The sequence below is a fragment of the Streptococcus bovimastitidis genome (assembly GCF_001885095.1).
Taxonomy (GTDB): Bacteria; Bacillota; Bacilli; order Lactobacillales; family Streptococcaceae; genus Streptococcus; species Streptococcus bovimastitidis.
This window is the reverse complement of record NZ_LZDD01000005.1, coordinates 1-43,664: the sequence shown is the minus strand read 5'-3', so window position 1 is coordinate 43,664 and position 43,664 is coordinate 1. Positions and strand designations below refer to the sequence as shown.

General features: G+C 36.3%; 51 protein-coding genes, 2 tRNA genes and 1 pseudogene. 32 read left to right on the top strand and 22 right to left on the bottom strand.

All coding sequences use genetic code 11. The features are described from left to right. Position 1 precedes the first annotated feature (1 nt). Positions 2 to 75: transfer RNA gene (locus A9Q68_RS10515), tRNA-Arg, on the top strand. A gap of 156 nt (positions 76 to 231) precedes the next feature. Here the strand turns inward: A9Q68_RS10515 and A9Q68_RS10510 are convergent. Beyond that, positions 232 to 1,584, bottom strand: coding sequence for an aspartate kinase (locus A9Q68_RS10510; RefSeq protein WP_071794652.1), 1,353 nt, complete (start codon positions 1,582 to 1,584; stop codon positions 232 to 234). Positions 1,585 to 1,743: 159 nt separating this feature from the next. Between A9Q68_RS10510 and truA the strand changes: the two genes are divergently transcribed. From truA to A9Q68_RS10490, 4 genes are read left to right on the top strand one after another with little or no spacing between them, the layout of a single operon-like run. Then, entirely contained in the window at positions 1,744 to 2,493 is a 750-nt protein-coding gene (gene truA, locus A9Q68_RS10505; RefSeq protein ID WP_071794651.1) for a tRNA pseudouridine(38-40) synthase TruA, read from the top strand. After that, positions 2,483 to 3,247 (top strand): bifunctional hydroxymethylpyrimidine kinase/phosphomethylpyrimidine kinase, encoded by a 765-nt coding sequence (locus tag A9Q68_RS10500; RefSeq protein ID WP_071794650.1) that lies wholly within the window; start codon positions 2,483 to 2,485, stop codon positions 3,245 to 3,247. The genes truA and A9Q68_RS10500 overlap by 11 nt, the downstream gene beginning before the upstream one ends. Next, complete coding sequence (locus tag A9Q68_RS10495; protein ID WP_071794649.1) at positions 3,237 to 3,707, top strand: ECF transporter S component; 471 nt, start codon at positions 3,237 to 3,239, stop codon at positions 3,705 to 3,707. The genes A9Q68_RS10500 and A9Q68_RS10495 overlap by 11 nt, the downstream gene beginning before the upstream one ends. 18 nt (positions 3,708 to 3,725) lie before the next feature. After that, complete coding sequence (locus tag A9Q68_RS10490; RefSeq protein ID WP_071794654.1) at positions 3,726 to 4,289, top strand: TIGR01440 family protein; 564 nt, start codon at positions 3,726 to 3,728, stop codon at positions 4,287 to 4,289. Positions 4,290 to 4,337: 48 nt separating this feature from the next. On the opposite strand, the gene A9Q68_RS10485 is transcribed toward A9Q68_RS10490, so the two are convergent. Next, positions 4,338 to 5,198, bottom strand: coding sequence for a mechanosensitive ion channel family protein (locus A9Q68_RS10485; RefSeq protein ID WP_071794648.1), 861 nt, complete (start codon positions 5,196 to 5,198; stop codon positions 4,338 to 4,340). Positions 5,199 to 5,375: 177 nt separating this feature from the next. Between A9Q68_RS10485 and tig the strand changes: the two genes are divergently transcribed. The 11 genes from tig to A9Q68_RS10430 all read left to right on the top strand — a co-directional run bounded on the left by tig (position 5,376) and on the right by A9Q68_RS10430 (position 16,003). Then, positions 5,376 to 6,659: a trigger factor gene (gene tig, locus A9Q68_RS10480; RefSeq protein ID WP_071794647.1), complete on the top strand. Its 1,284-nt coding sequence runs from the start codon at positions 5,376 to 5,378 to the stop codon at positions 6,657 to 6,659. A gap of 80 nt (positions 6,660 to 6,739) precedes the next feature. After that, positions 6,740 to 7,417 carry an HAD family hydrolase gene (locus tag A9Q68_RS10475; protein ID WP_071794646.1) on the top strand — a complete coding sequence of 226 codons (678 nt, stop codon included), beginning with the start codon at positions 6,740 to 6,742 and terminating at the stop codon, positions 7,415 to 7,417. Positions 7,418 to 7,489: 72 nt separating this feature from the next. Further along, on the top strand, positions 7,490 to 8,056 hold the full coding sequence (rpoE, locus tag A9Q68_RS10470; RefSeq protein WP_071794645.1) for a DNA-directed RNA polymerase subunit delta: 567 nt from the start codon (positions 7,490 to 7,492) through the stop codon (positions 8,054 to 8,056). Between the two features lie 272 nt (positions 8,057 to 8,328). Then, positions 8,329 to 9,933: a CTP synthase gene (locus tag A9Q68_RS10465; protein WP_071794644.1), complete on the top strand. Its 1,605-nt coding sequence runs from the start codon at positions 8,329 to 8,331 to the stop codon at positions 9,931 to 9,933. A 75-nt stretch (positions 9,934 to 10,008) separates the two neighbouring features. Then, complete coding sequence (locus tag A9Q68_RS10460; protein ID WP_071794643.1) at positions 10,009 to 11,766, top strand: sensor histidine kinase; 1,758 nt, start codon at positions 10,009 to 10,011, stop codon at positions 11,764 to 11,766. Further along, positions 11,763 to 12,494, top strand: a complete 732-nt coding sequence (locus A9Q68_RS10455) for a LytR/AlgR family response regulator transcription factor (RefSeq protein WP_071794642.1) — start codon at positions 11,763 to 11,765, stop codon at positions 12,492 to 12,494. The genes A9Q68_RS10460 and A9Q68_RS10455 overlap by 4 nt, the downstream gene beginning before the upstream one ends. A gap of 139 nt (positions 12,495 to 12,633) precedes the next feature. After that, positions 12,634 to 13,080, top strand: coding sequence for an antiholin-like murein hydrolase modulator LrgA (gene lrgA / locus A9Q68_RS10450; protein ID WP_071794641.1), 447 nt, complete (start codon positions 12,634 to 12,636; stop codon positions 13,078 to 13,080). 18 nt (positions 13,081 to 13,098) lie between these two features. After that, complete coding sequence (gene lrgB / locus A9Q68_RS10445) at positions 13,099 to 13,806, top strand: antiholin-like protein LrgB (RefSeq protein WP_071794640.1); 708 nt, start codon at positions 13,099 to 13,101, stop codon at positions 13,804 to 13,806. A 65-nt stretch (positions 13,807 to 13,871) separates the two neighbouring features. Further along, on the top strand, positions 13,872 to 14,798 hold the full coding sequence (locus A9Q68_RS10440; protein WP_071794639.1) for an alpha/beta hydrolase: 927 nt from the start codon (positions 13,872 to 13,874) through the stop codon (positions 14,796 to 14,798). A gap of 52 nt (positions 14,799 to 14,850) precedes the next feature. Next, positions 14,851 to 14,936: transfer RNA gene (locus tag A9Q68_RS10435), tRNA-Leu, on the top strand. 185 nt (positions 14,937 to 15,121) lie between these two features. Continuing rightward, a complete protein-coding gene (locus A9Q68_RS10430; protein ID WP_003083177.1) occupies positions 15,122 to 16,003 on the top strand; it encodes a class II fructose-bisphosphate aldolase in 882 nt (293 codons plus the stop codon). Between the two features lie 79 nt (positions 16,004 to 16,082). Here the strand turns inward: A9Q68_RS10430 and A9Q68_RS10425 are convergent, their stop codons facing one another. The 12 genes from A9Q68_RS10425 to A9Q68_RS10370 all read right to left on the bottom strand — a co-directional run bounded on the left by A9Q68_RS10425 (position 16,083) and on the right by A9Q68_RS10370 (position 24,417). Next, a complete protein-coding gene (locus A9Q68_RS10425; RefSeq protein ID WP_071794638.1) occupies positions 16,083 to 17,432 on the bottom strand; it encodes a tyrosine-type recombinase/integrase in 1,350 nt (449 codons plus the stop codon). Between the two features lie 8 nt (positions 17,433 to 17,440). Beyond that, positions 17,441 to 17,683, bottom strand: a complete 243-nt coding sequence (locus tag A9Q68_RS10420; protein ID WP_071794637.1) for a DNA-binding protein — start codon at positions 17,681 to 17,683, stop codon at positions 17,441 to 17,443. 4 nt (positions 17,684 to 17,687) lie between these two features. Then, entirely contained in the window at positions 17,688 to 18,482 is a 795-nt protein-coding gene (locus tag A9Q68_RS10415; protein WP_071794636.1) for a rolling circle replication-associated protein, read from the bottom strand. A gap of 145 nt (positions 18,483 to 18,627) precedes the next feature. Further along, the gene (locus tag A9Q68_RS10410; RefSeq protein ID WP_071794635.1) at positions 18,628 to 19,356 is read right to left on the bottom strand and encodes a metallophosphoesterase; all 729 of its coding nucleotides are present in this window, start codon (positions 19,354 to 19,356) and stop codon (positions 18,628 to 18,630) included. Between the two features lie 11 nt (positions 19,357 to 19,367). Further along, entirely contained in the window at positions 19,368 to 20,147 is a 780-nt protein-coding gene (locus tag A9Q68_RS10405; protein ID WP_071794634.1) for a metallophosphoesterase, read from the bottom strand. Positions 20,148 to 20,151: 4 nt separating this feature from the next. Beyond that, on the bottom strand, positions 20,152 to 20,676 hold the full coding sequence (locus tag A9Q68_RS10400; protein WP_071794633.1) for a metallophosphoesterase: 525 nt from the start codon (positions 20,674 to 20,676) through the stop codon (positions 20,152 to 20,154). A 12-nt stretch (positions 20,677 to 20,688) separates the two neighbouring features. After that, complete coding sequence (locus A9Q68_RS10395) at positions 20,689 to 21,072, bottom strand: hypothetical protein (RefSeq protein WP_071794632.1); 384 nt, start codon at positions 21,070 to 21,072, stop codon at positions 20,689 to 20,691. Positions 21,073 to 21,089: 17 nt separating this feature from the next. Then, positions 21,090 to 21,404, bottom strand: a complete 315-nt coding sequence (locus A9Q68_RS10390; protein WP_071794631.1) for a hypothetical protein — start codon at positions 21,402 to 21,404, stop codon at positions 21,090 to 21,092. Between the two features lie 106 nt (positions 21,405 to 21,510). Continuing rightward, a complete protein-coding gene (locus A9Q68_RS10385; RefSeq protein WP_071794630.1) occupies positions 21,511 to 22,797 on the bottom strand; it encodes an FtsK/SpoIIIE domain-containing protein in 1,287 nt (428 codons plus the stop codon). A gap of 11 nt (positions 22,798 to 22,808) precedes the next feature. Then, a complete protein-coding gene (locus tag A9Q68_RS10380; RefSeq protein ID WP_071794629.1) occupies positions 22,809 to 23,663 on the bottom strand; it encodes a hypothetical protein in 855 nt (284 codons plus the stop codon). A gap of 12 nt (positions 23,664 to 23,675) precedes the next feature. Then, positions 23,676 to 24,137 (bottom strand): hypothetical protein, encoded by a 462-nt coding sequence (locus A9Q68_RS10375; protein ID WP_071794628.1) that lies wholly within the window; start codon positions 24,135 to 24,137, stop codon positions 23,676 to 23,678. An 88-nt stretch (positions 24,138 to 24,225) separates the two neighbouring features. Continuing rightward, positions 24,226 to 24,417, bottom strand: a complete 192-nt coding sequence (locus A9Q68_RS10370; protein ID WP_071794627.1) for a hypothetical protein — start codon at positions 24,415 to 24,417, stop codon at positions 24,226 to 24,228. 606 nt (positions 24,418 to 25,023) lie between these two features. Between A9Q68_RS10370 and rpmB the strand changes: the two genes are divergently transcribed. From rpmB to A9Q68_RS10350, 4 genes are all read left to right on the top strand, one after another. Next, on the top strand, positions 25,024 to 25,212 hold the full coding sequence (gene rpmB, locus A9Q68_RS10365; RefSeq protein ID WP_071794626.1) for a 50S ribosomal protein L28: 189 nt from the start codon (positions 25,024 to 25,026) through the stop codon (positions 25,210 to 25,212). Between the two features lie 173 nt (positions 25,213 to 25,385). After that, entirely contained in the window at positions 25,386 to 25,751 is a 366-nt protein-coding gene (locus A9Q68_RS10360; protein ID WP_071794625.1) for an Asp23/Gls24 family envelope stress response protein, read from the top strand. Further along, positions 25,751 to 27,415 (top strand): DAK2 domain-containing protein, encoded by a 1,665-nt coding sequence (locus A9Q68_RS10355; RefSeq protein WP_071794624.1) that lies wholly within the window; start codon positions 25,751 to 25,753, stop codon positions 27,413 to 27,415. The genes A9Q68_RS10360 and A9Q68_RS10355 overlap by 1 nt, the downstream gene beginning before the upstream one ends. Positions 27,416 to 27,587: 172 nt before the next feature. Next, the gene (locus A9Q68_RS10350) at positions 27,588 to 28,478 is read left to right on the top strand and encodes an SPFH domain-containing protein (RefSeq protein ID WP_071794623.1); all 891 of its coding nucleotides are present in this window, start codon (positions 27,588 to 27,590) and stop codon (positions 28,476 to 28,478) included. 67 nt (positions 28,479 to 28,545) lie between these two features. Here the strand turns inward: A9Q68_RS10350 and A9Q68_RS10700 are convergent, their stop codons facing one another. The 3 genes from A9Q68_RS10700 to A9Q68_RS10340 form a co-directional block, all read right to left on the bottom strand. After that, complete coding sequence (locus A9Q68_RS10700) at positions 28,546 to 28,662, bottom strand: putative metal homeostasis protein (RefSeq protein ID WP_003105912.1); 117 nt, start codon at positions 28,660 to 28,662, stop codon at positions 28,546 to 28,548. 150 nt (positions 28,663 to 28,812) lie between these two features. Next, positions 28,813 to 29,553, bottom strand: coding sequence for an amino acid ABC transporter ATP-binding protein (locus A9Q68_RS10345; RefSeq protein WP_071794622.1), 741 nt, complete (start codon positions 29,551 to 29,553; stop codon positions 28,813 to 28,815). After that, positions 29,546 to 31,117 carry an ABC transporter substrate-binding protein/permease gene (locus A9Q68_RS10340; RefSeq protein ID WP_071794621.1) on the bottom strand — a complete coding sequence of 524 codons (1,572 nt, stop codon included), beginning with the start codon at positions 31,115 to 31,117 and terminating at the stop codon, positions 29,546 to 29,548. The genes A9Q68_RS10345 and A9Q68_RS10340 overlap by 8 nt, the downstream gene beginning before the upstream one ends. 191 nt (positions 31,118 to 31,308) lie before the next feature. On the opposite strand from A9Q68_RS10340, the gene A9Q68_RS10335 reads away from it, so the two are divergent. From A9Q68_RS10335 to A9Q68_RS10320, 4 genes are all read left to right on the top strand, one after another. Further along, the gene (locus tag A9Q68_RS10335; protein ID WP_071794620.1) at positions 31,309 to 33,216 is read left to right on the top strand and encodes a DUF2207 domain-containing protein; all 1,908 of its coding nucleotides are present in this window, start codon (positions 31,309 to 31,311) and stop codon (positions 33,214 to 33,216) included. 102 nt (positions 33,217 to 33,318) lie between these two features. Beyond that, a complete protein-coding gene (locus tag A9Q68_RS10330; protein WP_071794619.1) occupies positions 33,319 to 34,158 on the top strand; it encodes an undecaprenyl-diphosphate phosphatase in 840 nt (279 codons plus the stop codon). 160 nt (positions 34,159 to 34,318) lie between these two features. Next, positions 34,319 to 35,080, top strand: coding sequence for an adaptor protein MecA (mecA, locus tag A9Q68_RS10325; RefSeq protein WP_071794618.1), 762 nt, complete (start codon positions 34,319 to 34,321; stop codon positions 35,078 to 35,080). Positions 35,081 to 35,084: 4 nt separating this feature from the next. Then, entirely contained in the window at positions 35,085 to 36,263 is a 1,179-nt protein-coding gene (locus A9Q68_RS10320; RefSeq protein WP_071794617.1) for a glycosyltransferase family 4 protein, read from the top strand. 160 nt (positions 36,264 to 36,423) lie between these two features. Here A9Q68_RS10320 and A9Q68_RS10315 read toward each other — a convergent pair whose 3' ends face one another. The 4 genes from A9Q68_RS10315 to A9Q68_RS10300 all read right to left on the bottom strand — a co-directional run bounded on the left by A9Q68_RS10315 (position 36,424) and on the right by A9Q68_RS10300 (position 40,658). Next, complete coding sequence (locus A9Q68_RS10315; RefSeq protein ID WP_071794616.1) at positions 36,424 to 37,596, bottom strand: tyrosine-type recombinase/integrase; 1,173 nt, start codon at positions 37,594 to 37,596, stop codon at positions 36,424 to 36,426. Between the two features lie 182 nt (positions 37,597 to 37,778). Continuing rightward, complete coding sequence (locus A9Q68_RS10310) at positions 37,779 to 39,140, bottom strand: SNIPE associated domain-containing protein (protein ID WP_071794615.1); 1,362 nt, start codon at positions 39,138 to 39,140, stop codon at positions 37,779 to 37,781. A gap of 62 nt (positions 39,141 to 39,202) precedes the next feature. Further along, a complete protein-coding gene (locus A9Q68_RS10305; RefSeq protein ID WP_071794614.1) occupies positions 39,203 to 39,994 on the bottom strand; it encodes an XRE family transcriptional regulator in 792 nt (263 codons plus the stop codon). Positions 39,995 to 40,313: 319 nt separating this feature from the next. Next, positions 40,314 to 40,658, bottom strand: coding sequence for a hypothetical protein (locus tag A9Q68_RS10300; RefSeq protein WP_071794613.1), 345 nt, complete (start codon positions 40,656 to 40,658; stop codon positions 40,314 to 40,316). A 69-nt stretch (positions 40,659 to 40,727) separates the two neighbouring features. On the opposite strand from A9Q68_RS10300, the gene A9Q68_RS10295 reads away from it, so the two are divergent. The 4 genes from A9Q68_RS10295 (at position 40,728) to A9Q68_RS10280 (ending at position 41,755) form a co-directional block, all read left to right on the top strand. Then, positions 40,728 to 40,922, top strand: a complete 195-nt coding sequence (locus A9Q68_RS10295; RefSeq protein WP_071794612.1) for a helix-turn-helix domain-containing protein — start codon at positions 40,728 to 40,730, stop codon at positions 40,920 to 40,922. Between the two features lie 36 nt (positions 40,923 to 40,958). Then, positions 40,959 to 41,162, top strand: a complete 204-nt coding sequence (locus tag A9Q68_RS10290; RefSeq protein ID WP_071794611.1) for a helix-turn-helix domain-containing protein — start codon at positions 40,959 to 40,961, stop codon at positions 41,160 to 41,162. A 73-nt stretch (positions 41,163 to 41,235) separates the two neighbouring features. Beyond that, on the top strand, positions 41,236 to 41,490 hold the full coding sequence (locus A9Q68_RS10285; RefSeq protein WP_071794610.1) for a helix-turn-helix transcriptional regulator: 255 nt from the start codon (positions 41,236 to 41,238) through the stop codon (positions 41,488 to 41,490). Positions 41,491 to 41,524: 34 nt separating this feature from the next. Beyond that, positions 41,525 to 41,755 carry a hypothetical protein gene (locus tag A9Q68_RS10280; protein WP_071794609.1) on the top strand — a complete coding sequence of 77 codons (231 nt, stop codon included), beginning with the start codon at positions 41,525 to 41,527 and terminating at the stop codon, positions 41,753 to 41,755. A 69-nt stretch (positions 41,756 to 41,824) separates the two neighbouring features. Here A9Q68_RS10280 and A9Q68_RS10275 read toward each other — a convergent pair whose 3' ends face one another. Continuing rightward, a complete protein-coding gene (locus A9Q68_RS10275; RefSeq protein WP_071794608.1) occupies positions 41,825 to 42,328 on the bottom strand; it encodes a hypothetical protein in 504 nt (167 codons plus the stop codon). Positions 42,329 to 42,478: 150 nt separating this feature from the next. On the opposite strand from A9Q68_RS10275, the gene A9Q68_RS10270 reads away from it, so the two are divergent. The 4 genes and pseudogenes from A9Q68_RS10270 to A9Q68_RS10255 form a co-directional block, all read left to right on the top strand. Then, positions 42,479 to 42,745, top strand: a complete 267-nt coding sequence (locus A9Q68_RS10270; protein ID WP_338061961.1) for a helix-turn-helix domain-containing protein — start codon at positions 42,479 to 42,481, stop codon at positions 42,743 to 42,745. 140 nt (positions 42,746 to 42,885) lie between these two features. Continuing rightward, a complete protein-coding gene (locus A9Q68_RS10265) occupies positions 42,886 to 43,254 on the top strand; it encodes a DnaD domain-containing protein (protein ID WP_071794607.1) in 369 nt (122 codons plus the stop codon). Continuing rightward, a complete protein-coding gene (locus A9Q68_RS10260) occupies positions 43,247 to 43,474 on the top strand; it encodes a hypothetical protein (RefSeq protein ID WP_071794606.1) in 228 nt (75 codons plus the stop codon). Before A9Q68_RS10265 ends, A9Q68_RS10260 begins: the two co-directional genes overlap by 8 nt. Next, a pseudogene (locus tag A9Q68_RS10255) lies at positions 43,471 to 43,664 on the top strand (hypothetical protein); the annotation flags it as partial. The gene A9Q68_RS10260 and the pseudogene A9Q68_RS10255, both read left to right, overlap by 4 nt.

Sequence of the window (43,664 nt, the reverse complement as noted above, 5' to 3'; positions counted from 1 at the left end):
AGCACCCTTAGCTCAACTGGATAGAGTACCTGACTACGAATCAGGCGGTTAGAGGTTCGACTCCTCTAGGGTGCATCTTATATCAAAGAACATGACATTGATGTCATGTTCTTTTTTGGTTGCTAGAGGAATGGGATGGGAAAAATCTATATTGTACTTACTTTGCTTAGTTAAAATGATATTTTAAATGGAAAAGAATACTCCAGTTGACTAATCAACTGGAGTTTATTTTTATTCTTTGAAAAAGGCTTGATATAGGGCTTTAATTGCCTTTTTCTCATCTTTGGAATTGACAACGAACATGACTGAGACCTCGCTTGATCCTTGGGAAATCATAGTGATATTGATTTTATTTTCTGATAGGGCTTTTGTTGCTGTGGCGGTTACACCGACATGGCTTTTCATGTTTTCGCCAACTATCATGATAATGGAAAGGTTTTTGGTTACAGAGACTTCATCGACTTCTAAGTTGTGAGTAAGATAGGTTAGAATTTCTTTTTCTTTGATTGGTGTCATTTCACGTTCTCGGATAACGATAGATAAATCATCGATACCGGTTGGCATATGTTCCCAACGAATGTGTAAATCTTCTAAGATTTGGAGGACTTTACGACCAAAACCAACTTCCCTATTCATGAGGTATTTTGACATATTTATACTGATAAATTTGTCATCACCAGAAATACCAACTACGGGATTTTTATCTGTACTTCGTTCAAGGACGATTTTTGTTCCCGGATGACTTGGGTTATTGGTGTTTTTAATAACTAATGGAACTTGGCCTCGATAGGCTGGTATGAGTGCTTCATCATGGAGAACCGAAAAACCTGCATAGGCTAATTCTCGCATCTCCTTATAGGTTAATTCTTTAATAGAATGTGGATTTTTGACAACTCCTGGGTGTGCTGCAAACATGCCATCCACATCAGTGAAGTTTTCATAGAGGTCAGCGCTGGTAGCGGCAGCGATGAGAGAACCTGTGATGTCTGATCCTCCTCGTGAGAAGGTACAAATATGATTATCGGCTGTTATTCCGAAAAATCCTGGGATAACCAAGATGCCCTCATATTCGCGTAGTTTTTCCATTTTATCATAGCTAGATGGTAGAATTCGGGCATTTTGTGGTTCATTGGATACGATCAGTCCTGCTTGACCTGGATTGATATATCTTGCTTTAAGGCCATTTTGTCGGAAATATTCTGCTACCAATTTTGCATTGTTATTTTCCCCAGCAGCTAAGAAGGTATCATAGAGGTAAGGGTTATCTTCTTGTGGGAGTTGAGAGAGACTCAAGATATCTTTAGTGATAATATCAATTAATTTGGGATTAATTTGTAGGGCTTCAATAATCCTTTTAAAGCGATTAATAATCGAGTTTTGAATCTCACTTAATTCGGCTCCAGTCACATAGGCATCGTGATATGCAATTAAGCTATCTGTAACTTTGGTATCCACTGGGTTTTCCTTACCTGGTGCAGAGACAACGATAAACTTTCTTTGCTTGTCTGATTTAATGATTTCTAAAACTTTACTCAGTTGTTCAGCACTGGCTAATGAACTACCGCCAAATTTGGTAACTTTCATTTGGAATCCCCTTTGGTTATGAATATTAGCAACAATTATATCAGAATTGTTAGGTTTTGTCAGTAGCCTATTTATGGCGATTCTGTGTAAAGCAAACTGTATGGGGACAGTTGAGTCAGAAAGATGATTTTTCAGGTCAAAAAGTGATAGAATAGGTACATGATGAGATATAAAGCGATTATTTCTTACGATGGTAGTCAGTTTTCTGGTTTTCAAAGACAGACAAAAGCACGTACCGTTCAAGAAGAATTTGAAAAAACCTTAAGTCGATTAAATAATGGGAAAATAATAACCATTCAGGGAGCTGGGCGAACCGATGCTGGTGTCCATGCCTATGGACAGGTTATTCATTTTGATTTGGAGCAAGAACGTGATATCGAGAAGTTACGTTTTGCCCTAGATACGCAAACGCCTGATGATATTGATGTAATTAGCATTGAGGCTGTGGATGAGACCTTTCATGCGCGCTATAATAAACATCTGAAGACCTATGAATTTTTAGTGGATATCGGTCGACCAAAGAATCCTATGATGCGTAACTATGCGACCCACTATCCTTACCCATTAGAGATTCCGCTCATTGAAGAAGCCATTAAAGATTTGATTGGGACACATGATTTCACGGGCTTTACAGCTGCTGGAACAACAATCGAAAACAAAGTTCGGACCCTATACAAAGCAAAAGTGTCTTATGATGAAGACAGACAATTCTTAGTTTTCACTTTTACGGGGAATGGATTCCTCTATAAACAGGTCCGTAACATGGTTGGCACTCTATTAAAAATTGGTAACCAGAGAATGCCGGTTGAGCAGATCAGAATTATCTTGGAAGCCAAAGACCGCCAACTGGCAGGACCAACCGCTGCTGGTAATGGCCTCTATTTGAAGGAGATTATTTATGAAGACTAATTATATTTTGGCCATCTCCGGCAATGATATTTATAGTGGTGGCGGTCTTTATGCGGACTTAGCCACATTTCAACAGCACAAATTGCATGGTTTTTTGGCAGTCACCTGCTTGACGGCGGTGACTGAAAATGGCTTTGAAGTTTTTGCGACAGATCAAAAAGTCTTTAAAGCGCAATTAGATAGTATAAAAGATATTCCTTTTGCCGGCATTAAACTTGGGCTACTTCCAAATCTGGAAGTTGCAGAAGCGGCTTTAGACTTTGTCAAAGCTCATTCTGACATTCCGATTCTGCTGGACCCAGTCCTGGTTTGTAAGGAAAAACATGATTTAGAGGTCTCGGCCTTGAGGGATCAATTGCTTATGTTTTTCCCTTATGCGACTGTCATTACACCTAATTTGGTAGAAGCTGAGCTATTGTCCCAAATCGAAATCAAGACTAAGGCGGATATGAAAACGGCAGCTGTCATCTTGCATGAATTGGGGGCTAAGACGGTGGTTATCAAGGGTGGTAATCGCCTGAGTCAGGACCAGGCAGTTGATCTTTTCTACGATGGTCAGGACTTTCAGTTTTTGACCTCGCCGATTTTAACTCGCAATAATATTGGGGCGGGATGCACTTTTGCTTCAAGTATTGCTTCATCACTGGTTGAAGGGAGATCGGCTTTTGAGGCTGTTAAAGAGGCCAAGGCCTTTGTTTATAGCGCTATTGAACATGCCGATGATTATGGGGTAAAACAAAACTATGACAAATAAGAAATTACAATCAATGACACTTTTGTCCATTTTGACGGCTTTAACCACTATTTTAGGCAAGTTCGTCTCTATTGGCACACCAACGGGTTTCCTTACTTTGTTGGACGCCGGCATCTACTTCACAGCCTTTTATTTGGGCAAGAAGGAAGGGATGATTGTTGGTGGTCTTTCGGGGTTCCTGATTGATTTACTATCGGGCTATCCTAACTGGATGTTCTTTAGTTTAATCGCCCATGGCAGTCAAGGCTATTTTGCTGGTTTAACAGGCAAAAGTCGCTATTTGGGCCTCCTCTTGTCTTCCCTTTTTATGGTCGGCATTTATTTCTTAGCGACAATCCCTATGTACGGATTTGGTGCGGCTGTCGCGGGTATAATGGGCAACGTGGGTCAAAACTTCTTGGGCATGATTGTGGGTTACTTGACCTATCTCAGCATTAATAAAGTAATCAATAGAGACTAGAAAGAAGGTTTTAGGATGATTGATTTAAAAGTTTTAGAAGATGAAACGCGCTTAATTATTCAGGATGTCTTAGAACGAAGTAACATTAAAGCTGGACAAGTTTTTGTTCTTGGTCTTTCTTCAAGTGAAGTTAAGGGTGGTTTGATTGGTAAAGAATCCAGTCTTGAGATTGGTGAGATTGTTGTCAAAACTATTCTTGATGAAGTTTCTGCTCGGGGTGTTCACTTGGCTGTTCAAGGCTGTGAACATCTCAACCGTGCTCTTGTCCTTGAAGAAGAGGTTGCGGAGGCTAAAGGCTATGAGATTGTTAATGTCTTGCCTAGTCTGCACGCTGGTGGCAGTGCCCAATTGGCTGCTTTTAAATTTATGAAGCAGCCTGTGGAGGTTGAAGAAGTCATTGCTCATGCGGGTCTTGACATCGGCGATACCTTTATTGGCATGCATGTTAAGCGTGTTCAAGTCCCGCTGATTCCTGTTAAACGGGAGTTAGGAGGTGCTCATGTGACGGCTCTTGCCAGTCGGCCAAAATTGATTGGCGGGGCGCGGGCTCTCTACACCACTGATTCTATCCGGAAAAATTAAATGGGCTCAAAAAGAGGCTGGACAAGTTTGTCCGCCTCTTTTTGAGCTTTATTTTGGTGTGCTTTGTAGGGTATTGCTGGTTGGTAGGGTATTGCTGGTTGGTAGGGCAATGCCTTCTTTCAAAAGGGCATCTTGGTACTTTTGATAGAAGGTATGGTAAATGCTGACTTGTTGGCCATTCTCCGTAAAAATAGCCACCTTGTAAGAAAATTGTCCATTTGGCGTAATTTGTGGTCCTAGGATGGTTGGTTTATCAACAATTTGTGGGTAGTTTGGCAATTCCTTCTTATTAACTTCCTCGATAATCTGGTTGACTTTCTCTAAGTCAGTTGTGGAATAAAGTGGGATTTCAATGAGGGCCCGCATGTTACCACGTGATTTATTACTGACGACGGTAATGTTGCGATTAGGGATAAAATGAAGGGTACCATCAAAGCCTCGAACTTGGGTTGTCCGAATGCCGACACTTGAAATATTACCATCAATGGTTGCTATATTCACGGTGTCACCGACTTCAAATTGATTCTCAAAGAGGATAAAGAAGCCATTAACGACATCTGATAGAAAGCCCTGTGCGCCAAGACCGATAGCAACTCCTGCAATTCCAGCTCCAGCTAAGAGGCTAGAAACTGGGATATTCAGGAGACTGAGTACCCAGTAGAATAGGAGGAAATAGAGCAGGTAATTGATCAAGTTATGAATCAGTTTGGTTAAGGTATTTTTGCGGGCTTGACTTTGTCTTGAAAGGCTTAGGGATTTAAAAATTGCTTTTTCCAAAAAAGTATTGGCAACTCTTTTTATCAAAGCAAAAAAGATAAGTAATAAGACTAAGGATAGGCATTTGGAAAGTAAGTTAAATAAGATTTCTTCCAAACGAAGATGGTTAATGTAATTTAGTAAAAAAGTCATGATAATTCCTTTCTCATGTAGCTAGTTTATCAAAAATAGACTTATTTGGAAATGGCTTGACATAAAATGTCTTTTTATTGAATATTGACGATCTTTTTCCTGCCAAAAAACTTTAAAATCGCTTTGTTTTGTGGTAAAATGAACTGTATCTAAATTATTTTAAGGAGAAATGACTTAATGTCTACATCATTTGAAAACAAAGCTACTAACCGTGGCGTTATTACATTTACAATTGGTCAAGATAAAATCAAACCAGCTCTTGATCAAGCTTTCAACAAAATTAAAAAAGATTTGAATGTTCCAGGATTTCGTAAAGGTCACCTGCCTCGTCCAGTCTTCAACCAAAAATTTGGTGAAGAAGTTCTTTATGAAGATGCTTTAAATATTGTATTACCTTCAGCTTATGAAGCTGCTTTAGCTGAACTTGACCTTGAAGTTGTTGCACAACCAAAAATCGATGTTGTTTCAATGGAAAAAGGTAAAGATTGGGAAATCGCTGCAGAAGTTGTAACGAAGCCTGAAGTTAAACTTGGCGACTACAAAGACTTAACAGTTGAAGTTGAAGTATCAAAAGAAGTTACAGATGAAGAAGTAGACGAAAAAATTGAACGCGAACGTAAAAACTTAGCAGAACTTGTTGTTAAAGAAGATGCTGCTGAATTAGGCGATACAGTTGTTATCGACTTCGTTGGCTCTGTTGACGGTGTTGAATTTGACGGTGGTAAAGGTGATAACTTCTCACTTGAACTTGGTTCAGGTCAATTTATCCCAGGTTTTGAAGAACAATTAGTTGGTACTAAAGCTGGCGAAACTAAAGACGTTAACGTTACTTTCCCTGAAAACTATCAAGCTGAAGACCTTGCAGGAAAAGATGCTAAATTCGTAACAACTGTTCACGAAGTTAAAGCTAAAGAAGTTCCAGAACTTGATGATGAACTAGCTAAAGATATTGATGAAGAAGTTGAAACTCTAGATGAATTAAAAGCTAAATACCGTAAAGAACTTGAAGCAGCTAAAGAAATTGCATACGATGATGCCGTTGAAGGTACAGCTATCGAATTAGCAGTTGACAACGCTGAAATCGTTGAATTACCAGAAGAAATGGTTCATGACGAAGTTCACCGTTCAATGAATGAATTCATGGGTAACATGCAACGTCAAGGTATTTCACCAGAAATGTACTACCAATTAACAGGTACAAGCCAAGAAGACCTTCACAAACAATATGAAGCAGAAGCTGACAAACGTGTTAAAACTAACTTAGTTATTGAAGCTATTGCTAAAGCAGAAGGTTTTGAAGCTACTGATGAAGAAATCGAAAAAGAAATCAATGACCTTGCTACAGAATACAACATGCCTGTAGAGCAAGTTCGTTCACTTCTTTCAGCTGATATGTTGAAACATGATATTGCTATGAAAAAAGCAGTTGAAGTTATCACTGAAACAACTAAAGTAAAATAAGACAATCCTTCTAGGATAAATTGACAAGAGAGTCTGGAATATTATATTTCAGACTCTTTCTTGACATAAAGGAGAATGAGATGTTAAAAGCAATCATTTTTGATATGGATGGGGTCATTGTTGACACTGAGTATTTAGATTTTAAACTCCAAAGCGATTTTATTAAGTCAATTTCCAAGTCACCTGAAAACTTGACACTTGAGGATTTTTCAGGCTTAGTAGGTCGTTCTGGTAGGGATTTATGGGATCGTATTCGAATTTTGAGTCAAAATCCTGTTTCAGATGAAGCTATCTTAGCCGGGCTTGCACTTATTGATGAGCAAAAATACAATGCCGAAACTGCTCGCAAGCTTTTCCGTAAAGACATTGTGAAAATCATTGATTTTGCTAAGCAACATGATATAAAACTGGTTGTCGCCTCATCTAGTCCCAAAAAGGAAATCCTCAAAGTTCTCGACGCTTGTGGCATATTGCAGGATTTTCATTTGATTGTTACGGGGGAAGATTTTGTCGAAAGCAAACCCAACCCAGCTATCTACTTTCATGTCTTAAAGACTTTGGATATTGCAGCTGATCAAGCCTTAGTCATTGAAGATTCATCTTCCGGAATTAGGGCAGGAAAAGCAGCAGGAATACCTGTTTTAGCTTATCAAGAAAATAGGATGTTGGTGGATCAAAGTCAGGCTGATTTTATTTTGGAAAATATGCAAGCCATTTATGAAAAGATCGTTGAGATTAGCGGAAAAGCCACTGTTTAACTGATAAAAGCTTTGACGAATCTGCAAAATTAGCGTAAAATAGTAAGGAATGATAAAATAAGGAGAACTGCCTTGAAATTAGACATATTTGCGGGACAAGAAAAAAGTGAACTTTCAATGATTGAAGTGGCGCGTGCTATTTTAGAAGAACGAGGTCGCGACAATGAAGTGTACTTTAGTGATTTAGTTAATGATATTCAAACATTTTTAGGAAAATCAGACGCTGATATCCGTCACGCTTTACCATTTTTCTACACAGACTTAAATACAGATGGTTCATTTATTCCGCTTGGCGACAACAAATGGGGCTTACGCTATTGGTATGCTATTGATGAAATTGATGAAGAAATCATTACCCTAGAAGATGAAGAAGATGGTGCACCAAAACGTAAGAAAAAACGTGTTAACGCCTTTATGGATGGTGATGAAGATGCTATCGACTACAGTGATGATGATCCAGAAGATGAAGACTTCACTGAGGAAACTGAAGATATTGAATATGATGAAGAAGATCCAGAAGATGAAAAATCAGAAGTGGAATCTTATGATTCAGAATTAAATGAAATCATTCCAGAAGACGAAATTGAAGAAGTTGAAATCAATGAAGAAGATGATGAAGAAGAGGAAGAAGAAGAATAATTTTTCTTTGCAAAAGCTTTCATCTTTAGAAATGAGGATGACAACATTTTCAGCTCAATAATATTTGACAAAGTTCTGAATATAGTTTATATTATTATTCGGGCACCTCTTTAAGAGGTCGATTAAGGCTCCCTAGCAATAGGGGGCTATTTTTGTTTTTTCTTCATCTTAATGCTTTTTCTGCCTGACCATTCTCAAAGGATGATTACCCCATTTCAGTCAAGGGAAGTATCCAAGATGAAAGTATGTATTTATGAACATAAGGAGTTTGAATGACAAAATACATTTTTGTAACAGGTGGTGTTGTATCATCTATTGGTAAAGGGATTGTAGCAGCAAGTTTAGGACGACTATTGAAAAATCGTGGCTTAAAAGTAACCATTCAAAAGTTTGATCCCTATATTAATATTGATCCAGGGACAATGAGTCCTTACCAACATGGAGAAGTTTATGTCACTGATGATGGTGCAGAGACTGATCTTGACCTTGGTCATTATGAACGCTTTATTGACATTAACTTAAATAAGTATTCAAACGTGACAACTGGTAAAATCTACAGTGAAGTTTTACGTAAGGAACGTAAAGGGGAATATTTAGGCGCAACCGTTCAAGTTATTCCACATATTACAGATGCCTTAAAAGAAAAAATTAAACGCGCTGCAACAACAACAGATTCTGATGTTATCATCACCGAAGTTGGTGGTACGGTTGGGGATATTGAAAGCTTGCCATTTTTAGAAGCTCTTCGTCAAATGAAGGCAGATGTTGGTTCTGACAACGTCATGTACATTCACACCACACTTTTACCTTATTTAAAAGCAGCTGGTGAAATGAAAACAAAACCAACCCAACACTCTGTTAAAGAACTACGTGGTCTAGGTATCCAACCTAATATGTTGGTTATTCGGACGGAAGAACCTGTTGAACAAGGGATTAAGAATAAGTTGGCTCAATTCTGTGACGTGCAACCTGAAGCCGTTATTGAATCGATGGATGTGGAACACTTGTACCAGATTCCATTAAACCTTCAAGCACAAGGCATGGATCAAATTGTTTGTGACCACTTGAAATTAGATGTCCCACAAGCTGACATGACCGAATGGACAGCCATGGTTGATAAGGTTATGAACCTTAAAAAATCAACCAAGATTGCCTTGGTTGGTAAGTATGTTGAATTACCAGATGCTTATCTTTCAGTTGTCGAAGCCTTGAAACACTCAGGTTTTGAAAATGATTCAGCGATTGATTTAGATTGGGTTAATGCTAATGACCTAACAGCTGACAATGCGGCTGAATTACTAGGAGATGCTGACGGGATTATTGTTCCTGGAGGCTTTGGTCAACGGGGAACGGAAGGTAAAATTCAAGCCATTCGTTATGCCCGTGAACAAGATGTGCCAATGCTAGGTATCTGTTTAGGGATGCAATTAACCTGCGTGGAATATGCAAGACACGTCCTTAATATGGAAGGGGCCAATTCAGCTGAACTTGATCCTGAAACACCATACCCAATCATTGATATTATGCGTGATCAAATTGATATTGAAGACATGGGTGGAACACTTCGTCTTGGTCTTTACCCATGTAAGTTAAAAGTTGGTTCAAAAGCAGCGGCAGCCTACAACAATCAAGAAGTGGTGCAACGCCGTCACCGTCACCGTTATGAATTTAACAATAAATTCCGTCCAAAATTTGAAGCAGCAGGCTTTGTTTTCTCAGGTGTTTCACCAGATAATCGCTTGATGGAAATTGTTGAACTTCCTGATAAAAAATTCTTTGTGGCTGCTCAATACCACCCTGAATTGCATAGCCGTCCAAATCATGCTGAAGAGCTTTACACAGCATTTGTGACTGCTGCTGTTGAAAACAGCAGATGATTTTTCTAGATTTTTACTTGAAACTTGAAAGAGTTTTCAAAACAGTGTTATAATATAGCATACAGAGGTTAAGCTATGATAACACTATTATTACCCCTCCTCGAACGGGTGGGGCTGATTATATTGCTGGCTAATCTATTAATGATTAGCCCTTTTTATAAGCGCATGATGTATGAGCGAGATTCTAGACGAGCGCGTTTGGTCTTGATTCTGACCTTTTCAGCATTTGCTATTATTAGTAACTTCACGGGTGTCTTGGTTAATGCGCCATTTGATATTGGCAATGGTGGCCTTGTCAGTCTATCCTCACATACCTCCATCGCTAATACACGGACCTTGACCATTGGGATGTCGGGCCTAATCGGCGGACCTTTTGTTGGTTTCTTCGTCGGCCTCATTTCAGGTAGCGTCCGCTGGTTTCAGGGTGGGAATGCTCCCCATACTTATTTCATTTCTTCTCTATTGATTGGTCTTTTCTCTGGTTTACTTGGACAAATGAGCTTGCGCAAAAAAAGCTATCCACCAGTCTGGCAGGGGAGTTTATGTGGAGCATTGATGGAAATTATCCAGATGCTTTGTATCTATATTTTCTCGCCGGACAAGACACAAGCAGTAGAATTAATTCAAACCATTGCCATTCCTATGGTCTTTGTTAATGCCTTAGGCACGGGGATATTTCTATCGATCATTCTTGGTACTCTGGCTCAAGAAGAAAGTATGAAGGCCATTCAAACCCATGATGTTTTAGCACTGACCAATACGACTTTGCCTTATTTCCGTCAAGGTCTTACGCCAGCATCTGCCCAAAAGGCAGCCATTGAAATCCAAAAATTTATGCGGGTTTCAGCTGTTTCTGTAACCAATCGGACCTCAATTTTAGCCCATGTTGGCGCTGCGAGTGACCATCATATTCCGGCTAAGCGAATTATCACGGATTTGTCTAAAGAAGTTATTGAGACTGGAAAGATTCATGTGGCCAAACATAAGCATGAGATTGGTTGTCACGTGGCTGATTGTCCCTTGGAGGCGGCTATTGTAGTTCCTTTGTTTGTTAAAGGAAAGGTCGCTGGTACTTTTAAACTCTACTTTACAGATGCTGATAAAATATCTTATGTTGAAGAAGAATTGGCTCAAGGTTTAGGTAATATCTTTTCGTCTCAATTAGAGTTGGGACAAATGGCTATCGAACAAGGTCTCTTAAAAGATGCGGAAATTAAATCCTTGCAGGCACAAGTCAACCCTCATTTTCTATTTAATGCCATTAATACCATTTCAGCTTTGATGCGGATTGATAGTGAAAAAGCCCGTCATTTGCTTTTGCAGTTAGGCAATTACTTCCGTGCTAATATCAATAGTACGCGCCATAATCTGATTTCTGTTGAAGAAGAAATGAATCATTTAAATGCTTACTTGTCTATTGAGCAAGCCCGTTTTCCAAATCGTTTTGACATTCATATGCTTATTCCTCAAGAACTCTATCAGGCTGCTATTCCACCTTTTATTATTCAGATATTGGTTGAAAATGCCTTGAAGCATGCTTTTACAGGTCGTAAAAAAGATAATCATGTGACAATTAGTATTAGCCAAGAAGATAAATTATTACACCTTCAGGTTAAGGATAACGGTAAGGGGATTGATGCTGACTTATTACCAAAATTAGGTAAGGAAGTCATTTCATCTTCAGGCGGAACAGGTTCTGCTATTGAAAACCTTAATCGTCGTTTACGTAGTCTTTTTGGGGATGCGTCACAATTCAAAATTTCTTCAAGTGATCAAGGCGCTTGTTTTGATGTTACGATTCCCTATCATATTATAGAAGGAGAGGCAGAATGAAAGTTGCCATTATTGATGATGAGCCCTTGGCTCGCATGGAATTAAACTACCTCTTGCAGCAAACTGAACAGGTAGAAGAGATTTTTGAAGGTGAATCCATTGATGATGCCTTTGAATTGATTTTAGCGGAGCAACCGGATCTCCTTTTCTTGGATATTCATTTGACTGATGAGAGTGGCTTGGACTTGGCTAAACGCTTGACCAAGGTACCAAATGGGCCGCTGATTATTTTCGCGACAGCTTATGATAATCATGCTGTGGAGGCTTTTGAAGTCAATGCATTGGATTATATCCTCAAGCCCTTCGAGCAAACACGGATTCAAAAGGCTGTTGAGAAGGCCCAGCTTGCGTTAGAGGTCCAAAATCGGGGACAAGGGCAGGCTAAGACAGTTGAGAAGGCTGTTGAGCGCTTGACGGTTGAGACAGATGAGCGTATTTATCTTTTACCTTTTACAGACATTCTTTATTGTGAAGTTCAAGGTAAAGAGACAACGGTTTACACGAAAAAGGGAGCTTATACTAGCCACACTAGCTTGTCGGCTATTGAGAAAAACTTGACTTCCGACCGCTTTTTGAAGGTTCATCGGGCTTACATTATTAATCAAGAAGAAATCAAGGAAATTCAACCCTGGTTTAACCAAACCTATCAAGTCACTATGTCCAATAAGGGCAAGGTTCCAGTGTCTAGGTCTTATATTAAGGTCTTTAAACAGCAATTAGGACTTTAAACTGCAACTTAAGACTGGGAAAAAGTATTTCATACCAGCTTGAAAGCGTTTCACTCCAAAAAGAGCCTTTAGGGCTCTTTTTTGTCTATAATAAAGGCAGTCAAACAAGAAAAAAAGGAAAATAAAAGGAGTCGAAATCATGAAAAAATCTTACTCAGTTATCTATCAAAGCGTATTAATCGGTTCTATCGTCCTCATCTCAAAAGTGATTGAAAGTCTCCTACCATTTGTGATGCCAGCATCAGTTATTGGTTTGTTGCTCATGTTCTTAGCTCTTTCATTTAATGTTATCAAACTCGAACAGGTTGAAACAGTTGGCGATGCTTTAGTTAACAACATTGGTTTATTCTTCGTACCTGCTGGTGTGTCAGTTATTAAATCACTTGGTTTACTTCAAGCAAACTTTTTATTAGATATGGTTTTAATTTTTGCATCAACATTAATTTTACTCGTAGCAACTGGTTGGATGACTCAATTAATCTTACAACTTAACACAGGTGCTGTTCTTGATAAAGGTCGTGATTTTGCCAAAGCTCACCAACCACAAGCACAACCATTGGCTAACAACAAAGTATTTGCTAAATAATGAAAGGACGTTACAAAGATGGAAGCATTCATTGAATTATTAAAAGTTTCTCCAATTTTTGGTGTTTTATTATCAGTCGGTACCTTCTTCATCGGGCAAATCTTGTTCAAAAAGACTAATGGATTCTTCCTCTTTGCACCTCTTTTCGTTGCCATGATTCTCGGTATCGCAACTTTAAAAGCCACTGGCATTACCTTCGACCAATACAATAAGGGTGGGCAAATCATTGCTTTCTTCCTTGAGCCAGCTACCATTTGCTTTGCTATTCCCCTTTATCGTAAAAAAGAGGTTTTGAAAAAATACTGGATGCAAATTCTTGGTGGTATTACTTTAGGTAGTGTTGTTGCTGTTTACGGTATTTATGTGATTTCAACTATCCTTCAATTAGGCAAAGTTGTCACTGCCTCAATGCTTCCTCAAGCTGCGACAACAGCGATTGCTATGCCAACATCACTTGCTATTGGTGGTTCAGCGGAATTGACATCTCTAGCTTGTATCTTAAATGGGGTTATTATTTATGCATTGGCTAAGCCACTCATTAAGCTCTTTAAGATTAATGATCCAATTGCGCGTGGTCTTGCTTTAGGAACTGCGGGGCATGCTCTTGGAGTTTCAGCAGCCAAAGATTTTGGACAGGTGGAAGAATCCATGGGTTCTATCGCACTTGTTATCGTAGGAGTTATCGTTACCGTAGTGGTTCCTATCTTTAGTAGTGTACTTCTTTAATAATAGTTGAAAAAGGAAGGCCGGACCCCTTTCTTTTTTTGTGCAAATAAGGTAAAATATTTGATATGAAAATAATTCGAATATCAAAGTATTTTATGCTTTTACTTTTACTTTTAACCACTATCAGTGTTGGCGCAAGTTTTTACTTTTTCCATGTCGCTCAAATTAGAGAAGAGAAGCCTTTTATTAGCAATGCAAAGAGGACCAAGGAGAATCCTTTATATGCTAGTGAAAAAGCCTTCGATGCTTTAACAGTTGAGACCAGACACTTAACCAATAGAGATAAAAAGCAGGTTGCTTGGTATTTGCCTGCAGAGAAGCCAACTCATAAAACGGCTATTGTTGTCCATGGTTTCTTGAACAGTAAAGAGGGAATGAAACCTTACGCCATGCTCTTCCATGATTTAGGTTATAATGTTTTGATTCCTGATAATGAGGCTCATGGGCAGAGTGAAGGAAATATTATTGGTTATGGTTGGAATGACCGTTTGAATCTGATTGCCTGGACAAAACAGTTGGTAAAGGAAGATCCTAAGAGTCAGATTTCTTATTTTGGACTTTCTATGGGTGCAGCGACTGTAATGATGGCTAGTGGGGAACAATTACCAAAACAAGTGGTCAATATTATTGAGGACTGTGGTTATAGCAGTGTTTGGGAAGAATTGAAATACCAGGCTAAGGATATGTATAATTTACCTGCCTTCCCAATTATCTATGAGGTTTCAGCCATTTCTAAAATACGGGCTGGGTTTACTTATGGTGAAGCTAGTTCTGTTAATCAGTTGAAGAAGAATAAGTTACCTGTCCTCTTTATTCATGGGGATAAGGATGATTTTGTGCCAACAGACATGGTTTATGATAATTATAAAGCGACAGCTGGATCTAAAGAAAAGCTGATTGTTAAGGGTGCTAAGCATGCCAAAGCCTATGAAGTCGATAAAGAAGGCTACGAAAAAGAAATTGCAAACTTTTTGAAAAAATATCAAAACTAGCATTGACAGAAATTCTCATAGTTGATATAATAATTGATGTTGCTAATGAGTAGCGGGGATGGCGGAATTGGCAGACGCGCAGGACTAAGGATCCTGTGACCGCTTTAGGTCGTGAGGGTTCAAGTCCCTCTCTCCGCATAAAGTAAGTGAGCTTTGGGCTCGCTTTTTTTGTTGTTTAAAAGGTAAAAATTTTTATAAAAATCGATCATTTTAGAATTTAGAAAACGTTTTACACGTTTGCAAGTACTAGAAATTTCATGTGAATTATGCTAGAATGTAGATTGTAAACGGGATTACCCGAAAAATTAGAGGAGGCCTAACAAATGGCAATCGTTTCAGCAGAAAAATTTGTACAAGCAGCTCGTGAAAACGGCTATGCTGTTGGTGGATTTAACACTAACAACTTAGAATGGACTCAAGCTATCTTGCGTGCAGCAGAAGCTAAAAAAGCTCCAGTTCTTATCCAAACTTCAATGGGTGCTGCGAAATACATGGGTGGTTATAAAGTGTGTCAATCACTTATCTCTAACCTTGTAGAATCAATGGGAATTACTGTTCCTGTAGCTATTCACCTTGACCATGGTCATTATGAAGATGCTTTGGAATGTATCGAAGTTGGTTACTCTTCAATCATGTTCGACGGTTCTCACCTTCCAGTTGAAGAAAACCTTGCTAAAACAAAAGAAGTTGTTGAATTAGCACATGCTAAAGGTGTTTCAGTTGAAGCTGAAGTTGGAACAATCGGTGGAGAAGAAGACGGTATCATCGGTAAAGGTGAACTTGCTCCAATCGAAGATGCTAAAGCAATGGTTGAAACTGGAATTGATTTCCTTGCTGCTGGTATTGGTAACATCCATGGTCCATACCCTGCAAACTGGGAAGGTCTTGCTCTTGACCACTTAGAAAAATTAGCGGCAGCCGTTCCTGGCTTCCCAATTGTTTTACACGGTGGTTCTGGTATCCCTGACGATCAAATTAAAGCAGCTATCAAGCTTGGTGTTGCTAAAGTTAACGTTAACACTGAAAGCCAAATTGCATTCTCAAATGCAACTCGTGAATTTGCTCGTAACTACGATGCAAACGAAGCAGAATACGATGGTAAAAAATTATTTGACCCACGTAAATTCTTGGCTCCAGGTATGAAAGCTGTTCAAGCTGCAGTTGAAGAACGTATCGACGTTTTCGGATCAGCGAATAAAGCATAATTTTGCTTGAAACATGATTAAATTAAGGTTTATCCATTGGGATAAACCTTTTTTGTTTCTAAAAATACTCAAGAAATACTCAATCATCAATAAGACTGTCAATAACATGAGTAATATCTTTCTTCATATTCTTAGTGATGTGAAGGTAGATTTGAGTTACCTTACTGCCTTTGGTATGTCCTACTCGCTCTTGAATAGCCTCTAAAGGGACTTTCTTTTCAGCTAAAAAACTAATATGAGTATGTCTAAAAATATGGGTGCTAATATGTTTATTGAAAGTTATTCGTTGGTCTATATTGATTCCCACTTTTTTGATATGACCTGTTTTTGTTTTCTTGCCTGTCTCACTAGAGTTTAGGAAACTGTTCAAAACACTATAATGTAGTGGAGTTCCATTATACATAGCTTTATAGTGGTTTTTTGAAGTAAATATCCAACCGTTATCTTGATAGCTAGGGTTGCCAGTTATATGATGATTATTTTCTTCTATTTCTTCTTGAAGTAGCTCCAAGGCTTTTTGAGAAAGTTCAACTGTCCTATAGCTCTGTTCATTTTTCACACTTCCCTCATAGTTGTTTTTACTTGCTCCACCATGAGTAGCCCTAGTTCTTTTAACATAAGCAAGCTTCTTTTGAAAATCTATGTCAGTAACCTTTAAGCCTAAGACTTCTCCTATCCTCATGCCTGTTAGACTTTGAAACTCAAAAATTCGACCATATTGTCGGTTATGTTCATTTACAATAGCTAGAACCTCGACAAGTTCATCTTTTTCAAGATATGAATCTTCTATATTCTTACTCTCTAATTCTTTGATTCTTTCTTCTAGTCCTTTGCTTTCAATTTGGACATAAGGCATAGGATTTTGTTCAGGTTTGATGTAGTTTCTTTTAATTGCAAAGGTATAAATTGAATTGAGGTCAGATTTTAGAGCTTGAGCTATTCTTTTATGATTTCCCAAAGGGTAGAACTGGTCTATCATTTTTTGAATCACATCAGAAGTTATATTTTGAAGTAAGCTATCAGCAGGAAGGTGATTTAAGATATGATTTCGGAATCTGCCTTGTTCTCCAGCCAATGTTTTAGGTGCAACTTTTTTCTTTTTGATTCGGTCATCTTCCCACTCATTCCAAACTCTGTTCAAAGTGATATCTTCTTTACTGCTGATAGTTGATAGAGTGAACCTTTGATGAAACTGGTTTAGTTTTTCTTGAAGCTCTCTTCTGATAGTTCCTTGTAATTGAGGGGAGATTTTAATTTTTCCGCTATCTGAATATGATTCACTCGTTAAATACCATTTACTAACGATTTCCCAGCGTTTTTGTGTGAGTGGGTGTTTGGTATAGATTCTGTATTTAACTTCTAAATACCCCCTTTTAGATGCTTTACGAGCCTGCTTAAATGTAACATTCCCCATATTTGTATTTGACATTGTTTACCTCATCTTTCATATCTATGGTCTTGTCTATATCGAAGGAAGTTCAAGAAACCTTCAAAATGTATCCAAACAATTTTGTGGGAAGGATTTACAACAAACGAAGAATATTTTGGATTTCTTCGCATTTCAACTAACAGTGAATCGAGTGTTTTAGGTTTTAAACCTTCAAATCGTTTGCATATTGCTTCTTTATTTCCCCATTCAGCTTGACAATCTTCAACAGGTACGTATTTAATTTGAATCATTTCCTTACTCCTTATCAATTTTAATTTTTCGATACTTGACCTCATTATTTACTAAATGTCCTTTTCTGAAAACTTTACTGTTGTAGGTGCTTTCGTAAAGGATATCATCAGTTTGGATAAGGTCTTCTACATTTTCATTTGTTAAAAGCTTTAATTCCTCAGGTCTATTTAGATTTCTAGAGGAATAAAAGGCCTTTTTACCTAAGCTATCTAATAATTCCTGTCCAATACCTTTTTCCATGTACTTTGCTACATAGCGACCTGCGTTAGAGGAATCATCTAGGCTATCTAATTTATTTATCCGAACCGCCCCATGTCCCCATGTTTCCAATAAGGAAGAGTGAAGTACAAAGGGAAAATTAAAAAGAAGAATGTGTGCATGCCACGCTCCTCTTTTCTGTCGTTCTAATACTGCTATATATTTTAGTTGCCTTTTTTTAGAATGATAAATGTAGTAGTTTAATCTCTTGATAAACTTATCAAACATTGTATTGAATTCTATTCGGTCTTTAATATTTTCTTTTGTTGTTAGGGTAAGGAAACTTGTTTTATTATCATAATTACAATCTATCAGCCTTTGGAGTTTCCATTTTGAATTCTTTCGATTTTTTGATATGCGTTTTAATTTTTCCTCTTGTTCATCAGCTGTAAGTTCATCAAATTTTCTACGTTTTTGTTTTTCTTTTAAAGTGACATGACTAGTATCAATTTCAGTATTATCACTTGAGAAAATAGGGGATTGATATTCCCAAATCTCAATGTACGAGGAAGTTCGGATAATTCTGCGATTGTAACTCACAAAATCACCTCATTTTCTCGTTAAGTTTGCCTATATAATAAATAAACTAGAGGAGCAAGCTCCTCTGAATTTCAATCACAAGAATCGCTCCGCTAAACACGCTTCCAGCTTGCCGACCAGTCGGCAGTTTTTCTTATGATTAAAATTAGTAATTGTATGTTTGAGTTTCTGTATCAAATTCAAGAACAGGTATAACCTTGCTACGGTCAACCGTTCCGTCTATAAAGTAATGATTGTGTTTATCAAAGAAGATTTTTCCAAGGTATTCTTCGTTATGGGCGATTTGGGAGGAGCCAACATGTCCTGAAATAATATCCTTAAAGAATTTTCCAGTAGTAATAGGGAATTTATTGGTAAACATCTTAGGGTCGGTTCCCTCTTTCCAAAAAATTCCAGCTTCTTCATCAATCCCAGCATGAACAAAGATTTGGTTTTCAGTTTCTACAAATCTAGGTTCTTGATATTTTTCTTTAAACCAAGTTATAAAAGCAGAAAATCTAGGGTTTGTTTTGATTTCTTGTCGAATAGCTGATTCAAAGTTATCTAGGTTAGTAGAAAGTATTTCTTTTAACTCATCTAAGCTAAAGAAACTCTTGATAGTTTCCACAAAAACTTCAGAAATAGGAGTTTCAGAAATGAGCCAGTCATAAAACCATTCATCATGGTTTCCTAAAAGTGTAGTGACTTGATTGGGATAAGTAGATTCAAGTTCTTGAATTTTTTCAAGGACCTGATAGGAATGGTTTCCGTTATCTACATAGTCTCCTAAAAGAAATAGGCGATTTTCTATATTTGTTAAATCTACCAATTCTAATGCCTTAAGAAATTCTTGGTAATGACCGTGAATATCAGACATAGCATAAATTTTAGCCATAGTAACTCCTATTAAATCAAATTTTTCAGGGCTTCACACGTTTCTAAAGTTTTCCATTCTGATTGAATGACGGTTATTTCATTAGTTTGGTCATCGTGAATAAGTAAGTCTCCGTTTCCATAGATGTTGAAATCCTTATCAACTGCGAATGTATCAACACTTATAACTGATTGATTGATATTGATATGAGTTTGTGGTGTGTGACCAACAATTTGCTTTAACCTAATATTTTCATTGGGAATCAATTCAATTTCACGGAAATCAGCCCATACTGGAGAGCCAGCCATTTCTCCTCCACCGCGTTTCATGCCGACAGCATTGGCAAATCGGACAAGCTCTTTAAAATGTATATTGTTGTCAATATCGAATGGGGATAAATGCCAATCGTCTAGGTCAAATAATAAATTGTAACCAGCATGGCTGACAAGATAGTTCCCTAATTTATAAGCTATTTGTAAATCTAAATCTAGGAGACTATCTTGTACAGCTAGGAATGCCTCCTTATTCTTCAAAGAGAATGGTGCTTGAAAATTGATAACATAGAAAATGTCATGATTTCCAATGAGGTTGATAACCTCAAGTCCTCTATCGAGCATTTTTTCTTTCCATTCAGTGAGATAGGTTAGGTCTTTCGCATAGAGTTTAATATTATTCTCTTGACCAGACCAATCAACATAGTCGCCTAAGAAAATAACACGTTGACAATCTTGCTCCGAAATAACTTTTTCTACGATAGGCAGAATGAGACGTGCTTTTAGGTGGGTATCACCGACTAGGATTGTTTTAGTCATATAATCACTCCCCTACTAAGTCTAGGATTTGCTCTATGCTAATAGGTGTAAAATTAATCATATCAGCACCTACGTTTATTGCACGGCCTCCTAATATGTCTTTGAAATAATCGGTCCTGTTGTTATGAACGTGTCCATATAGGTGGATAGAGTCATGGAAATATCCCTCCCACTCTAGTATTGGATAGTGGAATAGAACGAATTTTATTTTGTGATAGTTTAAGGTGTGGTAGTCTTTTACCCATTCAAACAATCTTTTGTCAAAATCTGGGGAATCAAGATAATGTTCGTGATTCCCTTTGACTAAGAATTTTTTACCTTTTAGAGATTTTAAAATCTCATTAGCTTGCTTGGCATTTCCTCGAAATAGGAAATCTCCAAGGATATAGACTTCATCATTCTCAGTTACAACTTGATTCCAATTACTGATAAGCTTTCTGTTCATATCATCGGCATTAATAAAGGGGCGATTACAAAACTCTATAACATTTTCATGATAAAAGTGAGTGTCAGCGATGAAGTATATCATAAGTAACCTCAATCATCTAGCGTTAATTGCATAGGAATATACCAAGTAATTGGCAAAATCACCGATACGTTTTCGGTCCTCTTGAAACTTTTCGTACCAACTACAATCTTTATTATTTTCAAGAGCAAGTGCTCTAATTAGTTTTAGGTTGTGGATTACTTTGTTATGGATAGTAGTTCTGGTTGAATCAAAATTCATTTTCTCTTCTCGTGACAGTAGTAACCACTTTGCCCGTGCTTCTGTATATTCAATACAAGAAGTTAAGAGCTCTTTCCAATACTCTTGAAATTCGTTGTCAAGCTTATTGGATGAGTCTAGGATTTGTTCATGAATAATTTGACAATCATAAAATGTTAGGTGCGATTTGTCAAAGTCAGTATGAGTATGAAATTTCATTCTTTACCTCGTAGAATTTATTTAACTACTGGTAAAATATCAGAGCAAGTAAACCATAGATTACCATTAAATTGCCCCACATTCAAGTCTTTCAAAATTACTTCACGAGTTTTATTCTTGGACATCTCCTCGTAAGAAATTGTAGGAGTTGTGGTATTTACTTTAACCTGAATCATCTCCATGAAGAAATCAGAAGCTTCATCTTGGATAGAAATATTCACACGGTAGGCAGAGAGTTTTTGAGTTTCACGGTCATGCACTTCGGTAAGACCTTTTACTGCAAAAAATTTGTTTCCAAGTAATTCTGGTTTCAAAAAATCATTCAGTTTCATAAAAATAGTCCTTTCTTTTGTCATCGCAAGCGATGAGGAATCCTTTCCTATGAGCAAATCAGTAAACTGAATTACTCACATACAAGGATTGATAGTGTTTTTTGCATTAGTTTATCAATTTTTGAAGCTCGTTAATAAAGTCGAACTCTTTGGGATTCAGATACGGACTTTCCCAATATTCAGCAGATTCTTTGCCTGAACCCTGCATATAGAGATAGCCAGCACCTTTTACTTCGATAGGTTGTTTGACTGGCGGAGTAGCAGAACCAAAGACCATACGGTAACCTTCAGAGGAATTAGAACCAAGAGCAATTCTTAGACCAAGGTTGTCCCTTAAATCAGTGTTAAGGGTATCAGCATTAACTTGTTGAGCTGCTATTAGAATAAATACTCCAGCTTGTCTACCAAGAAGAATAATTTGCTTTATGCCGTCCATGACTTCGTTGATAACTTCTTTGGATTTTTTATCCGTTCCGCTAGCTTGAAAAGCTCCCATTTCATCAAATACTAACCAAGTCATTTTGAAACCATGGTCTGAAAAGTTAGAACCATACCTAAAGTTTTCTCTCATATACTCATACCGCCTATTCATTTCTTCAACTGTCAGTCGAACAATACGAGCAATGTGATTAGGAGAAGTAGCTACTTTATCCTCTCCTAAGTAATGTGATAGAGAACCTAAGTCAGAATTTTTGGGGTCACAAATATATAAAATGCTCTTACGCTTTAAAAATTCTAAAATTAGATAAGAAATGAAGATTGACTTGCCTGAACCTGTACCACCAGCTAATAGAATATGGGGACAATCTATAGGATTATAGACTGTGCCATAACCTAAATCAATAGGAAGGCCAGTAGAAAGAGTTCTTTGTAACTGGTTAGCCTGTAATCTGTTTGGTTGGCTGGTATAGAAGTGGTATTCGACGATAGCAGGGCGAACAATTTTACTTTCGAGTGGTAAATTTAGGAGAGCTTGGAGCTCAATTTCAAGATTTTCTAATCTCTTGGAGTATGTATCTCCTTGCTTATAGGCTTTTATGATAACTTTATTATCGGTTTCTTTCCAGCCCATGATAGCAGAAGTAGAAATATAGTGTTTTCCATCTAGGTTAGTTTCCGTGTATAGTTTGTTACTTTCTAGGAAGTAATGGAGTAGTTGACGATACTTAAAATGAGAGTGACACCAAGTTTCTAGTTTTTCAGCCAATTTCCAAAAATTAACCCAGATAAAACTTTTTAGTAGGTTAAAAAATGAAAAGCTAAAAATAACATTGTAACAAGCTATTATAGTTATTACTAACAAGCTCCATTTTAGGAGCTTGCTAAGTAATATCCAGTTAATGTTTTTTTGATAGAGAGAAACGGTGGGTTCTCGATTATGAATGAACAACATGTTACCTCCGTTTATTCTATAGACATAATTACGGCGGGGTGGTCAGGGAAAAATCTCCCAATTTTTGGATAATCACAGCGCTGGCGTCTAGAATAACTTTCATGTAACTCTTCAAACTCCCAATTATAGGGCTCGACAGTTGCATCTAAGTTTTTTACAATTGCTAAATCACAATCCATAAGAACTGGATTTCCTTTCTCAACTCTCCATTGATAAGGGTCTCCCACTGGAACGATAAAATCGCAGTTACCCCAGTTAACGGTTATCCAATCTGTAGTTTCGTTTTTCCCGTTAATATATTCAGAAGCAGTTCCTAATCTTCCATTTTTGAGAAAAGCAGATTTATAATTAGTGTCTCCGACGACTATTTTAGCTGTAGTGGAGGAGTTGATATATTCAGAAACTACTTGGATTTGCTCTGATTTTAATTTCAACCTTTTAGAATTTGTTAAATTAACACCTACTCGAACTCTAATACCGATAATATCGATAATTTTATCAAAATATTTAACTCTAACACCCAAATTATCAGGGCTTTCAAGTTTTTTATTGTTTTTAGAATGTAGCCCTTCAAATGAATCTATAAATTCGAGGTTTTCATTTTCTTTAATAGCAATCAACATACCATTTTCATACTCAGTACCTTTATTTGATGAAGTAATGACTTGATATTGTTGTTCGTTAAATTTTTTAACAACGAAATCATGATTTGTTGGATATGCATATTCTGAGAACACAATAAGATCTGGTGTATGTTTTAAAGCTGCTTCTAAAATAAACTCTTGGAAGTTACAGACTTCATTCAGACGATAACCAGCTCCGGAAATATTTTGTGAATAGATTTTTAGTTTACTTTGTTTAGTCATTGATTTCTCCTTTTATGCAATTCTAATAAGTGCTCCGCTATCTGCGAAAGTATCAATAGTGATATAACCTGTTTCTGAAAAACTAGGTTCAACAAAGGTATGGACATACACCAATAGAGAGTTATCATCTGAAAGCCGCTCTTCTTCCCATTCCCAATCAAGTTCTTCTCCATTTAAATCAGAAGTTGACAGGCTAACATAAAGTAAAGCAAGTGAATTCCCAGTTTCGATAACATGATAAACAAGTTTATTCCGTTTCTCTTCAAATTCTTTCACAGTTTTTTCATAGTTAGGGTCATAGCTAATGGTATCAATACTACCAATGAATCCACCTCCAGTAATATAGGAATAGTATAGTTTTCCTTCGTTGAAGTACTTTCTGATATTTGGGTTTACTCGCCCTGGGAATCTTTCTTCTATCTGTCGAAGGCGATTCAATGCTTCTTGCTTTGCTAATTTCTTTGATTTTTCCATGAAGACCTCCAATTTTAAGTTGCGATAAGATTTATAAAATTTATAAACCAGCTTATGTTTTGAAAACTAAACGATAGATTACCTATCGTTATTTATTATTCATGTAGTAAGTAGCAATATAATCAATTACTTGCCCTTGTGTAGGAGCAAATCCAAATTCTCTAACTAATTCTCCAGCAATGATTTCGAGATTCAATTTTGTACTTTTATCAATTACTGCTGAAATTTTAGTAGGGTTTTTAAACATGCTTTCAGTTGGAATAGGTTTTCCTCTAGCCATAGATTTCTCCTTTTATGTATAAAATTCTTAAGATGGTTTATATTCTTCTTTATTTTACTAGAAGTTGAAATACATGTCAAGCATTTGTGTAAAATATTTTTGAGTATCAGGCAATATACTCAAAAAGTACTCAACTTTATCAGATTTATGTAGAATTTTGAGAATAGGGAAGTTAGTTTTGCAAGTCTTATAAATTAAGTTAGTAGCCCTACTAGACAAGATTATAGAAGTATCTTTCTAACATATATCTTATTCAGCAAACAAAGCTTAATTTAGAGTACTAAATTTGTTAAAGCCCTCTATGAGGGCTTTTTTTGATGAGTAATTGACATTCAAAATATCATACCAGTCTCTGTGAAACAATCTTAGATTGTGAACAAATAAAGCTTAATTTAGTTTTTGAACTTATTACTCAACACTTAGATGAATGGTGGTTTTAATTATTTTAAGTAATATAAATTTTGTCAAAAATGTTTAGTTATTTAATATTTTCAAGAAGTTATTATAGAAAAAAAGCTTGCCAAGTTCTCATCCTTATGATAGAATAGTTTGGTATGTGGTGCTAGCACATCGTAAACACATTCTACCTAGGAGGAAACTGATAAAATGGCAAAAGTATGTTATTTCACAGGTCGTAAAACCGTATCTGGTAACAACCGTTCACACGCTATGAATCAAACTAAACGTACAGTTAAACCAAATCTTCAAAAAGTTACTATTCTTGTTGATGGTAAACCTAAAAAAGTTTGGGCTTCAGCTCGTGCGCTTAAATCAGGTCAAGTTGAACGCGTATAATTGAAATAAGCCTTAGGGCTTTTTTTCTTTTTCTTGGATTTGGAGCTATCGCAATAGCTAGCGCTATTTTTTTCTATTAAAATGCCTGATTTTAGAGGTATACGGTGGTTTACGTGACAAATGGTCTAATTTTAGATATAATTAAGTGATAAAAACTTTTTGAGGTAGTAAATATGACTGTAAAAATTAATACAAATGATGGTCTCATTGAACTATCTGACGACGTTATTGCAACTGTCGTTGGTGGTTCATCAACGGAAATCTTTGGCGTTGTTGGGATGGCAAGTAAAAGTGCTATTAAAGACAACTTCCAATCACTACTTCGCAAAGAAAACTACGCTAAAGGCGTAGTGGTAAAATCAACAGATATGGGTCTTTCTGTTGATGTTTACACTGTAATGAGTTACGGTGTGAAAATCAGTGAAGTTTCTAAAAACATCCAAGAACGGGTGAAGTTTAACCTTGAAAGTCAACTAGGTTTGACAGCTGATATGGTTAATGTGTATGTGCAAAATATTAAGGTCGTAGGAGAAAACTAGTGTCAAATATTACAGCAAGCTTGTTTCAAGAAATGATACAAGCCGCGGCAACGCGTCTCGGTAAACAAGCAGAATATGTTAATTCCTTAAATGTTTTCCCTGTACCAGATGGAGATACTGGTACAAATATGGGAATGACAATGGATAATGGTGCCAAAGAAGTTGCTAACAAACCAGCAGATACTGTTGGTGAAGTTGGGCAAATTCTATCCAAAGGACTTTTAATGGGAGCTCGTGGAAACTCAGGCGTTATTACGTCACAAATTTTCCGTGGATTTGGTCAGAGCATCAAAGGTAAAGTTGAATTAGATGGTCAAGATTTGGCACAAGCTTTCCAAGCTGGTGTTGAAGTGGCTTATAAAGCTGTAATGAAACCAGTTGAAGGTACTATTTTAACAGTATCTCGTGGTGCTGCTAGTGCGGCTTTGAAAAAAGCAGAATCAACAAACGATGCTGTTGAAGTTATGACTTCAGCACTTAAAGGTGCTAAGAAAGCTTTAGCTAAAACGCCTGACTTACTTCCAGTTTTAAAAGAAGTAGGTGTTGTTGACTCTGGCGGTCAAGGACTTGTCTTTATTTATGAAGGCTTTATGTCTGCCATAAATGGCGACTATATTGCTTCAGAAGATTTTAAAGCAACTCCTGCTAATATGTCAGAAATGATTAATGCAGAGCATCATAAAGCCGTTGTAGGTCATGTAGCTACTGAAGATATTACTTATGGTTACTGTACTGAAATCATGGTTGGTTTACGTCAAGGACCAACTTATGTCAAAGAATTCAATTATGAAGAATTCCAAGGTTACTTAAGCAATCTCGGTGATTCTTTAATGGTTGTCAATGATGATGAGATTGTTAAAGTCCATGTCCATACGGAAGATCCAGGGCTCGTAATGCAAGAAGGTCTTAAATATGGTGCCTTAGTAAAAGTTAAAGTTGATAACATGCGTAATCAACATGATGCTCAAGTTGAAAAGACTAATGCTAGTCAACCAAAAGCAGAAGCTAAAGATTATGGCATAATTGCAGTTGTAGCTGGTAAAGGATTAGCTGATATCTTCACTGCCCAAGGTGTAGATTATATTATTTCTGGTGGTCAAACCATGAATCCTTCTACTGAAGATATTGTAAAAGCTATTGAAGCAGTTAATGCTAAAAATGTTATTATTTTACCAAATAATAAAAATATCTTTATGGCTGCCCAATCAGCTGCTGATGTTGTTGATATTCCAGCTGCAGTTATTGAGACAAAAACAGTACCACAAGGCTTCACTAGCTTACTCGCTTTTGATGCAAGCAAATCATTAGAAGAAAATGTTGCTGATATGACAGCAAGTCTGTCTGATGTGACAAGTGGTTCTTTAACTTTAGCTGTTAGGGATACAACTATTGATGGTTTAGAAATTCATGAACATGACTACCTAGGAATGGTTGATGGTAAAATTTTAGTTTCTGATTCAACGGTTGAAACTGCAATGAAATCAACATTTGATCATATGCTAGATGATGATAGTGAAATTGTGACAATATTCGTCGGAGAAGACGGTGATTCAGCACTTGCAGAAGAAATTGCTGACTATATTGAAGAAAAATATGAAGATGTTGAAGTTGAAATCCATCAAGGAAATCAACCAGTTTACCCATATCTCATGAGTGTTGAATAAGCGAAAAGTAAGGTTTACACCTTACTTTTTTTCGAGAAAAAATGTCATATTTTTGACAGTAATATATTTGACAAAAATAAGAAATTGATTATAATTGTCTTATATCAATAAGTCAAGATGCAGCAAGACCTGGAAGGTGTGACTTCGCTAGCTCTACTTAAAAAGGAGAAAAATGTTAATTTCACTTATATTATTTGTTTTCTTAGTTGTTCTTGTCCTATCTATCATTGCTAGCACACTTTATGTTGTAAAACAACAGACAGTTGCTATCGTAGAACGCTTTGGGAAATATCAAGCGACTTCTCAAAGTGGCATCCATTTAAGATTGCCCTTTGGTATCGATAAAATTGCAGCCAGAGTGCAATTACGCTTATTGCAAACTGAAATTGTTGTCGAAACTAAGACAAAAGATAACGTTTTTGTTACCTTAAATATTGCGACCCAATACCGTGTTAACGAAAATAATGTTACTGACGCTTACTACAAATTGATGAAACCAGAAGCGCAAATCAAATCTTACATTGAAGATGCTCTTCGTTCTTCAGTTCCTAAATTAACGCTGGATGAACTTTTTGAGAAAAAAGATGAAATTGCCCTAGAAGTTCAACACCAAGTGGCAGAAGAAATGTCAACTTACGGTTATATTATTGTTAAAACCTTGATTACTAAAGTTGAGCCCGATGCTGAAGTTAAACAATCAATGAATGAGATTAATGCGGCTCAACGGAAACGTGTGGCAGCGCAAGAGTTAGCAGAAGCAGATAAAATTAAAATTGTCACTGCAGCATCTGCTGAAGCTGAAAAAGACCGTCTTCACGGGGTTGGTATTGCTCAACAACGTAAAGCCATTGTTGATGGCTTAGCTGAATCTATCCAAGAATTAAAAGAAGCCAATATTAGTCTTAATGAGGAGCAAATCATGTCAATCCTCTTGACTAACCAATACTTGGATACTTTGAATACTTTTGCTTCTAAAGGTAACCAAACCTTGTTCTTACCTAATACACCAAATGGTGTCGATGACATTAGAACACAAGTCTTATCAGCTTTAAAAGTTAAATAAGAAAAAGCCTTGAGACGGAGGGATTTGTCTCAAGGCTTTTTGTGTCTGACTTTATAGATGGGTTGATTTATTTCTTCCCAGATCTCTTATGCTCATGAATAATTTTTAAAGCACGTTTTTTTGTTTTTATATTTGGACTTTTTAGTCTGCGGTAAGCTGACGCCAAGTCAGTTTTTTCGGCCATAGTTACCTCCTATTGATAAATTATTAACGTTAACAAATGATAGTATAACACAAAATGCTTAACCAGTAAAGTATTTTTTAAAAAATAAAACCAGGATAGCTTTCCTGGTTTCATTTTTGATACAAGTCTTTGTTAAGGAATAGATTACATTTATTTTAAGAAGCGTTGTAGGAACTCTTTGGTTCTTTCTTCTTTAGGATTTTCAAAGATTTCTTGAGGAGTCCCTTCTTCAGCAATGACTCCTTTATCCATAAAGATAACGCGATTAGAAACGTCTTTAGCAAAGTCCATCTCATGGGTAACGATAATCATAGTTAAACCTGATTTTGCTAAGTCCTGCATGGTTTTTAATACTTCACCAACCATTTCTGGGTCCAGGGCTGACGTTGGCTCGTCAAAAAGCATGGCTTCAGGATTGACAGAAAGGGCACGAGCAATTGCCACCCTCTGTTTTTGTCCGCCGGATAACTGTTTTGGTTTGGCATTCCAATATTGTTCAGTCATGCCTACGGCATTAAGGTTTTCTTTAGCAATTTTTTCTGCCTCTGTACGATTTCGCTTCAAGACTGTTGTCTGGGCAACAATAGCATTTTCCAAAACATTAAGATTTTCAAAAAGATTAAAGGATTGGAAGACCATGCCTAATTTTTCGCGATAATGGCTGAGATTGTAATTATCAGCAAGGACGTTTTCGCCATGGAATAAGACTTGTCCATCGCTTGGCTCTTCTAAAAGATTAATAGAGCGTAGAAGTGTTGACTTTCCTGATCCTGAGGAACCAATGATAGAGATAACCTCACCTTTATGAACGGATAAAGAGATATCTTTTAAGACTTGGTTTTGGCCATAGGATTTTTTTAAATGTTTGATTTCAATAATTGGATTAGACATTTTTGACCTCCGCTACTTGCATTTGGTTAGCACCGGTTGTGTAAGTATCATGATCAAGGCGGCGCTCGATGTAACGTAAGATACGGGTAACTGTAAAGGTTAGGACAAAGTAGATGACGGCAATAACTGAGAAGGTTTGGAAGTATTGATAGTTTTGTGTCGCTACAGTATTTCCTGAGAAATAAAGTTCCACAACTGAAATAACGTTCAATACAGATGTATCTTTAATGTTAATGACAAATTCATTACCTGTTGCAGGTAAGATGTTGCGGATAACTTGAGGGAGTACAATTTTACGCATGGTTTGTCCATGTGTGAAACCTAATGCAGTTGCAGCTTCAAACTGACCTTTATCGACGGCAAAGATACCACCGCGAACAATTTCAGTCATATATGCACCTGTATTGATAGAAACAATAAAGATGGCTGCAAGAGTGCGATCGATGGAAATACCAAATGCTTGGGCAGTTCCATAATAGATAACCATTGATTGAACGATCATTGGTGTACCACGGAAAACCTCGATATAGACATTTAGGAACCAGCCGAAGAGTTTTTGAAGGATAGCTAAAGCTTTGTTTTTTGCTTTAGGAGCTGTGCGGAAGATACCGATTAAGAGTCCAATCATCAAGCCCACGATTGTACCAATGGTTGAGATAAGTAAGGTTAATCCGGTTCCGCGTAGGAATTGTTTCCAATTGGTTTTGACGATGGTCCACATTTGGCTAAAGAAAGAAGGTTTAGCTGCATCAGCTGATTTCTTTTCTTTTGGTTGTAGTCCAACCATCTTGTCCATCAATGCCACGCGATCTTTGTTTGATAAAGTGGAAAGAACAGTATTAACTTGATTGATACGATTATCGTCTTGGCGCATACCAACTGCAATAGCAGCATCGGATGCATTAACAGTGAAGCCTTTCTTTAAGGAAACCATTTTAAAAGAACTATTAGCATTTTCTGCGGTCATGGCTTCAGGTCGCTCAGAGATATAACCGTCAATGACACCAGAAGATAGGGCTTGACGCATTTGTGAGAAATCCCCCATTGGTGTTTGAGCATTAACTCCTTTGATTTGCGGAATCAGGTTGACATGCCAAACCCCTTGTTGAGCTGTGATTTTTGCTCCGGCAAAATCGTCTAGAGTTTTTGCCTTGGCGAATTTACTGTCTGCTTTAACAACGAGAACCGGCTCACTAGTATAATAAGCATCTGAAAAGGCAATCTCTTTTTTGCGTTCTTCAGTAGGGCTCATTCCTGCCGCAATCATATCGATTTTGCCAGAAGTTAAGGCAGGAATAAGTCCAGTCCAAGATGTCTTAACGACTAATAATTTCTTATTAAGTGATTTGGCAACTTTTTTTGCGACTTGAACATCGTAACCATTGGCATACTGATTAGTTCCCTCGATTGGAACCGCACCATTGGCATTTGTATCTTGTGTCCAGTTGAATGGTGCATATGCGGCTTCCATTCCGACACGTAAATAGGAATCTGCTTGAGCTTGGCTGATATTTCCAAATAGGAAGAGACAGGCGGCGAAGCAGCTAAGTAATAGCTTTTTCATAGAAAAACTCCATCTTTCATAATATATCCAACTATTTTACAGTAATTGGATAGTGATTTCAATCATTTTCACCTAAAAAAGTGAAAAAATATACAGGTGGATGATTAAAAATAAGCGTTTTCTATACTGGTAAATCTTTTATTTACACTGTTTTTTGTGATAGAATATGAGCTAGAAAGTAGGGTATTTGCATGACTATTAAACGTTTTTTACTTGCTCTTGTTTTCATTATTTCTTTCCTGACGGGGACTGTTTCAGCGGGCGAAGTTGATTATCGGATACCGCTTTATGAAGGTCATCTACATATCAATGAGGATAATAGTGCTGACTTTACTCAAGAGGTTACTTATATCTTTAGCACCAGTTATGGCGGTCAGTACGTCAGTCTTGGTAAAGCAGGCAATATGCCAAGTGGTTTTACGATTCAAGCTGAGCCCCAAGTGGAAGCCTATAGAAATGATCAAAAAGTAGAGGTTAGCACTTTTTTAGAAGATCTTGGCGATGGTTATCGCTTAAAGGTCTATAACGCTGGAAATTCTTCTGACAAAGTGAAACTAGTGGTTAAATGGAAACTCAATAATATCTTATACAAATACAAGGATATTGCTGTCTTAAATTGGAAACCAATATCAGACTGGGATAAGTCCATTGATCAGGTTCATTTTACGATTGATAGTCAAAAGGCTAGTAAAGAGCAAGAAATGTATATGCATCGTGGCTACTTTTTATCTGGTGCTCATGTTAAAAATAATGACAAAATTAATATTAAGGCTACAGAAGTCAATGGTGTTGTCGAATTACACGGTTATTGGGATAGTGCCATTATCTCTGGTCCTGCTCAAGATATAACCTATTTGCCAAGTTTTAAAAAGACCGAAGCTAATATTGCTAAAAATACCCAATTAGCCCATAATATTGTCAATTATTATGTCTATATTATAGTAGCTATCTTATTTGCACTTGCGGCATTTTGTTGGAACCTCTTTAAAAATTCTGTTTATAAATACAGCAATAAAAAAGATCAACGCCTTTATGCCTTACCGGGCGACCAATCCCCATTAATTATTGCCGAAAAAATATTCCATTTAAATCTTCACAAGTTAAACCCGAGTCAGTCAACTTTCAAGGATGATGACATTTCTTTTGAAAATCTCGTTCAGGCTACCTTATTGGACCTGGTTGATCGCAAAGCGATTAGCATGGAAAAAGAAAATGATGGCTATTATCTGACTTTATTAGATGAGAGTCACTTGGCTGATTTTGAAAAATCCTTCGTCCGCATGGCCTTTGGGGATGAGAAAAAGCTTAAACCAAACCAATTATTTGCGGATTATTTCTTTGATTCTGGAATTGAGCGTAAGCTCAAAAAGCAATATTCAGGTAAGGAGATGCAACGCCAGATGAATGCGCGTGGCCAGGAGCATTTAGACAAACTTAACCGTGCCTTCCGGAATCTGACGGATTCGGTTAAAATTAGTATTGGAACAGAAAGTGATAACTATTACCGTTCTATGAATGGTAAAGAAAAAGCTTATTTAGCTTTGGCAAACCTCTTCTTAGTTGGCGTTGTTGGCGTCCTTATTTGCCTTGGCTTTTATGTAATGGCTGTAGCTGGTGGTCGTAACCTGATCATTGATATTGTTCTAGCCTTGATTGCTATTGTTTGCATGTTTAGAATCAATAAAAAACCGACTGGTGATATTTTACAAGGGGTCTTAACCCAAGAAGGTCAAGTTGCCCGTCAACCTTGGGATGCTTTTATTCAGATGCTGAAAGACATTGACCATTTTGAAAAAGCAGAAGTTGAAAGCTTGGTTGTTTGGAATAGAATGTTAGTTTATGCTAGTATGTTTGGCTTTGCTGATCAAGTTGAGAAATATATGATTCTTCATGGTATCCAATTGGAAGATATGAACTTGGGTCATCAATACTCTCAGATTCATCCCTTTATGTATGGTATGACTAATAATTTGACTAGCTCCAGTATGGCGGCGACAAATGCTAGTCACTTTAGCGTTTCATCGGGAAGTAGTTCAGGTGGCTTCTCAGGTGGTGGCTTCTCCGGCGGAGGCGGCGGAGGCGGTGGTGGTGCTTTCTAACTTAGTCAGTCTACTATTGTTTACAATTTAATTTTTATTCACCAAACTAACATTTTCAGCTAGAATCTGTTACAATAGTTCTATTGAAAATGAGGAGTAATTATGTTATTTTTTGAAATTTTAAAAGCTATCTTTTTTGGTATTATTGAGGGTATTACGGAATGGCTACCAATCTCAAGTACCGGACATTTAATTCTAGTTGAAGAATTTGTGAAGTTACAACAGAATGCAGCTTTCATTGAAATGTTTAATGTTGTCATTCAACTTGGTGCCATCGTTGCCGTTATTGTGATTTATTTTAAACGCTTAAACCCTTTTCAACCAGGTAAGACGGCAGTGGAAGTTCGTCTGACTTGGCAATTGTGGTTGAAAGTATTAATTGCTATTTTACCAGTAGTTGTTATTGGCATGCCACTTGATAATTGGTTTAATGCTCATTTTTACAACTTTATCACTGTTGCCTTGATGTTGATTATTTATGGGGTTGCCTTCATTTGGATTGAAAAACGCCATGAGAATATCGAGCCAGAAATTACAAGTCTTGCTAAAATGTCATACAAGACAGCTCTCTTTATTGGGTTATTCCAAGTTTTAAGTATCATTCCAGGTACAAGTCGTTCAGGTGCAACCATTTTAGGTGGGATTTTACTTGGTACTAGCCGAACTGTCGCTACCGAGTTCACTTTCTTCTTAGGAATACCAGTCATGTTTGGAGCAAGTCTCTTAAAAGTTGTCAAATTCTTTATTAAGGGAAATGTTTTAGGCTTTAGCCAGTTGCTAATCTTATTAGTTGCTAGTTTAACAGCTTTTGTTGTCAGTCTACTAGCCATTAAATTCTTGACGGATTATGTTAAAAAACATGACTTTACCATTTTTGGGAAATATCGGATTGTCTTAGGAAGTCTCCTAATCATTTATTTCTTTATTACCCTATTTGTTTAATAACACGCCCTCTTTTGAGGGCTTTTTCTTTTCTTTGTATCCAAGTGTTTGATGGAAAAATAAAGTAAAAGGCCGTGTTCCAACTTGGGATCAATCACAAAATTGCGAAATTTCTGCTTTTCGAGTATAATAGAATGACTACGCGTGCGAGGTATATACTATGGAAATGAAACAAATCAGCGAAACGACGCTAAAAATTACAATTAGTATGGATGATTTAGAAGAAAGAGGAATGGAATTAAAAGATTTCTTGATTCCTCAAGAAAAAACGGAAGAATTTTTCTATAATGTTATGGATGAATTAGATCTTCCAGAAAACTTTAAAGATAGTGGCATGTTGAGTTTCAGAGTGACACCTCGTAAAGACCGCCTAGATGTCTTCGTGACAAAATCTGAACTTTCTAAGGAAATTGATTTTGAGGACCTGGCTGATTTAGGAGATGTTTCGCAAATGACTCCAGAAGATTTTTTCAAAACCATTGAAAAAAGCATGATGGAAAAAGGCGATGTCAATGCTCATGAAAAATTGGAAAAAATTGAAGAGATATTAGAAGAAGCTGTAGAAGCGAATCAAGCAAAAGTAAGTGACGCTACTGAACAAAAGGTTGAAGATACGATTGAACCTTTGGATTATGTTCATTATGTTTTTGATTTTCTTTCAATTGAAGAAGCAGTGCTCTTTGCCAAAACAGTTAATTTCCCTATTGAAGCTTCTGAATTATATAAAGATGCAAACCGCTATCACATGACCATCTTAATTGATGTTCAAAATCAAGCGCCTTATTTTGCGAATATTATATATGCGCGCTTGATTGAACATGCTTTACCAGGAACGAAAACGAGAGCCTATTTACAAGAACATGCTACACTCTTGCTTGAAGATCAAGCAGTAGAACAATTGAAAGAGATTGAATTGGTGTGAAAGAATGTTTCCATTTACATTTGATTATGTTCTGATCCTAATAGGGGCCTTACTGATCTCCTTATTCTTAACCCCACTGGTTCGTCTACTAGCCTTTAAAGTTGGAGCAGTAGATGAACCCAATGCCAGAAGGGTCAATAAGGTAACCATGCCAAGTAGTGGTGGACTAGCTATTTTTATTTCCTTTTTCATCACGACTCTCATTTTAATGCCTAAAGTTTCAGAATCGATATTAATAGACAAACAAAGTTATTTTGTTTATGTTTTCCCGGTTGTCATGGGTGCCTTAATGGTAACCTTGACCGGTTATATTGATGACTTATTTGAGATCAGTCCTCGCTTAAAAATGCTTGGCATTTTTTTTGGTGCTAGCATTATTTGGGCCTTTACAGAATTTCGATTTGATAGTTTCAAGGTTCCATTTGGTGGTCCTTTATTGCATTTTGGCACCTTTGTGACCTTTATCTTAACCATTCTTTGGATTGTCTCCATTACAAATGCCATTAATCTAATTGATGGCTTGGACGGTTTGGTTTCTGGAGTGTCAATCATTAGCCTTTTAACCATGGCTATTGTTTCTTACTTCTTTTTGCCTCAGCCTGACTTTTTTTTAACGGTCACCATCCTGATATTAATTGCCTCAATTGTTGGCTTTTTCCCTTATAATTATCACCCAGCTATGATTTATCTGGGTGATACCGGAGCTCTTTTCATCGGTTTTATGATTGGTGTCTTGTCATTGCAAGGTCTGAAGAATGCAACCGCGGTTGTTGTTGTAACCCCGGTCATCATTCTCGGGGTACCAATTATGGATACTGCGGTAGCGATTATCCGAAGGAGTTTATCAGGAAAAAAATTCTACGAACCTGACAAAATGCACTTACATCACCGTTTGCTTTCAATGGGCTTCACCCATCGTGGTGCTGTGCTTGTAGTTTATGGTATTGCCATGCTCTTCTCCTTGATTTCCCTCTTATTGAATGTTTCGAGTCGTATTGGTGGAGTTCTGCTGATGTTTGGGCTTTTATTTGGACTAGAAGTTCTGATTGAAGGATTGGAAATTTGGGGTGAAAAACGGACGCCACTCTTTAATTTACTGAAATTTATGGGTAATAGTGATTTTCGCCGTCAACCAGAAGTCGGGGAAAAGTCGGGGAGACATGCTCCAAACGCCGTAGTATAAACATTTCACTTTTTTTGTTATAAAACGTAATAAGAATTTTTATTAGTTTATATACTCAAAAAAAGCTAATCTAAAGGCTTTTTGTTTTTTATGATATGAAAATATAGATATATAAAATCATATATATTCAAAATAGGTCGGGGAGAATGTCGGGGAGTTTTTAACCCAAATTAATAGCATTGACAAAGCTATCTGAGACACTTTCTGACACTTCGTCTTTAATATGTGTGTATTTTGCCGTCATGTAGCTTGTAGTGTGTCCAAGAGCTGTTGCCATATGTTCTACTGGCACACCTGCAATCTGTCCCTGAGTGGCGAAGAAGTGCCTCATCATGTGTGGAGAAACATGGATGCCGCATTTCTCGCTAACGATATCAAACAGAACTCCGATTCTATCAGGGCGGATTGGCTTCCCTAAGCTTTTTTTCTTTGCTTTCTTGTAGTCAACAATAAACAAATAATCATCAGGGCCTAAAATCCTATTGAATTTCATTGCAAATTTCTTGGCGTGATCAACTGCTGCTAAAATGTATTTTGAAGATTCTACGTCTAGTACCATATAACGTTCTGAACCTTCAGTCTTCATATTGTTAGCTGATTTCCTTAGCCTTGTCCTTGAGCCATTTAACATTATCCTTACTTTACCAGAATTCATTGTGTCAATACACCCTATTTTTATCCCAGCAACCTCACTTTGCCTTGCTCCAAAATAAGTAATCAGCAACATTGAATAGCTGAAATCATCTAGTATTTCCTTGGCACAATTATTCCAAGTGTTAAAATCTTTAAGTGATAACCTTTTGTTTCTCCGTTTGATTTCACTCTTACCTATGTGAATTCCATTAATAGGATTGTCATCAAGCATTTTGTTAGTGACTGCGTGATTAAGCATGGCATTTAAGACGCCGTGAATTTGGACGACTGATGTTCTTGCTTTTGATTTTAGCATTGCATTCATATGATTTTCATACTCAATCCTATAAATATCTCGCATTCTAGTATTTCCCAAATACTCTTTGATGTTGTTATTGTAAATGCTAAGTTTATTATATTCCGTATCAGGTGCCCAAGAACCAGTTTTCATTCTATTGTCACAGTATATCTCCCAGTATTGATCAACAGTTAAATTCTTGTTATAGGCAAATTCATTGTTATCTATTTTTAACTCAATATCAGCAAGAGTAGAACGAGCTTCAGCCAATGTGCGAATCTTGCTTTTAGTGACTTCTTTTTTAGCACCATTAATAAAATAGCTACGCCTGATGTAGAAGAATTTTCCTTTAGTGGTTTTATACCAAAAGATATTTGGGTATTTAGTTTTATTATATTTCATTTTTAAAGTTTCCTTTCATAGTTTTGACTTTTGGACGGGTCTTGTTTTGTGAAAGGATTGGCATCACCCCCTTTTTTGTGGTAAAATGGGTATAGTAAAAAGACCTACGAAAAGTAAGGTTTTTACTATTTTCAACTTGACCTACACGTTTGCTTGCCGGCGCTGTGTAGGTCTTTTTTTATTTAAGCCGCTGTATCATTTTTAATTGATTCGTAGTATTGTTCTGCCACAGCTAAATCTGTAAAATGTACGGTGTTATTATGCTCTTTTAGTACCACTTCTTTGATTTCTTGTAAATCAACTTTAAAGAACTCTTTACGAGTATTTACTTTATTTAATTCCTTATCTCTAAAATAATTATGAAGGGTATTTTCTAGATGAGGTGCATCCTCACTAAAAATTAATGCATGTACATCAAATGGGAATGGAACAGACGCACTACCAAGCTCATTTATTCTATCCATCGGTTCAAGTCTTCTTGTCATACCAATCTTATATACATTCTCACCAAATGAACCTATATTAGAAATAATGTAAACATACCCAGCTCTAGTGTTGGACTCCCTTTCTAATACATTTTGTTTGTCTTTCTCTAATAGTTTTATTTTTTCTTCTAACTCTTTTATTTTATCAGCATAAATGTTTTGTTCAACTTCGTTATTTGCGCCATTTAAGTATTTCAACAATTTATTTATCTCATTATTAAATTGTTGTTCTTCCTTTTCAATCTTTCTCTTTTGATCTTGTATTTCTTTTTCAACTTTTTGTTGCTCTCTAATCTCTTCTTTTTGAGCTTTTAATAATTCTTTTTCAACTTCAATTTGTCTTTGATACTGATACATGATATCAAGCTGTTTTAATTTAGAAGTTAGTAACTTTTGGTTCAATTGAACATTATCAATTTCAAACATCTTATTTAATGTTTCATAAGCTTTTGAAATCTTATTTCTAAAATTATCAACATTTTTAATGGTTACATTTGATAGATAGTAATCAGCTTCTGAATTAAAGGCACGTAATAGCTGTTTTGATTGTTTGTTAAAGCTTGATTTTGTATTTCGACCACTATCTAATACGGCAAGTCCATCTTTTATTATTTGTTTTTCTTCAAGCTGTTGCATTGATAAAGTGTTTTTTATTTCATTTGATGTAATACCGTCTGTAAAATCAACAGTAGTTTGAGCAAACAGAGATTGATCAGCTTTTTCTGAAATATATAAATCAATTTCAGCTTTCTCTCTTTTTATTTCTTCAAGAGAGTCTTCAATATCTCTTTTATATTTATCAGCTTCATTTTTTACATTCTCACGATATGTATTAGCTTCTTCTCTAATCTCATCTGCTGTTATTTTAGACTCTTCGAATTCTTTATACTTAATAGCCAAATCTCCAGAAACCATTAGGTATTCTCGTCTAAATTGAACCATTAAACCAGCTCCTAAAATTGCTGTTATATATAGTGTTGCTGGTGCAATCAAAAATAATATTGATATAAACCAAATTCTGTAATAAAATGGTAGTTTTGTGTTACTTTCATTGTTCATTTTTATCACCTCAAATTAAATTTTTAAATTCTTCAATGACCATCGCTTCATTGCGGTGGTTTTTAAATTGGTACGGTCATATCTGATCCAACAACCTCATAAATGCGAATGAATTCGCCATCCGCAGGCGGAAAGTCAATAATAATATCTTCATACTTAGGATTGAGTGAAACTAATCTTAATTTTCCAGCTTCTGTATACACTCTCTTGATAAATGTATCTCCGTCATAAGCAACAGCACAAATTTCCCCGTCGTAGCTAGATAGACCCTTATCAACTAAATAAACAAGCTCACCGCTTTGGAATTTAGGCTCCATTGAGTCTCCATAAACAAATGACGCTAAATCGTGCTTAGGCGGTCTGTTAGCAACATAAACACGTTCTTGGTCGTATTCATTGAAAGCATATCCAAGACCAGCTGATAATTTAGTAGTTGCGATAACTTCATAGTATTCAATACTATCAGCTTCTTGGAGTAATTTAGCATATTTAAGAAGTTTAGTTTTACTGTCTTGACTAAGTGTGTTGTAGATTTGTGTGATTTCAGGTTGAGAAGATAGGAGAGGTGTGATGTTAGAAGGAGTTTTCTTGCTCATATCTTTTGGAGAAACATTCATTTGAATTTCTTGTTCGGGGTCTAATTTTTCTAAAATCGTATCAATATCAACACCTATTCCTTTAGCTACTTTTGAAATTGTTTCATTAGTAGGTATGATTGGTTTTTTTGATTTGGGATGTTCATTTTTTTCAAGCATTGAAATATAGCCTTTTGTCATACCCGACTTCTTAGCAAATGCATCCATAGATAGTTTGTGTTCGTCTCTATATTCTTTTATTATTTCTCCAAGCTTCAAAATAAACCCTCCTTATATTGTTTAATCTATTATACAACGTAAAAATAAAAAAATCAATATTTTTTGTTTAATACGCTTGACAAGTTACGTTTAACGTGTTAAACTAAACTCAAGCTTAAGAAAGCTAATAAATCTAAAAATTAGAAAGGAGGAGAAGTTATGAAAGAAATTTTATCAAGTATCGCAAAAAGCCTTGGATCCATTGCAACTGAATTCAAAGCTCAAAATTCTCATCGAGAAGAATTAAAATAAAAAATGGAACAAATGGAAACTCTCCTAAAAGATATCCAAGACGACCCATTCGGAATGATGAAAAAACCTAAATAAAAGGAATAAGATTTTTAATTTTTCCAACATAATCAAGTACAACGTCCAACTTGTCCTTGAAGCTAACCTCTAATTCTGCAATAGCATCAGTTGTAATGCTTACTAAATATAAAGTATCATTACCAGCTGTTCCAGAAATATAACCATGACGTTTTAGTTCAAAACATGTATCTAAAATATCGTCATACGTCCATTCTGGCATAATATTTTCTTTGATATAATCTATGCTTTGAAAATTTCTTGATTCTTCTTTGGAGACATTTTCTTTGCGACGTTTGATATAAGTAGCATACATTGAACTAATTAAAAACTTAGCATCATTTGTTAAATTATCCATCTTAATCACCTCCTTTCGAGATGATTATACTACCAAAATAAACTTTAATAAATAGAAAGGAGAAAACATTTGGAAAAAATTGCAATAAAAGAATTGCGAGAAGAAAAAAATATGTCGCAAGAAGAACTTGCGGACAAATCAGGAGTTTCCAGAACAACCATTTCGCTTCTTGAAACACAAAAATCAACAACAGTAAAATTAAGCACTTTAAAAAAATTAGCTAACGCCTTAGAAGTAAAAGTTGGATATTTTTTTAACCAATAAGTTTAACACGTTAAACAAAAACATAAAGGAAATCAAATGGAAAAAACACAATATTTTGGGGTTGACTGGCAAAAATTCAAAAAAATTTTGAAAGATAAAAACCAGTCAATAGAATCACTAGGAGAGATAACAGGTCTTGGTCGTAGAAATATCGAAAATATTAAAAATCATGACCCTGGTTTCGCAAAAATGGGAAAAATCGCTAATGCACTTGATGTCAGTTTAGACGAATTCAGATAACACAAAAAAGTCCGACGGCAATCGGACTCAGAACAAAATTAATTTACAAGTATTATACCACGAAAGGGGAAAAATGGACGATATTTTCAAAAAATTATCTGACTGGATAAGAGAACAGATTGAATCTGTGACTAATGACATTGTCCGATTAAAGACTGAAGAATTAAATGCAACGCTTTGGACGAGGGAAGAAGTTTGCAACAAAATGAACCTTAGTCCGACCACATTTGATAACTATTACCGTTATGATCCTACATTTCCAAAAGAACTACCAGCAAAGCGGTGGAAAAAAGCTGAAGTATTAGCTTGGTTAAACGGTAACTATTAAGACTTCTGGACGGGTCTTATAAGAGGAGTAGAAAATGACAGAAAATCCAATGACTGCACTAATCATCCTGATTGGAATTGCGGTAATAGCTTACTTAGGCAATCGCAATAGCAATCAAAAAACGATTGAGCGAACAATGCAAACAGTAATAGACAATAACTTAGTTATTCGAAAAGTCGAAAAACCAAAAAGAACTGACTTTATCGAACCTCCGACAAAAGGTTCGTGCGGAAAGAAAACTTGGGGCGTAGATAAACCATTTTAGGAGGAGGACATTATGCAAGTGGCTATTTTTATTTTATTACTAATACATCTTATTATGAACATTATTATTTTAATCAGACTTAACAAAATGAACTAAAAATGTTTTTGACTTGGACCAGCGGTTAATAGGCCGATCAGCAGTAACTTTGATTTTCATATCAGGAGAAAAAGGGTTCAAGTAATATTTGAAATGAGTATCTTTATTTGATGGTATTATCTCATCTTCTTTAAATGCAACCTCTTGTTGAAATTGATTAAAATTAAATGCTGGAGATAACCAATAATTATTATCCTCGGGAGACTTATACTCGTATCCATCGATAACACTCGCTGGGCTATTATCAAGATTTAGCAATTCAACATTCGTTATCCGGATAGCAGTAGAAGAATTATTAAATATATTAAAACCTATAAAAAAAGGATTTCCTTCTGGTTCTTCGTACCAAGTATTTATTATCTCAAGAGAAACTCTATCCCTTTTACGTGTATACCAAACAGAATAGAGCGCAACCATTAATGCTAGAGAAGCAATTAGAGTATTCCAGAAATCCCATGAATTTAAAATGTTACTCATCTCAACCTCAACATTTTTATTTCAATTATACCACATACAAACTTAAAGAAAATATCATTTTAGGAGGTAAACATTTAATGCAATACATATTTCAAAAACACGACAAGTAGTTACACGGCAGTAAGCAATGAGTTTGTAGATGACACGAGGTTGTTCAACAAAGAAAAAGGCCTATTGCTGACAATATTAAGAAATGCCGATGAGTGGCGTGTATACCCTGAAGAATTAGCTAGGAGATCTCAAGATAGCGTGTCTGCTGTCAGGTCTCAGCTAAAAGTTTTAGAAAAACATGGATATATAAGAACTTATCGCAAATCTCTTGGCGGTAGATACGGAACAGAAGTATACCGTTTTTGTTCTGATAGAACTATCAGTGATGAAATGTTTGAACAGTTAAAAACCAAATTTGCTACTTAGTGATTTGCACATTAGCAAATTGCACATTAGCAAATTGCTAATCAACAAATTAAACAACTAATAAATACTAACTAACAATAAATACTAATAATAAATAAATACTAACAACAAATAAGGAGCAGCTGCTAGAGAGGCTAAAGATGGATAAAAAAACATTATTCGAAAACTTTCAAAAAAACTGGATGCGTCTCATTTCTCCATTTGAGATAGAAGATATTGAAAAATGGATTGATGAAGACAATATGCCGGTTGAGGTAATAAACGAAGCCTTGAAAGAAACAGTTATCTATAACGCAAAAAATACCAGGTACTTGAATAGAGTGCTTAATAACTGGAAAGCAAATGGTATTGATACTGTTGAAAAAGTAGAAATTTCAAGACTTGAATTTGAAAACAAAAAACAAGGTAAATTTCAAAAGCAAATAGGGTCAAATATTCCGGAGTGGTCAAATCCTGATTACAAAGACCCTGACTTCTTAGAATTTGCATTAGGTAATAACTATGAATGATTTGCTATTTAAAGAATTTTCAAAACTCATAAAAAAAGAGTTTGGGGCAGAAATTACAAGACAAAATTATGACAAATTTGTTGAATATCGTGCAGCCAATAAAGAAATAAACGGTGTAAAGCCTGATTTTAACTGGATCAATTTATATGCATACTCAAAAGGCATGACGACAGATGAAGTCAACAAAATCAGATATGAAAGAATGAGGAAAGTGATTTGAAATTAAAAGATAAATTAACGAGTTTAGAATTGCGATTTTTCTGTTTTATTCCTCACGGAATGGAACATCCACGACCAAGAAAAGAGTTTGAGCGAGTTTTTGGAATGAGCAAACGGCAAGTTGAGAAAACTGTCGAGTCGCTTATTCACAAAGGAATTCCAGTATGTGCCATTAAAGAAAAAGACGGTGG

Excerpts from the sequence above, each read along its gene's own strand:
- A9Q68_RS10265 (WP_071794607.1), top strand. The coding sequence starts at position 42,886 with ATGGATAAAAAAACATTATTCGAAAACTTTCAAAAAAACTGGATGCGT.
- A9Q68_RS10405 (WP_071794634.1), bottom strand. The coding sequence starts at position 20,147 with ATGACTAAAACAATCCTAGTCGGTGATACCCACCTAAAAGCACGTCTC.
- A9Q68_RS10700 (WP_003105912.1), bottom strand. The coding sequence starts at position 28,662 with ATGGCCGAAAAAACTGACTTGGCGTCAGCTTACCGCAGACTAAAAAGT.
- A9Q68_RS10310 (WP_071794615.1), bottom strand. The coding sequence starts at position 39,140 with ATGAACAATGAAAGTAACACAAAACTACCATTTTATTACAGAATTTGG.
- A9Q68_RS10345 (WP_071794622.1), bottom strand. The coding sequence starts at position 29,553 with ATGTCTAATCCAATTATTGAAATCAAACATTTAAAAAAATCCTATGGC.
- A9Q68_RS10315 (WP_071794616.1), bottom strand. The coding sequence starts at position 37,596 with ATGAAATATAATAAAACTAAATACCCAAATATCTTTTGGTATAAAACC.
- A9Q68_RS10425 (WP_071794638.1), bottom strand. The coding sequence starts at position 17,432 with ATGTCAAATACAAATATGGGGAATGTTACATTTAAGCAGGCTCGTAAA.
- A9Q68_RS10350 (WP_071794623.1), top strand. The coding sequence starts at position 27,588 with ATGTTAATTTCACTTATATTATTTGTTTTCTTAGTTGTTCTTGTCCTA.
- A9Q68_RS10440 (WP_071794639.1), top strand. The coding sequence starts at position 13,872 with ATGAAAATAATTCGAATATCAAAGTATTTTATGCTTTTACTTTTACTT.
- A9Q68_RS10430 (WP_003083177.1), top strand. The coding sequence starts at position 15,122 with ATGGCAATCGTTTCAGCAGAAAAATTTGTACAAGCAGCTCGTGAAAAC.
- A9Q68_RS10320 (WP_071794617.1), top strand. The coding sequence starts at position 35,085 with ATGTTTCCATTTACATTTGATTATGTTCTGATCCTAATAGGGGCCTTA.
- A9Q68_RS10275 (WP_071794608.1), bottom strand. The coding sequence starts at position 42,328 with ATGAGTAACATTTTAAATTCATGGGATTTCTGGAATACTCTAATTGCT.
- A9Q68_RS10300 (WP_071794613.1), bottom strand. The coding sequence starts at position 40,658 with ATGGATAATTTAACAAATGATGCTAAGTTTTTAATTAGTTCAATGTAT.
- A9Q68_RS10330 (WP_071794619.1), top strand. The coding sequence starts at position 33,319 with ATGTTATTTTTTGAAATTTTAAAAGCTATCTTTTTTGGTATTATTGAG.
- A9Q68_RS10335 (WP_071794620.1), top strand. The coding sequence starts at position 31,309 with ATGACTATTAAACGTTTTTTACTTGCTCTTGTTTTCATTATTTCTTTC.
- A9Q68_RS10375 (WP_071794628.1), bottom strand. The coding sequence starts at position 24,137 with ATGGAAAAATCAAAGAAATTAGCAAAGCAAGAAGCATTGAATCGCCTT.
- A9Q68_RS10465 (WP_071794644.1), top strand. The coding sequence starts at position 8,329 with ATGACAAAATACATTTTTGTAACAGGTGGTGTTGTATCATCTATTGGT.
- mecA (WP_071794618.1), top strand. The coding sequence starts at position 34,319 with ATGGAAATGAAACAAATCAGCGAAACGACGCTAAAAATTACAATTAGT.
- A9Q68_RS10495 (WP_071794649.1), top strand. The coding sequence starts at position 3,237 with ATGACAAATAAGAAATTACAATCAATGACACTTTTGTCCATTTTGACG.
- A9Q68_RS10280 (WP_071794609.1), top strand. The coding sequence starts at position 41,525 with ATGACAGAAAATCCAATGACTGCACTAATCATCCTGATTGGAATTGCG.
- A9Q68_RS10385 (WP_071794630.1), bottom strand. The coding sequence starts at position 22,797 with ATGTTGTTCATTCATAATCGAGAACCCACCGTTTCTCTCTATCAAAAA.
- A9Q68_RS10475 (WP_071794646.1), top strand. The coding sequence starts at position 6,740 with ATGTTAAAAGCAATCATTTTTGATATGGATGGGGTCATTGTTGACACT.
- A9Q68_RS10500 (WP_071794650.1), top strand. The coding sequence starts at position 2,483 with ATGAAGACTAATTATATTTTGGCCATCTCCGGCAATGATATTTATAGT.
- A9Q68_RS10380 (WP_071794629.1), bottom strand. The coding sequence starts at position 23,663 with ATGACTAAACAAAGTAAACTAAAAATCTATTCACAAAATATTTCCGGA.
- A9Q68_RS10360 (WP_071794625.1), top strand. The coding sequence starts at position 25,386 with ATGACTGTAAAAATTAATACAAATGATGGTCTCATTGAACTATCTGAC.
- rpmB (WP_071794626.1), top strand. The coding sequence starts at position 25,024 with ATGGCAAAAGTATGTTATTTCACAGGTCGTAAAACCGTATCTGGTAAC.
- A9Q68_RS10455 (WP_071794642.1), top strand. The coding sequence starts at position 11,763 with ATGAAAGTTGCCATTATTGATGATGAGCCCTTGGCTCGCATGGAATTA.
- A9Q68_RS10485 (WP_071794648.1), bottom strand. The coding sequence starts at position 5,198 with ATGACTTTTTTACTAAATTACATTAACCATCTTCGTTTGGAAGAAATC.
- lrgB (WP_071794640.1), top strand. The coding sequence starts at position 13,099 with ATGGAAGCATTCATTGAATTATTAAAAGTTTCTCCAATTTTTGGTGTT.
- A9Q68_RS10285 (WP_071794610.1), top strand. The coding sequence starts at position 41,236 with ATGGACGATATTTTCAAAAAATTATCTGACTGGATAAGAGAACAGATT.
- truA (WP_071794651.1), top strand. The coding sequence starts at position 1,744 with ATGATGAGATATAAAGCGATTATTTCTTACGATGGTAGTCAGTTTTCT.
- A9Q68_RS10400 (WP_071794633.1), bottom strand. The coding sequence starts at position 20,676 with ATGATATACTTCATCGCTGACACTCACTTTTATCATGAAAATGTTATA.
- A9Q68_RS10260 (WP_071794606.1), top strand. The coding sequence starts at position 43,247 with ATGAATGATTTGCTATTTAAAGAATTTTCAAAACTCATAAAAAAAGAG.
- A9Q68_RS10420 (WP_071794637.1), bottom strand. The coding sequence starts at position 17,683 with ATGATTCAAATTAAATACGTACCTGTTGAAGATTGTCAAGCTGAATGG.
- A9Q68_RS10390 (WP_071794631.1), bottom strand. The coding sequence starts at position 21,404 with ATGAAACTGAATGATTTTTTGAAACCAGAATTACTTGGAAACAAATTT.
- A9Q68_RS10460 (WP_071794643.1), top strand. The coding sequence starts at position 10,009 with ATGATAACACTATTATTACCCCTCCTCGAACGGGTGGGGCTGATTATA.
- A9Q68_RS10370 (WP_071794627.1), bottom strand. The coding sequence starts at position 24,417 with ATGGCTAGAGGAAAACCTATTCCAACTGAAAGCATGTTTAAAAACCCT.
- lrgA (WP_071794641.1), top strand. The coding sequence starts at position 12,634 with ATGAAAAAATCTTACTCAGTTATCTATCAAAGCGTATTAATCGGTTCT.
- A9Q68_RS10410 (WP_071794635.1), bottom strand. The coding sequence starts at position 19,356 with ATGGCTAAAATTTATGCTATGTCTGATATTCACGGTCATTACCAAGAA.
- tig (WP_071794647.1), top strand. The coding sequence starts at position 5,376 with ATGTCTACATCATTTGAAAACAAAGCTACTAACCGTGGCGTTATTACA.
- A9Q68_RS10290 (WP_071794611.1), top strand. The coding sequence starts at position 40,959 with ATGGAAAAAACACAATATTTTGGGGTTGACTGGCAAAAATTCAAAAAA.
- A9Q68_RS10340 (WP_071794621.1), bottom strand. The coding sequence starts at position 31,117 with ATGAAAAAGCTATTACTTAGCTGCTTCGCCGCCTGTCTCTTCCTATTT.
- A9Q68_RS10510 (WP_071794652.1), bottom strand. The coding sequence starts at position 1,584 with ATGAAAGTTACCAAATTTGGCGGTAGTTCATTAGCCAGTGCTGAACAA.
- A9Q68_RS10395 (WP_071794632.1), bottom strand. The coding sequence starts at position 21,072 with ATGAAATTTCATACTCATACTGACTTTGACAAATCGCACCTAACATTT.